General features: G+C 70.9%; 41 protein-coding genes and 4 pseudogenes (1 of these 45 running past the window's edge). 18 read left to right on the forward strand and 27 right to left on the reverse strand.

Going from position 1 to position 57671, the window contains the following annotated elements; all coding sequences use genetic code 11:
* From SSP24_RS32075 to SSP24_RS32125, 12 genes and pseudogenes are all read right to left on the reverse strand, one after another.
* Positions 1-299 (reverse strand): annotated as a pseudogene (locus SSP24_RS32075) (family 43 glycosylhydrolase); the annotation flags it as partial.
* Between the two features lie 147 nt (positions 300-446).
* Entirely contained in the window at positions 447-3380 is a 2934-nt protein-coding gene (locus SSP24_RS32080; protein ID WP_141313481.1) for a hypothetical protein, read from the reverse strand.
* A 12-nt stretch (positions 3381-3392) separates the two neighbouring features.
* Entirely contained in the window at positions 3393-5258 is a 1866-nt protein-coding gene (locus SSP24_RS32085) for an HSP90 family protein (protein ID WP_141313482.1), read from the reverse strand.
* A gap of 63 nt (positions 5259-5321) precedes the next feature.
* Positions 5322-6308: a hypothetical protein gene (locus SSP24_RS32090; RefSeq protein ID WP_141313483.1), complete on the reverse strand. Its 987-nt coding sequence runs from the start codon at positions 6306-6308 to the stop codon at positions 5322-5324.
* 147 nt (positions 6309-6455) lie between these two features.
* Positions 6456-7481: a 2,3-diaminopropionate biosynthesis protein SbnA gene (gene sbnA / locus SSP24_RS32095; protein WP_141313484.1), complete on the reverse strand. Its 1026-nt coding sequence runs from the start codon at positions 7479-7481 to the stop codon at positions 6456-6458.
* A 37-nt stretch (positions 7482-7518) separates the two neighbouring features.
* Positions 7519-8589, reverse strand: a complete 1071-nt coding sequence (gene sbnB / locus SSP24_RS32100) for a 2,3-diaminopropionate biosynthesis protein SbnB (RefSeq protein WP_141313485.1) — start codon at positions 8587-8589, stop codon at positions 7519-7521.
* Positions 8586-9593, reverse strand: coding sequence for a TauD/TfdA family dioxygenase (locus SSP24_RS32105; protein WP_141313486.1), 1008 nt, complete (start codon positions 9591-9593; stop codon positions 8586-8588). The genes sbnB and SSP24_RS32105 overlap by 4 nt, the downstream gene beginning before the upstream one ends.
* A gap of 68 nt (positions 9594-9661) precedes the next feature.
* On the reverse strand, positions 9662-12928 hold the full coding sequence (locus SSP24_RS32110; RefSeq protein ID WP_141313487.1) for a non-ribosomal peptide synthetase: 3267 nt from the start codon (positions 12926-12928) through the stop codon (positions 9662-9664).
* The gene (locus SSP24_RS32115; protein ID WP_141313488.1) at positions 12913-15486 is read right to left on the reverse strand and encodes a Pls/PosA family non-ribosomal peptide synthetase; all 2574 of its coding nucleotides are present in this window, start codon (positions 15484-15486) and stop codon (positions 12913-12915) included. Before SSP24_RS32115 ends, SSP24_RS32110 begins: the two co-directional genes overlap by 16 nt.
* A 183-nt stretch (positions 15487-15669) precedes the next feature.
* Positions 15670-16311 carry an XdhC family protein gene (locus SSP24_RS44985; RefSeq protein ID WP_268255106.1) on the reverse strand — a complete coding sequence of 214 codons (642 nt, stop codon included), beginning with the start codon at positions 16309-16311 and terminating at the stop codon, positions 15670-15672.
* Entirely contained in the window at positions 16247-16459 is a 213-nt protein-coding gene (locus SSP24_RS43105; RefSeq protein WP_308794538.1) for an XdhC family protein, read from the reverse strand. Before SSP24_RS43105 ends, SSP24_RS44985 begins: the two co-directional genes overlap by 65 nt.
* 12 nt (positions 16460-16471) lie before the next feature.
* On the reverse strand, positions 16472-17968 hold the full coding sequence (locus tag SSP24_RS32125) for a serine hydrolase domain-containing protein (RefSeq protein WP_167529754.1): 1497 nt from the start codon (positions 17966-17968) through the stop codon (positions 16472-16474).
* A gap of 675 nt (positions 17969-18643) precedes the next feature.
* On the opposite strand from SSP24_RS32125, the gene SSP24_RS32130 reads away from it, so the two are divergent.
* Positions 18644-18928: a hypothetical protein gene (locus tag SSP24_RS32130; protein WP_141313491.1), complete on the forward strand. Its 285-nt coding sequence runs from the start codon at positions 18644-18646 to the stop codon at positions 18926-18928.
* Between the two features lie 36 nt (positions 18929-18964).
* Here the strand turns inward: SSP24_RS32130 and SSP24_RS32135 are convergent, their stop codons facing one another.
* The 3 genes from SSP24_RS32135 to SSP24_RS32145 all read right to left on the reverse strand — a co-directional run bounded on the left by SSP24_RS32135 (position 18965) and on the right by SSP24_RS32145 (position 21581).
* Positions 18965-20170, reverse strand: coding sequence for a cytochrome P450 (locus tag SSP24_RS32135; RefSeq protein WP_141313492.1), 1206 nt, complete (start codon positions 20168-20170; stop codon positions 18965-18967).
* A 136-nt stretch (positions 20171-20306) separates the two neighbouring features.
* On the reverse strand, positions 20307-20975 hold the full coding sequence (locus SSP24_RS32140) for a class F sortase (protein ID WP_141313493.1): 669 nt from the start codon (positions 20973-20975) through the stop codon (positions 20307-20309).
* A 111-nt stretch (positions 20976-21086) separates the two neighbouring features.
* Positions 21087-21581 carry a hypothetical protein gene (locus tag SSP24_RS32145; RefSeq protein WP_141313494.1) on the reverse strand — a complete coding sequence of 165 codons (495 nt, stop codon included), beginning with the start codon at positions 21579-21581 and terminating at the stop codon, positions 21087-21089.
* Positions 21582-22283: 702 nt separating this feature from the next.
* On the opposite strand from SSP24_RS32145, the gene SSP24_RS32150 reads away from it, so the two are divergent.
* Positions 22284-22841, forward strand: coding sequence for a DinB family protein (locus SSP24_RS32150; protein WP_141313495.1), 558 nt, complete (start codon positions 22284-22286; stop codon positions 22839-22841).
* A 113-nt stretch (positions 22842-22954) separates the two neighbouring features.
* Here the strand turns inward: SSP24_RS32150 and SSP24_RS32155 are convergent, their stop codons facing one another.
* Together SSP24_RS32155 and SSP24_RS32160 are read right to left on the reverse strand one after the other, a co-directional pair.
* The gene (locus SSP24_RS32155) at positions 22955-23611 is read right to left on the reverse strand and encodes an ATP-dependent endonuclease (protein ID WP_141313496.1); all 657 of its coding nucleotides are present in this window, start codon (positions 23609-23611) and stop codon (positions 22955-22957) included.
* 145 nt (positions 23612-23756) lie between these two features.
* Entirely contained in the window at positions 23757-25109 is a 1353-nt protein-coding gene (locus SSP24_RS32160; RefSeq protein WP_141313497.1) for a M28 family metallopeptidase, read from the reverse strand.
* A gap of 454 nt (positions 25110-25563) precedes the next feature.
* On the opposite strand from SSP24_RS32160, the gene SSP24_RS32165 reads away from it, so the two are divergent.
* The 5 genes and pseudogenes from SSP24_RS32165 to SSP24_RS32190 all read left to right on the forward strand — a co-directional run bounded on the left by SSP24_RS32165 (position 25564) and on the right by SSP24_RS32190 (position 32584).
* Complete coding sequence (locus SSP24_RS32165) at positions 25564-26055, forward strand: flavin reductase family protein (RefSeq protein WP_141313517.1); 492 nt, start codon at positions 25564-25566, stop codon at positions 26053-26055.
* A 611-nt stretch (positions 26056-26666) separates the two neighbouring features.
* Positions 26667-27818 (forward strand): glutathione-independent formaldehyde dehydrogenase, encoded by a 1152-nt coding sequence (locus SSP24_RS32175; RefSeq protein WP_141313499.1) that lies wholly within the window; start codon positions 26667-26669, stop codon positions 27816-27818.
* A 216-nt stretch (positions 27819-28034) separates the two neighbouring features.
* Positions 28035-29500 (forward strand): annotated as a pseudogene (locus tag SSP24_RS32180) (aldehyde dehydrogenase family protein).
* A gap of 56 nt (positions 29501-29556) precedes the next feature.
* Positions 29557-31112, forward strand: a pseudogene (locus SSP24_RS32185) (GMC family oxidoreductase).
* Positions 31109-32584 carry an APC family permease gene (locus tag SSP24_RS32190; protein ID WP_229866127.1) on the forward strand — a complete coding sequence of 492 codons (1476 nt, stop codon included), beginning with the start codon at positions 31109-31111 and terminating at the stop codon, positions 32582-32584. Before SSP24_RS32185 ends, SSP24_RS32190 begins: the two are co-directional and overlap by 4 nt.
* Before the next feature lie 15 nt (positions 32585-32599).
* Here the strand turns inward: SSP24_RS32190 and SSP24_RS32195 are convergent, their stop codons facing one another.
* Both SSP24_RS32195 and SSP24_RS32200 read right to left on the reverse strand, forming a co-directional pair.
* On the reverse strand, positions 32600-33214 hold the full coding sequence (locus SSP24_RS32195; protein ID WP_141313501.1) for a dihydrofolate reductase family protein: 615 nt from the start codon (positions 33212-33214) through the stop codon (positions 32600-32602).
* A gap of 72 nt (positions 33215-33286) precedes the next feature.
* Entirely contained in the window at positions 33287-34210 is a 924-nt protein-coding gene (locus tag SSP24_RS32200) for a LysR family transcriptional regulator (protein WP_141313502.1), read from the reverse strand.
* Between the two features lie 308 nt (positions 34211-34518).
* Here SSP24_RS32200 and zwf point away from each other — a divergent pair, with 308 nt between their 5' ends.
* The 3 genes from zwf to SSP24_RS32215 are packed head-to-tail and all read left to right on the forward strand — an operon-like array spanning position 34519 to position 39134.
* Positions 34519-35994: a glucose-6-phosphate dehydrogenase gene (gene zwf / locus SSP24_RS32205; RefSeq protein WP_141313503.1), complete on the forward strand. Its 1476-nt coding sequence runs from the start codon at positions 34519-34521 to the stop codon at positions 35992-35994.
* A 3-nt stretch (positions 35995-35997) separates the two neighbouring features.
* On the forward strand, positions 35998-36744 hold the full coding sequence (locus SSP24_RS32210) for an HAD family hydrolase (protein WP_167529755.1): 747 nt from the start codon (positions 35998-36000) through the stop codon (positions 36742-36744).
* Positions 36741-39134 carry a glycoside hydrolase family 65 protein gene (locus SSP24_RS32215; RefSeq protein WP_141313504.1) on the forward strand — a complete coding sequence of 798 codons (2394 nt, stop codon included), beginning with the start codon at positions 36741-36743 and terminating at the stop codon, positions 39132-39134. Before SSP24_RS32210 ends, SSP24_RS32215 begins: the two co-directional genes overlap by 4 nt.
* Positions 39135-39483: 349 nt before the next feature.
* Here SSP24_RS32215 and SSP24_RS32225 read toward each other — a convergent pair whose 3' ends face one another.
* Positions 39484-40170, reverse strand: coding sequence for a TetR/AcrR family transcriptional regulator (locus SSP24_RS32225; protein WP_141313505.1), 687 nt, complete (start codon positions 40168-40170; stop codon positions 39484-39486).
* A gap of 53 nt (positions 40171-40223) precedes the next feature.
* Here SSP24_RS32225 and SSP24_RS32230 point away from each other — a divergent pair, with 53 nt between their 5' ends.
* The 3 genes and pseudogenes from SSP24_RS32230 to SSP24_RS32240 all read left to right on the forward strand — a co-directional run bounded on the left by SSP24_RS32230 (position 40224) and on the right by SSP24_RS32240 (position 43599).
* On the forward strand, positions 40224-41342 hold the full coding sequence (locus SSP24_RS32230) for an FAD-dependent oxidoreductase (protein WP_141313506.1): 1119 nt from the start codon (positions 40224-40226) through the stop codon (positions 41340-41342).
* A gap of 278 nt (positions 41343-41620) precedes the next feature.
* Positions 41621-42312: pseudogene (locus SSP24_RS32235) on the forward strand (response regulator).
* A 150-nt stretch (positions 42313-42462) separates the two neighbouring features.
* Entirely contained in the window at positions 42463-43599 is a 1137-nt protein-coding gene (locus SSP24_RS32240; protein ID WP_141313507.1) for an AI-2E family transporter, read from the forward strand.
* A 126-nt stretch (positions 43600-43725) separates the two neighbouring features.
* Here SSP24_RS32240 and SSP24_RS32245 read toward each other — a convergent pair whose 3' ends face one another.
* From SSP24_RS32245 to SSP24_RS43115, 3 genes are all read right to left on the reverse strand, one after another.
* Complete coding sequence (locus tag SSP24_RS32245) at positions 43726-44151, reverse strand: RidA family protein (RefSeq protein WP_141313508.1); 426 nt, start codon at positions 44149-44151, stop codon at positions 43726-43728.
* 199 nt (positions 44152-44350) lie between these two features.
* Positions 44351-45301, reverse strand: coding sequence for a hypothetical protein (locus tag SSP24_RS43110; protein ID WP_167529756.1), 951 nt, complete (start codon positions 45299-45301; stop codon positions 44351-44353).
* A 4-nt stretch (positions 45302-45305) separates the two neighbouring features.
* Positions 45306-45707 carry a hypothetical protein gene (locus SSP24_RS43115; RefSeq protein ID WP_167529757.1) on the reverse strand — a complete coding sequence of 134 codons (402 nt, stop codon included), beginning with the start codon at positions 45705-45707 and terminating at the stop codon, positions 45306-45308.
* 138 nt (positions 45708-45845) lie between these two features.
* On the opposite strand from SSP24_RS43115, the gene SSP24_RS32250 reads away from it, so the two are divergent.
* Positions 45846-49067: a CHAT domain-containing protein gene (locus SSP24_RS32250; RefSeq protein ID WP_167529758.1), complete on the forward strand. Its 3222-nt coding sequence runs from the start codon at positions 45846-45848 to the stop codon at positions 49065-49067.
* A 64-nt stretch (positions 49068-49131) separates the two neighbouring features.
* Here SSP24_RS32250 and SSP24_RS32255 read toward each other — a convergent pair whose 3' ends face one another.
* From SSP24_RS32255 to SSP24_RS32265, 3 genes are read right to left on the reverse strand one after another with little or no spacing between them, the layout of a single operon-like run.
* Positions 49132-49926, reverse strand: a complete 795-nt coding sequence (locus tag SSP24_RS32255; RefSeq protein WP_141313510.1) for a hypothetical protein — start codon at positions 49924-49926, stop codon at positions 49132-49134.
* Between the two features lie 35 nt (positions 49927-49961).
* Positions 49962-51305: a serine/threonine-protein kinase gene (locus SSP24_RS44465; protein ID WP_229866124.1), complete on the reverse strand. Its 1344-nt coding sequence runs from the start codon at positions 51303-51305 to the stop codon at positions 49962-49964.
* Positions 51292-53496: a serine/threonine-protein kinase gene (locus tag SSP24_RS32265; RefSeq protein ID WP_141313511.1), complete on the reverse strand. Its 2205-nt coding sequence runs from the start codon at positions 53494-53496 to the stop codon at positions 51292-51294. Before SSP24_RS32265 ends, SSP24_RS44465 begins: the two co-directional genes overlap by 14 nt.
* Positions 53497-53690: 194 nt before the next feature.
* Between SSP24_RS32265 and SSP24_RS32270 the strand changes: the two genes are divergently transcribed.
* The 4 genes from SSP24_RS32270 to SSP24_RS32285 all read left to right on the forward strand — a co-directional run bounded on the left by SSP24_RS32270 (position 53691) and on the right by SSP24_RS32285 (position 56920).
* On the forward strand, positions 53691-54374 hold the full coding sequence (locus tag SSP24_RS32270) for a nucleotidyltransferase family protein (protein WP_141313512.1): 684 nt from the start codon (positions 53691-53693) through the stop codon (positions 54372-54374).
* Positions 54371-54658, forward strand: coding sequence for a BON domain-containing protein (locus SSP24_RS32275; protein ID WP_141313513.1), 288 nt, complete (start codon positions 54371-54373; stop codon positions 54656-54658). The genes SSP24_RS32270 and SSP24_RS32275 overlap by 4 nt, the downstream gene beginning before the upstream one ends.
* Entirely contained in the window at positions 54655-55392 is a 738-nt protein-coding gene (locus tag SSP24_RS32280) for a metallophosphoesterase family protein (RefSeq protein ID WP_141313514.1), read from the forward strand. Before SSP24_RS32275 ends, SSP24_RS32280 begins: the two co-directional genes overlap by 4 nt.
* Positions 55393-55549: 157 nt before the next feature.
* Positions 55550-56920 (forward strand): alpha-lytic protease prodomain-containing protein, encoded by a 1371-nt coding sequence (locus SSP24_RS32285; protein WP_141313515.1) that lies wholly within the window; start codon positions 55550-55552, stop codon positions 56918-56920.
* A gap of 102 nt (positions 56921-57022) precedes the next feature.
* Here the strand turns inward: SSP24_RS32285 and SSP24_RS32290 are convergent.
* Positions 57023-57671 carry part of the coding region annotated (locus SSP24_RS32290; protein WP_141313516.1) for an FUSC family protein on the reverse strand (this coding region is incomplete at its 5' end). The annotated region continues 346 nt past the right edge of the window, so 649 of the 995 annotated nt are shown.

Here is a 57671-nt window from a genome sequence, read left to right on the forward strand (position 1 = left end):
TGCTGACATTCGTGACGATCAGCCAGAACCGGCCGTCATGGTGGCGCAGGGTAGGCGCGTAAATCCCTCCCGACGAGGGCGAGTCCAACGGCAGGCGCAGCTGGCTCGGCCGGTCCAGCGCATTGCCGATCTGCGTCCAGTGCACCAGGTCCCGGCTGTGGAAGATGGGCACGCCCGGGAAGTACTCGAAGCTGGAACACGCGACGTAGTAGTCCTCACCCACCCGGGCAGATGCTCGGATCGGGGTGAAAGCCGGGGATCACTGGGTTGTTGACGGTGGTGGTGCCCGTCTCGGGCATGCTCGACACCCTGATCGAGTCCTTTCACTGATTCACGGTTTCACGACCGCCGCTCCAGCGAACGAGGTGGAGTTGCCATGATCCGGCTCCGTCAGCCCGGAGATGGGCCCCGGTGCCGGAGCGCTGTCGCCCCGGCACCGCTTCGCGTCACTCCTCGTCGCGCAGGCGGGCAGCCAAGGAGGTCAGTGGTTCGGTCTCCTCGGAGTGGCCCAGAGCGGTCAGGTGGGAGATCGCCGCGTCGAGGCGAGTGAGGGCGGGGGCCGGGCGTTCCAGGTAGATGCCCTCCACGGCGCTCGCAAGGCGTACGCATTCGGCCCACTCGCCGGCGCGGTCGTCCTCCCGGCCCGGCTCGCCGAGCAGGGCGAGGGCCTTCTCCAGGGCGGCCAGGGCGTCCTCGTACTCGCCGGCGAAGGCGTTGACCCGGCCGTGTTCGTAGGCCAGGGCCGTGTCCAGGGAGCGGCCGTGGGCCTCGTACTCGGCGGCGCGGGCCTCGTCGGCGATCCGGCCCGCGTCGGCGAGGAAGGCGAGCGCGTCGGCCAGGCCGTCGGGGCCCTGCTGCTGGGTCTGGAGGCGGGCCAGTTCACGCAGGCAGTTGCTGAGCTGCTCGTAGCGCGGGGCCTGGGCATGGGCGGCGAGTGCCTGGTCCGCGGCCTCGCGGGCCCGGCCGAACTCGCCGGACTCGCCGAGGAGTACGGCCGTCTCCGCGGCGATCATGGCGTGGCTGCCCGGGTCGTCGTCCCAGCCGGCCGACTCGGCGGCGAGGGCGACGAACTCCGCCGTGGCGGCCTTGAGGTCCTCCCCCGCGTGCAGCGCGCGGGCGCGGGTCAGGCGCAGCTGAGCGACGAGCCGGTCGTCCAACTCTCCTGCGACGACGTCCGGTTCGGCCAGCAGGGAGTCGAGCAGAGCGATGCAGTCCTCGACGCGGCCCAGGTCGAGGCTGAGCTGGGCCGCGTTGCTGTACGCGCAGAACGCGTCCGTCCGACTGCCGCGTCGAAGCTCGAGCTCCGCGGAGCGCGTCAGGTGCCGCAGGGCCTCGTCGGGGCGGCCCAGGTGCATGCAGGCCTCGGCCAGATCACCGTGGAGGCGGGCGGTGTCGACCGCGTCGGCCGGCCAGTCGGCGGCCAGTCGCAAGCCCTCGGTCAGGTCCGCGTGCGCCGCCTGCGCGTCCCGGAGGCCGAGCTGGAGCCGGCCGCGCAGTCCGAGGGTGCGGGGCAGGTGCCAGGCGGGGCCGTGCGCCTTCAACCGGTCGAGGAGGGCGTCGATCTCGGTGACCGCGGCGGGCAGGTCGCCGGAGAGGGCGTACGTGCTGACCCGCAGCAGCAGGCCGCCGGAGATCTGTCCGACGACGTCGTGCCGGGTGGCGAACGCGAGCAGCAGGTCCACCTCGGCGAAGACCGGCGCGACGTGCTCCTCGCTCCTCGATGCCTGCAGGCGCAGGCCGAGTGCGGTCGCGCGCAGTCGCAGCAGGCGGGCCTCCTGAGCAGGAGTGAGGCCCGGTGTCTCGTCGTGCAGGCGGACCATGTTCTCGTGGGCGGCGGTCAGCGCGGCGGCCTTCGCCTCGGCTCCGTCCGCGTCCTGCACCGGGGCCTCGGCGGTGGCGAGCAGGGCACAGGCGCGGGCGAGCGCCGCATGACCCGGCTCTCCGACGGCGTCGTACAGAGCCGCGGCCTCCTCGTGGAGGTCGGCCGCCTCTGCGAACTCGTCCTTCTCGCCCGCCCGGCTCGCCTCGTCGGCCAGCAGGTCCGCGCGCAGCTGTACGAGCGGGCCCACGGCCGGGTCGTCGGGGTGGGTGTAGTCGCGGGCGGTGACGAGGGTGCGCAGCCGCGCCCAGCAGGCCTTTGCGTCCGGGTGCCCCTGCTCCTCCAACATCCTTGCCTTGAGGATGAGTTCGGGCAGCGAGTCGGGGACGGCGGCGGCCGTACGGGGGGCGGGCGCAGCGACCGGGGCGGCCGGGACCACCTCGTCGAGGCTTCGGGTGCGCAGGGTCAGTTCCAATGCGTCCAGGAGCGGGGCACGGTCGAGGCGGGCCTTGCGGCGGTCGGTGTGGGCCGTGGTGCCGTTGCGGGCGTCGAAGCGGGCGGCGAGGTCGTCGGCGCGGCCGCGCACCTCGGCGCGCAGGCCGGCCACCGTCCAGGTGCGGCCCGCATAGCCGACGGTGGGCAGTTCGCCGTGGCCGAGGAGTTCGACGCGCTGGAGGAGGACCTCCACGCCGGTGAGGAAGCCGAGCAGGTCCAGCGGCGAGTCGACCTCGTCGAACAGGTTCCGGTTCTCGGAGAGCAGTTCCAGGCCGCGTGCCTCGTTGCCGGTCAGTGCGCAGAACTCCAGGTGCCGGCCGACCTCCTGGGACATCGAGGGGTTGCGGCGGCAGCCGCGGTAGCCGGCGAGGTGCAGTTCGCGGGCCCGGTCGGTGCGGCCGGTGCGCAGCAGGGGCAGCAGCGCGTACGAGACGGAGCGGGCCGGTTCCTCCTGGCAGGACTCCTTCCCGGCCAGGACGGGCTCCCAGGCGCGCAGCGCTCGCTCGTCGTCACCCGCCGTGAGGTGGTACAGGGCGCGCTCACAGATCTCGCAGGCCTCGCAGTCGCTGAACCGGGTGCGGGTGCGGCCCGCCCACAGCTCGTAGGCGAGGGTGGTGTCCTCGCCGACGTGGGCGGCGAGCTGGTACGCCTGTCCGTAGTAGGGCTGGAGGCCCAGGCCGGCCTTCTCGTACCGGTCGCGCATCTCCTTCAGCCACTGGCGCAGGCTGGCCAGCGGTATCTCGGGCAGCGCGCGCAGGGCGTTGGCCACCCACTTGAACCGCCAGAACAGCATGTGGCGCAGGCGCTCGTCGAAGACGTCGGGCTGCTCGTCGAAGAGGGTGAGCAGGCGGGCGAAGACGACGGGCGACTTGCGGGGTTCGGAGCCGTAGGTGTACGCCTCCTGCAGTTCGAGGAGGGCGTGGATGAGCGGGACGGGCTCCGCGAACTGCTCGGCGGCGTCGACGAGTTCCTCGGCGGTGACGGTGCGGGTGCGGCCGTAGGGTCGCCGGTCGTTCTCCTGGAGCGCCTGGTACAGCTCGTCGGTGGTCTGTGGTGCGGTCGTCATCGTCGGCTGTCCTTAGCTGTCCTTGCGGAGGGCGTGGGCGAGAAGGTCGAGGAAGGAGCGGTTGATGAGGCTCGATTCGGCGGGCTTGAGCGGGCGCCGGGACAGCATCGCGGCCTGCCCGTAGAGGGCTTCGGCGCTGGTGCGGGCCAGCTCGGGCTCGTCGATGGTGACGGCGGTGCGGACCAGCGGGTTGAGCTGGTTGAGGATCAGCTGGGCCCGCGGGGCCTCCTGGCGCAGGGCGCCGAGAATGTCGCCCCACAGGCCGCCCTCCTGCTCGCGGGCGAGCTGGGAGCGGGTGCGCTCGTGCCGGGCCTCGCGGCTGTCGACCAGGAGGGCGGGGGCGGAGGCGGGCTGGAAGGTGCGCAGCGCGACGTCGCAGTCGAAGACGGCGAGGGCGTCGCGGGCCTGGGCGAGGTAGGCCGCGGCGGCCAGTTCCGTCTCCCGGTCGACGGGGTCGAGGTGGGCGGTGAGGGTCGCCGGGTCGAGGTCGGCGACGCTGACCTCGGGTCTGATCTCGGGCAGCCGGTGGACCAGTTCACGGTCGTAGGTGTAGCCGCCGTTGACGACGCCGAGCCCGGCGGCCGAGGCGATCGCCGCGACCTGCCGGAACTCCTCCACGCTGGACGTCACGAGCACGGTGCGGTGGGTGCGCGCGAACTCGTCGAGGGTGCAGTGCCCGTCGGTGGTCTCGAACGGCAGCCAGGGCAGCAGCATCCGCAGGATCTCGTCGTCGTGCACCGCGAGCGACTTCACGGCCAGGTGGTGGGCCTGGAGGAAGCGGGCGAGCAGGTCCGGGTCACTGGCAGCCGCCCGGGCGATCCACGCACGCAGCCGCTCGGCGAGGGCGTCGCGGACGGCGGCGAGCGTGTCGTCCTCGTACAGGGACTCGCGGGACGCCGTCGGGCGCAGGCTCTCGGCGTCGACGACGCAGCGCACGAAGAACGCCCACTCGGGCAGGATCTCCTCGGCCTGCTCGGACAGCAGCATGCCCTTGACGTGCACGCGGTGGCCGTGGCGGCGTCCGGCCGGCACCGCCTCGGGCAGCACACACGCGATGCCTTTCAGGCCTACGGCCGGCAGGTCCAGCTCGATGGTGTCCAGCGGCGTGAACCCGAAGACCTCCTCGCCGTACGCGGCCAGCGCGCGGGATCGGGCTCCCGGCGTGGGGTATGTGCGCGCCCAGGGGGCGGGCTCGGGGTTGACGGATGCGCCCGGGCCGTACGGGCCGCCTGTGCCGCCTGTGCCGTCGTCGAAGGTCACCGGGTGGCGCAGCAGGGAGCCGAAGTGGCGGGCCAGCGCGTGTACCTGCGCCGGGCGGCTCCACTCGCCCGCGTCGGCGCGCGGCGTCAGCGTGACGGTGGTGCCGGGCCGGGGGCGGGCGGAGGCGGGCAGGGTGCGGACGGTGTAGCTGCCGTCGCCGCGTCCCCGCCACTCCACGGCCGGTGCGTCAGGGGTGCGGGCGGAGCGGCTCAGGACGTGGATCTCGTCCGCGACCAGGAAGCAGGAGAGCAGGCCGATGCCGAACTGGCCGATGAAGTCCCCGCGTTGTTCGGCGATCTGCTCGGCGCGCTTGCTGCTGCGGCCGATGGTGGCGAGGAAGGTGTGCACGTCGGCCTCGGTGAGACCGACGCCGTCGTCCTCGACGCGTACCACCGAACCGTCGGCGTACAGGCGGACGCCGAAGGCGTCGGCGGACGCGGACGGTTCGAGGGCGTGCCGCGCTGTCAGCGCGTCCACCGCGTTCTGCATCAGTTCGCGCAGGTAGACGCGAGGGCTGGAGTAGAGGTGGTGGGAGAGGAGATCGACGAGGCCGCGCAGATCCACCTGGAAGGTGCGGTCGGCGCCGGCCGGGTACGCGGCGGTGTCGGGCAGAGTCATCGGGCAGTCCGGAGTGGGAGGGGTGACGGGTGACGGGCAGGCGGCACCGGGGCCGACGGGTGCTCAGGCGCGGCGGTGGTGGCGGGCGAACTGCTTCTCGGGCTCGGCGAAGTAGGTCCAGGGCCACTTGGTGTAGGCGCCGTCCAGCGTCTGGAAGACGCGCCGGACCGTGTGCCGCTCGCCCGCCAGCGACAGGGCCATGGCGAACATGTTGAAGTCCTGCTGCCAGCCCGGGCGCCACACGTACGCGGGGTGGAGGATGCTGTGGTCCGCCGCCTCCCGCAACTGCGCCTGGATCTCGGAGGTTTCGAGGTAGTCCCCGCGCTCCGCCTCGACCCACTCCTCGATGTACGCCATGGCGATCACGCAGCCGAGGCGGTGACCCTGCGGGGCGCGGGCGAACGCCTCCTGGGCGAACGCCAGGGCCTGCCCCGGCTCGCCGCCCCAACGGGGCTGCAACTGCGACACCCACTCGAGATGGGTCTCCAGGTCCAGCGGGTCGCGGCGCAGGGCGGCGTCGAGCCGGGTCTCGTTGACGGCGGGGCCCAGCGACATGCCGCGACCGGAGGTGAGGAGGCGGCGCCACGGCGTGACCCATTCCGGCCGCAGCTCGGCGGCCTCCAGCAGCTGCTCCTCGGCGATGTGGAGCCGCTCGTGGAAGATGCGCCACTGCTCCTGCGTGACGTTGACGGCTCGCTCGGCGGTGCGCGCCTCCCAGCCCCAGATGATGTGACGCGCGCCGGATATCAGCAGCGCGGTCGCCCGGTGCTCCTTGTCCTCCTCGACGGCCCGGCCGATCCAGTCCTGCGCACCGTCCAATTCGGCGAGCTCGCCCAGGACCTGGTGGTCGCGGCCGAGATCGAAGGGGGCCAGCGCCGCCTTGACGGCCTCCCAGTCACCCGCGTCGGCCGCTTCCACCAGCGCCAGCACCCGCGCGTCCCCGAGCGCGCGCAGCGTGTACATCCCGCTCCTCTGCCTGCGCGGGACGGGAAGGACGTGCGGATCCGCCGCCGGTCTCTCCGCACTCCTGCCAAACAGCTTGCCCAACATGCCGCGCCCTCCCCTGGTCCCGCGTGATCGTCCGGTGCAGCATAAACGGCACCACCGACACCGCTTCCACAGGGTTTTCACCGGCGCTTCACGGTGCCGCCGAGACTGTGGTTGCCGCACCCGCCCGCCAGACCGGCAGGGTCTCGGCTACGAGTTCCGCTGGCGATCCGTCACCCGCGATATGATCTGGCGCCTCCGGGAGGCGACCGTCGCCTCTTCGGAGTCGAGGATGTCGTCGCCGTACAGGTCCTGCAGCCAGTTGGCCTGGTAGATCGTGTCGAGGTAGCGCTCGCCGAGGTCCGGGGCGATGGCCACGGCCGTCAGGCCGCGGGTGTCGTGCCGGTCCAGCCAGTCCATCGCACCGCTGACCACGGTTCCCGTGGAGCCGCCGAACAGGAATCCGCGCCGGGCCAGCCGGTGGCAGGTGCGGATGGTGTCCGCCTCCTCGACGCGGATCACCTCGTCGACGTACGACTCGTCGAGCAGCGGCGGGCGCATGCTCATGCCCAGGCCGGGAATCATCCGGCGACCGGGCGGGCCCCCGAAAGCGACCGAGCCCACGACGTCCACGGCGACGATCCGCACCGGCCGGTGCCACTGCCGGAAGTAGCGTGCGCAGCCCATCAGGGTCCCGGTGGTGCCCGCCCCGATGAACAGCACGTCGAGGCCCGGGAATTCGCCGGCGATCTCCGGTGCCGTCGTGCGGTAGTGGGCCCGCCAGTTGCCCGGGTTGGTGTACTGGCTCAGCCACACGTACCGGCTGTCGGCCGCGCACAGCCTACGGACGTATTCGATGCGCTTGCCGAGGAATCCTCCGTTGGCGTCCAGATCGGCGACGATGTGCACCTCGCTGCCCAGCGCCTCCATCAGGAGTCTGGTCGACAGGTTGCAGCGGGAGTCCGTCACGCACAGGAACCGGTATCCCTTGCTCGCGGCGATCACGCTGAGCGCCACGCCGAGGTTGCCGGATGAGGACTCGACGAGAATCGAGGCCGGCGTCAGGTGTCCTTCGCGCTCGGCGCTTTCCACCATCTCGGTCGCGGCCTTCAGCTTGATGGAGCCGGCGAAGTTGAAGCCCTCGCATTTCAGGTAGAGACGGCGTCCGAGAATCGGCTGCAGGTCAACGTAGAGCCGGCTTTCGTTGAAGGCGTGGGGAGCGGAAATGACGGGCACGGTGGACCTCCTGTTGCCAGGGCTGAAGGGTGTGGCTTCAGCCGTACCGGCGCAGGTCGTGGAAGAAGTCGTCGATGAGGCGGAGCTCCCCCGCCCGGGCTGCTTCGTCGTACACGTACATGCCCACGGCGAGGTCTAGGACGCCGAGTCCGAACGGCGAGAAGATCACGGTCCGGTCGGCCGGCACCGTCAGCCGTCCGGTCATGACGTCGTCGAGGGTGCCGTCGAGGAAGTCGCGGTTGCCGGTGAGCTGCTCGGCCAGGTGGGGTGAGGTGTCGGCCTTCAGACAGTGCTCGACGTCGTCGACGATGTTCACCGAGTCGAGCAGGATCTCTGGAGCGAGGTCGCGCAGGGACACGTGCAGGACCAGCGGGTTGTGGGTGAACCAGGCCGGGTCGGTGACGTGGGGCTCGCCGGCGACGGTGGCGAACACGACCAGGTCGCTGGAACGGATCAGTTCCTCGGCGCTGTCGTGGACCGCGACCTGCGCGGTGGTGCCGGCCTGGTGCAGGTAGCCCGAGAAACCGGCGGTGCTGTCGGCGCAGACGTCGTACACGCCGATCGTGTCGAACGCCCATCCGGTGCCGGCCAGGAAGGTGTGGATGTAGCGGGCGATCAGACCGGTGCCGAAGAATCCGACACGGGTGGGGCGGGGCCGGGTGCGGCTGAGCCAGTCGGCCGCAAGCGCGGCGGATGCCGCGGTCCTGGTCGCGCTGATGATGGAGCTCTCCAGGCAGGCGAAGGGGTAGCCCGTGTCATGGTCGTTGAGGATGAGGACCGCGGAGGCCCGGGGCAGGCCGGCCTGCACGTTGGCCGGGAAGCTGGAGATCCATTTCAGACCGTCCACCTGGACCGACCCGCCGATGGAGGCCGGCAGCGCGATGATGCGCGAGGTAGGGCGGTCGGGGAAGCGCAGGAAGTACGACGGGGGGTTGACCGAGTCCCCGGCGCCGTGCAGCCGGTAGGCCTCCTCGACCAGCTCCACGATCGCCTTCTCGCGTCCGCTGAGTGCCTGCTGTACCTGCGCGCCGGAGATCACCGCGAAGGTCGGCGGCGAGGGTGCGTCGGAGGCGGCACGCCCGGTGGCGGGTGACATCAGGTGGGTCATCGTCGGCTCCCCTTCGGCTCAGGAGCGCAGTCGGCCAGGCGCCGGGGCTCGGCCATGGCGACCAGCACCTGGCGCTCTCCGGTGAAGGCCTCTCTGCTGTGGGCGGTACGGATGTTGTCGACGAGCATCAGGTCGCCGGGCTGCCAGGGCTCGCGCCGGGTGTGCTCCTCGTAGGTGGAGTTGAGCAGCTGGACGATGTCCTCGCTGATCGCAGTGCCGTCACCGAAGCGGGTGTTGAAGGGCAGTCCGCCCTCGCCGTAGACGTCCACCAGGTATTCGCGCACCTCGGGGGCGAGCGTCCACTCGTTGAGGAACGCGATCTGGTTGAACCAGCAGCGTCGGCCGGTGAGCGGGTGCCGTACGACGGCGCTGCGGCGCTGGCGGGTGTGCAGGGAGCCGTCGGGCTGCCAGGTGAAGTCGATGGCCTGGGCGCGGCAGTAGCGCTCGATGGCGGCGTGGTCGTCGGTGCCGAACGACTCCGTCAGGGAGGCCCCGATCTCGTCGTTGTAGCTGCGGGTCAGCAGCCAGCCCTCGCGCTCGAATCGGTCGCTGAGCTCGGTGGGCAGGGCCTGGAGCACCTGTTCCGCGTCGGCGACCGCCGTGGCACCGCCCTGGCTGGGTGCGGTCAGGCACGCGAACAGCATCAGGCCGGGAACCTCCAGCGTGTAGCTGAGTTCGTGGTGCATGCACATCGGCTGGTTGGCCGGCCAGGTGGTCGAGGAGTACACCCCGGGGCCGTAGGTCTGACGGGGGGCGAATGCCTCCCTCTCCGTCATGAGGCCGCCGTCGGACAGGCCCGCGAAGACGGCACCGACCTGATCCGCATCCCGCAGGTCCAGGCCGCGGACGAGCAGCACGCCGTGCTGGGCGACGTGTGCGCGCAGCGCGTCGCGGTGCTCAACCGCCCAACTCGCCGCATCGCCAGGGGCCTTGGCATGCAGGATCGGAGGCCGGTCCGGCCGCAGCTCCACGTCGAGCAGGGGTGCCAGGGGTGAGGACGACATCTCGGTTTCCTTTCGGTTGCCCCGCTGAAGGCTCTGGGAGGGTGAAGAGAAGGCCGCTCGTTCGGGGCTCACGAGGAGGCCAGTGGTTCGGTGGCGCCCAGGACGGCCCGTGCGGCTTCGGCCGGACGCGTGCGCAGGAAGTAGTGGCCGCCGTCGGGGAGTTCGTGCAGCTCCACGTGGTCGGCCAGGAGCTGCCAGTCGCGGTAGCGGTCGGCGAATCCGGCCGTGTTCGGGTCGTCGGCGGCGACGACCACGGTGACCGGCGCGGACAGCTTCACCGGCGGCGGGGTCTGAAGGGCGTCGGCGAAATAGCGGTGGGCGGACTCGCAGTCGTGCCGGTAGGCGGCACCGATGTGGTCGGCGTGCTCGGCGTTCAGCTCCGCGAGTTCCGTGTGGCCGCTGTCGCTGGTGAGTCGGGCGGCGATCTCGGCGTTGCTGCGGCGTGTCAGCTCGGCGAGGTGGGCGCGCCGGTCGGCGGCGGTGCCGAGCAGTTGTGCGGCGAGGAACACCCGCGGGACGTCGACGCCGAGTTCCTGCAGCTGCCTGGCCGTCGCCACGGCCGACGCGGCGCCTGACGAATGGCCCCAGATCATGACCCTGGTCAGGCCCCGTTCGGCGATCTCGGCGGCGACCTGCTGCACCACCTGCTCGATGGTGGCGAACGGCTCGCCCGGGGCGGCCAGGTCGTGACCGGGCAGCTCGACGGCGTACACCGTGAGCCCGTTGTCCGCCAGCGCGCTCGCCATCGGCTGGTAGTTGACCGCGTTGCCGCCTGCGTAGGGGAAGCACACCAGTGCGCAGTCCGGCGCGCCGCCCGCCTTCCCCGACAGCGGCTGAAGCAGCTCCGGGCGTCGCTGGGGCGTGCCGTCGAGGAGGGCGGCCAGGTCGGCCAGGACCGGGTGCCGGGTGATGTCCTTCAGGGACACGGCGCGGTCCAGGGCGATGGTGAGTTTCACTGCCGTGAGGGAGGTGCCACCGCAGTCGAAGAAGTGGTCGTTCCGGCCGACCTGTTGTTCGGGGACGCCGAGCAGTTCGGCCCAGGCTGCCGCCAGCTTCCGCTCGGTCGGGGTGAGCGGGGCGCGGTCGTGGTCCTCACCGGCGTCGTTCTCCGTGGGTGCCTCCGTCTGTTCGGCCAGCGCGGTCAGGGCCTTCCTGTCGATCTTGCCGTTGGCGGTGAGCGGCAGGCTGGGCTGCCAGTGGAAGGCCGAGGGGAGCATGTAGGCGGGCAGTACGGCACCCAGCGCCTCGCGCAGGACGTCCGTCTCCTGGCGCTCGCCCGTGTAGAAGGCGATCAGGTGCTTGCTGTGGCCGGCCCGCTCGGCAATGACGACCACGGCGTCCCGAAGTCCGTCCACCCGCAGCAGGGTGTTCTCGATCTCGCCGATCTCGATACGGAATCCGCGGATCTTGACCTGGTTGTCCCGGCGCCCGAGGAACTCCAGCCTGCCGCCCGGGTGCCAGCGCCCCCAGTCGCCGCTCAGATAGAGCCGTTCACCCGGCCGGTACGGGTCCTCCCGATAGGCCTCACGGGTCCGTTCGGGATCGTTGATGTATCCGCGCCCGACGCAGACGCCGGAGAACGCGAGCAGCCCCGGGGCGCCGAGCGGCACCAGCGACAGATGCTCGTCGACGACGTACACGCGCACGTTGTTGACCGCGCACCCCAGCAGTACGCGCTCGGGCACCGTGTCCATGACCTCGTGGTTGGTGTCGTCCGAAGTCTCGGTCAGTCCATAGGCGTTGACGAGCTTGATGTCCGGCTGGATCGCGAACCAGCGCTGGACCAGCTCCCGCTTGAGCGCCTCACCGGTGACCGACACGCAGCGCAGGTCGGGCAGTTCGCGAGGCTGCTTCTCCAGATACGAGACCACGACCTCCAGGTAGGAAGGCACCACCTGGACGACACCGGCCCGTCCGCGGACGATCGTGTCGAGGAACTGCTCCACGTCGACGACCGACTCCTGTCCGACGAGCAGAGTCTGCCCGCCCACCAGCAGCGCGGACACCAACTGCCACAGAGAGATGTCGAAGCACTGCGGGGCCGTCTGCGCCACCACGCGCCCCTCGGTGATCTCCAAGTCATCGATCTTGGCGAAGAGATGGTTGAGCATGCCCGCGTGCTCGCACATCGCGCCCTTCGGCTCGCCGGTGGAACCGGAGGTGAAGTAGATGTAGGCCAGCTGGTCGGCGGCGACCTCGACACCGACGTCGGTGTCGGCGTGCTGCTGTGCGTACGCCTCCTCGATCAGCAGCTTCCTGGCCTCCGGAAGGGTGGCCAGGGCCTGGTCGAGGGTGTCGGTGCTGCCGGACTCCGTCAGCACCAGTCGGCAGCCTGCGCGTGACAGCGTTGCCGCGATACGGCCGGCCGGGAAGTGCGGCTCGATCGGCAGGTACGCGCCGCCCGCCTTGAACACCGCCAACGTCGCGGCCAGCCAGTCGAGGTTGCGTTCGGTGACGATCGCGACCACGTCTTCCCGGCCCAGTCCCCGCTCCAGCAACGCCCGCGCCAACCGGTTCGCGCGCGCGTTCAGTTCCCCGTACGTCCATGAGCGGTCGCCGTGCACCGCCGCCACCCGGTCCGGGTGGGCCCGTACGCGCTGCTCGAACAGCTCGTGCGCCCGCGCGTCCGGCAGCAGCCGGCGCGGCCCGGCCAGTCCTTCGAGCTGCTCGCCCACCTCGTCGGCCGACAGCAGGCTCTGCCGCGTGTGTTCGGCGTCGACGTCGGCGGCCATCAACCGCAGTGCGGCGAGGTGGTACCCGCCGATGCGGGCTGCGCACTCGGCGTCAAGTACCTGCTTGCGACAGCGCAGCCGCATCACCAGCCGTCCGCCACGGTCGTACCAGCCCACCCCCAGCGCGGCGTCGCCGATCAGCCCGTCGTCGGTCCCCGCCGGATCGCACACGACCTCGTACGTCGGCCCGGCCACGCCCAGTTCCCGGCGCAGCTCGTCCACGGGGAACTGCCGGTGCGCGAGCAGCTCCGCCTCGACGCGACGGGCGCTCGACACCAGGGCGCTCCAGGGCCCGGGGGCGACGGTCAGCCGGCACGGCAGCGGGCCGCTTCGAGCTCCGGTGACGTACCCCGTCACGACCTCCTGCTCACCGGACAACGCGGCCAGCACCTTGGCGTGCGCGGCCAACAACACCGCGCTGAGCGGCACTTCCAGCTTCCGCGTCAGCCCGCGTACCGCGGCCGTCACGTGGTCCGGCACCGCCGCCTCGTACTCGGCCACTCCCGTCACCGGCTCCCGGACCCACCGTGGCACCGCGGTGAAACCACCAGCGGTCAGCACACGGCTCCAGAACTCCCGGTCCGTATTCAGGCGCGCTCCCATCGAATGGCCTTTCTCGGCTCGGCGTGAGATTGATCGGGGGCATCCGGCATGTCGCCGGCGGGGTTTCCTCCCCACCATGCGTTCGGGGGCACCTCCTCGCCTTTCATGAGGAAGGAATCGGGTGCCAGTACGGCGCCGTCACCCATGGTCACGCCGTAATGCACATGGGCGGAGACACCGAGGGTGCAGCCGGCACCGAGCGTGCTGCCGTCGGACTTGAAGGTGCCGTCCTCCTGCGAATGGCATTGGATTTTGCTCCCGGCGTTGAGCGTGCATTCGTCCCCGATGGTGGTGAGTGTCCGCTCCGTCAGATAGCAGCCGTCGTCGAACACCCTGCTGCCGATGCGCACGCCCAGCATCCGCCAGATCAGGCTTTTGAAGGGGGTCCCGTTGTAGATGTTGAGGTGTTCGTCCGGAACCTTCCACAGGCGTTCGTGCCACCAGAAGTACGGGTCGTAGATGGAGCACAACTGGGGGCGGAGGGCGCGGAATGACGCGATGCAGCGTTCCAACAGGATGTAGTAAAGGGTGGAGAAGCAGAGCGTCATCGCCAGATATGCGGCGATCACCACGTGTCCGAGCACGCCGTACACGTCGATGGAGACGAGCGCGAGCAGCGTGAGGGCGAAGGTGTGCAGCCACCGCATGAACAGCATGAGGGCCATCGAGCGCAGGTTGTAGCGGTTCTTCGCGGCAAGTTGGCGGCGCAGCCTCTCCCCGGTCCTGAGGTCGTCGAACCGTGCATCGCGTTCGACCGACCGCGGAATCTCGAAGCAGGGCGAGCCCAGGAGACCTACGCCTTGGCGGACTTCACCGTCGAGGGGAACCATGACCTTAGTCGCCAACAGGCAGTTGTCGCCCGTCCTGGCGCCCACGGGGTAGGCGATGTTGTTGCCGAGGAAGTTGTGCGATCCGATCGACGCCCGGGATATCCGGAAGGACGTGCTGGAATATTCCGCGTTCACGATGGACAGGCCGTCGGCCACCATCGTTCCCCTGCCGACCGACACCAAATAGGGGCTCTCGTGCTGCACTTCGGTGCCGAAGTTCGACCCGGTCTGCTCGACCCGCGACAAATCGTAGCCGAGCCCCTTCAGGTAGTACACGATGTAGGAACTGTCACCGAACAGCCACGTGAAGAACTTGATGTTCGTCATGCGCACCACGGCCCGGTGTACCGAGTAGTGGAATCCGTAGAGCGGATACACCTTGTCGGGCTTGATGACCAGGTTCAGCAGACGCGGAACGGTGTACAGCACGACGAGGCCTGCGACGACGAATCCGAAGAACAGCACGAGTGACAACACCAGCGCGCCACTGATCAGTTGCCCCGACGCGAGTCCGCCCGCGTCCGGCCCGAGTTGCCGGCTGATGGCGGGGACTTCGGTGAACAGCATGTACGTTCCGCCGAGCGCCAGCGGCATGTACAAGAAGAGCAGCTGAAGCAAGGTCATCAGCCCGAAGGAAGCCCGGCGGAGGGCGCGGCATCGCGTGGGCGGCACCCTCACGTAGTCGACGTCCGTGGGCTGTGCCGGGGACCCGTGCCAGTGCTCGCCGTCCGGGACCGCCTGGCCGCGGTACAGGGCGGACGAGTGGCCGAGCTGTGCTCCGTCGCCCATCCGCGTGTCGATGTCCAGGACCGTTTTCTCGCCTATGAACACGTCGCGGCCGAGCGTGACCGGGCCGGTCTGGATGCGCCCGGCGTGTGCCCGGTAGCAGAGGAGGAACGAGTCCTTGCGGATCACCGTGCCGGCGCCGATCGTAAGCAAGTCGGTGCAGACCGGGAGGGAGTGGGAGAGGATCGTCACTCCCTTGCCGATACGAGCGCCGAGTGCCCGGAGATACAGCGGGTACAGGGGATTGCCCACGAACAAGAGCATCGGATTGGCGTGGAGCAGCACCTTGACTAGCCAGAAACGCAGGTAGGCCAGACTCCAGACCGGGAACTCGCACGGTTTCCAGCGGCCGATGAGAATCCATTTCGCGACGACCGGGAACACGCACAGCGCGACGAAACCGACGCCGCCGAAGACGAGCGACCGCAGATAAATGTCGGCCGCGTCAGATCCCGCGGCGATCCACTCGTAACCGCGAGCGGCCATCATTCCCGCGACAACGGAATACCCCAAGAACATCAACAGCTGGAAGATTCCGCAGAGAACGTACGCCAGCTGGCTGGTCGTCACCGGCGACGAGGGAGAATTCGGGACGGAGCAGTCGGGGGAGGTGGGAGTTGTCACGGCGAGAGCTGCCGCCAGGCTTCGGATCGTAGGGTGCCGGTATATGTCCTTGATGGACGCTGACGGCAGATCCGGCCTTTTCCTGAGCCTTGCGCAGAATTGGGCCATGACCAAAGAGTTGGCACCCAAGTCGTCGAAAAAGTGTTTGTCGACCGGAACATGGTCCACACGTATGACGGCGGCCAGGACCTGAGCGAGTTCACTTTCGGCGTCCGTACTCGTCTCGGTTTCCGTTGTCACCGGGCCCGAGCCGTCGGCTCGCTGGTCGACAACGGATTTGTTCGGCCCGGCTATATCGACCTCGGCAGACTGCTCCACCGTGCGACCTCCTTGAAGACGCTTCGGCACGAGGGTGCGTTATTTCCTGATCACGAACAGCAGGTTTCAGTTTCGGTCGGCTACCGACAGGTTGCCACTCCGAACGGATCGCAACGTAAGACGGCAAGGCTCGATGGGCCCTGTCTCCCTTGGCTTCTCCACACGGCTGGGGTGAGCGACGGTTCACCCATACGGCCCCCCCTCGGCCGCGATGCGGTTCTCGGCGAGGGACGCTCCGCCGAGGTCGAGGCCCGCCGGGCCGGCCAGGCGGGCCAGCCCGGGGGCGTCGGTCAGGCACCGTAGGCGCCTCGCATGGGTGGCCCGGCTGCCGAGCGCGGCGACGTATCCGGCGGGGCCTGCCAGAGCGGCGCGCAGGGCGCGGTCGTCGATGCGCGGGTCGTGGCTGAGTGCGACGACCGCGTCGGGTGCGGCGAGCGGGTGACGGGCGATCCAGTCGTCGGGCCAGGCACGGACGACGTCGGCGGTGCCGGTGAAGGCCCCGGAGGCGACATGCCCGGGCCGCGGGTCGACGACGACGACCTTGCGGTGCAAGGTCCCCGCCAGGGTGGCCAGGACTGCGGCGAGATCTGTCGCGCCAACCAGCGGTCGGGCGGCCTCACGGGCGGTCCTCGGCCAGGGCCGTGGTGATGGCGGAGTGGACCGGCTCGGGGGGTGCGGGCGTGATGAGGACCCGCAGTTCGCGGGCGCATGACCGGGGCGTCTTCCCAGGACAGCAGGTCTTCTCCGGGCTGCACGGCGGTCACCTGGGGCGCGGCCCCCCTGCCAGGACGGTGCGGGGCATGTCCAGGACGATGCCCTCGACACAGCCGCCCGACAGCGAGCCGCGCCACGTGTCGTCGTCGGCGACGGCCATGGTGGCACCCAGCGGTCGTGATCCGGGACGGCGCGCCACCCAGTCAGGACGCGATGAGATGCACCGCAGCGGACACAAAGAACTGACCAACCGACACACGCAACCTGCTGCTCAGGCGATCGGGAGGGCCAGGCGCTCGTTGACGGGTTCGACGATGACCGTTCGGTTGGTGAGGACGACCCAGGGCCGGCCGCTGCTCGGCCTGACGATCAGGGACGCGCTGAAGCCGGCGCCCGCGCCCGGGTGTCCGGCAACATCCTTGGCCGACACGAGCATCCAGCCGAGGCCTGCCTGTCCACCCAAGTCGTCCCGCTCGGCCTGCGGCGACAACGCCTCGCGGGCGAGCGTGTCGGGCAGCAGCGAGGACCACCCGAGACCGAAGCGGACGAGGTCGAGCGCGGTGGTCCACAGGCCACCAGCCGCGGGCAGCGTGAAGACCTGGGCCGGCACGGGCTCGAAGGAGCCCTCGTCGGACAGGCGGTAGCCGGTCGCCGCCCCGGTTGCGGGCGGGGTGGTGGGGAACGAGGATCCGGTCATGCCGAGCGGGTCGAGGACCATGCGCGCCACGGCCTGCGGGTAGGGCAACGCGGTGACGTCGGCGATGAGTTGGCCGAGCATCCCGTACCCGCCGTGGCCGTAGGCGAACGTGCCGCGCTGCCCGCCGCACGCCGCGACCGGCCCGGTGACCGAGGCCAGGTCGGGGACTCGGTCGGCGAACATCGACGCGGGGGTCTCGACGCCGCCGGTATGGGTCAGCAGTTCCCGTACGGTGACGGTGTCGTCGGCGAGCCGGATGGTGCGCAGGTAGGCGTTCGCGGGCTCGTCGAGCCGTACGCGCCCGTCCGCGACGAGCCGCAGGACGGCGGTCGCGGTGATCGGCTTGGTGACCGCGTACGCGGGAAACCGGTGTTCGGGCAGCAGTACGTCGTCCTGGTCGAGACCGGCCCAGCCCCGTGCGGTCGCCCACACCGAGCCGTCGTCGGACGCGCCGGCCACAGTGAGGCCGACCAGGCCCAGCTCGGCGTAAGCGTCCGCGGCCACCGCGGCTGCCTCCTGCGGCACCGGCCCGAAGGTGTTCGTCGCCGGTGCCGCCACGCGCGGGTCTGTGGCCTTCGTCTCCAGCGGATACATCCGCAGCATGTGCAGCCGGTACGGCGGCTGGGTCTCCGTTGCCGCTTCGACGCGCAGGTCGGCGAGGCGGGCGTGAAGGCGCTGCGGCTCGGCCCGCACCTCGGTGAGGCCCTCGCGCAGTTGCGGGGCCACCGTGCTGAACAGGCGGGTCAGCCAGTCCGGCGGCACGAGGGTGAGGTAGCGGTCATCGAAGTGCCGGCGCAGTTCCTCCTCGTTGGGGGGTGTCCATCCCGGGGTGTCGGCCGCCGCGAAGCGGGACACCACCCACAACAGCTGCGTCAGCGCGTGGCTCGTCGGACCCGAGGCCTCGATGAGTTCCTTGAGCGCGGTCCAGCTCGACAGCCCGTGCTCGCGGGCGATGGCCAGCTGGGCTTCGTGGAGGGTGGTGAACTCCCCTGCGGCGAGGCGGCGCTTGGCCTCGATCTTGAGGTACCGGAGGTTGGGCCGGTCGGGGAGACGGCGTGACTGAGCGGACAAGGCAGTCCTTCCTCGGCGCCCGCGGGTCCGCGACATCGGGCTGGAAAGATCTGCCGTCGATCTCTCATGCACAACCGGTGAGCTTGCAGCTCTGCCCGCGGACCCAGAGGCGGCCGGAAACCGCCGGGCACGACTATAACCGCAGGCGCTGTCCGAGTGGCAGGGCTGGTCCGAGTGGGTGATGGTGGTGGGAGTGTACGGTCGTGCCGGCGGCACGGCTGACCTGCCTCGATCGCGGCGCGGACGTCCAGTTGGTACTTCGCTCGGCCCGGCACGAGGAAGGACGGCTTCAGGATGCAATCGTTCAAAGGGGCCCTAAGGGCCGGTCTGGCGGTCGTCGCAGTACTGGGAGTCTCGGCCCTGACTGCGCTGTCCGCCTCCGGGAGCGCAGACGCGGCGCCCCGCGGGTACTGCGGATCGGACAGTGTCTACGGACTCGCCGTCTTCGGCAGCGCCGGCACGTCGTGTTCCACCGCTCTTGAGGTCGCCAATGCCTACCGGGCACACGGCTCAAGTGGCTCTCCCGCGACCGTCCGCGTCGGTGGGATCGTTTGGCGCTGCCAGGAGTACCAGGGCGACCCCAATCCCTTCGACAGGTGCGTTGCCACCGCCGGCCCGAGCCGGTGGGTTGAGCTTACGTCGTAGTCTCAGCGCCCTTCCTTTCGGAGGCTTCCCATGATGTCTCTACGCCTGTTCACCGGCGCGGCCGCGGCCGCCGCCTTGACCTTCGCTCTTCCCGCTGCAGCTCACGCGGCGCCGGTCGTCGTGCCGGACGACTGCGCCAAGGCACAAGCGATCGCCGAGATGGCGGAGAGGGACTACGAAGACATGGTGAAGTGGTACCAGGACCTCATCACTCAAGGCGGGCACCCGGGCGTCGTCGGGGAGCAAGCAGTGGCCGACGCCAAGGCCGATCTCGACAGGGCGGCAGCAGAAGCACAGCGCATCTGCGGTCCCTAGCAGGAAGGCCCGGCGTTGCCGGGCCGGGCAGGCTTCCTACCAAGCCACTGGTAGCTCCAGCGGGAACCGTCTGATCGTCTCGGTGTCCCACCGCACCTCCTCCGGCGGCACCGCGAGCCGCAGCCCGGGGAAGCGCTCGACGAGCCGCCCGATGGCGACTTCGAGCTCTGCCATGGCCAAAGGCATGGCGATGCATCGGTGCCCGCCCCAGCCGAAGGTCATGTGCGGACTGTTCGGCCGGTCGACGTCGATGACGTGCGGGTCCGGGAAGCGTTCCGGGTCACGGTTGGCCGTCAGGTACGACACGTGGACGAAGTCGCCCGCCCGGATCCGCGCTCCGTCCAGTTCCACGTCTTCAAGGGCCACCCGGGGGATTCCGACCCCTTTTCGGAACGGGATGTAGCGAAGCATCTCGTGCAGGACGTCGGTCAGGGTCTCGGGCCGGCGTTTGAGGTGCTCCATGAGCGCGGGACGTGTCAGGAGCAGGTAGGCGATGTCGCTGATCTGGCAGGTCGCCGTGTCCTGGCCGCTGAGCGCCAGCGTCAGTGCCATGACGGCCAGTTCCTTGTCGTCCAGCTGTTCCTCACCGTCCCGTGCTGCGGCCATCGCGCTGATGAGGTCCGTGCCGGGTGAGTGCCGTCGCTGTTCGACAAGTTTGGCGAAGTAAGCCGTCAGGTCGGCTTTGGCGGTGGCGGCGGACTGCTTGCTGTCCGCACCGACGACGAGCAACTGGTGCACGGACTCCTCGATCCGGGGCCATTCCTGCCGTTCGATGCCGAGGAGGTCGAGGATGGTGTGCTGGGGCAGCGTGTTGGACAGGTGCCGGACCAGATCCGCCGGCGGGCCCTCTTGCTCCATCTCGTCCAGCAGGAGGTCCGCGAGGTGGATGATCCGCTGCCGCATGCCTTCGACGTGCTGCTGGGTGAATGCCTGGGAGGCCAGGCGGCGGACGCGGGTGCTGTGCGGCGGGTCCATGACATTGATCGACTCGGGGGAAACGATGGGCTCGGGAGTCATCCGTGGGTAGTCGTGGCCGATGATGCCCGCCCGGCTGAGCCGGTGGTCGGTGGTCACCTGCTTGACGGCCTCGAAGCCGGTGACCAACCAGGCGTCGGCGTCGCCGTAGCTGAGCCGGATCCGTGTGGGGGAACCCCGATGCATCAGGTCGGCGAGCGCGGGGTCGAAGTCCAGGGCTTCGCTGAAATCGAAGGTGCAGGTGGTCGGTTCGTTGTCCTCGGTCATCGGTTGTCTCCTAGTGGTGGCCATGTCATATGCCTCTTGACTGCCTTTTGACGCGATGGAAGCACGAGAGCGAGCGCGGACAGGTAACCCCACTGCGACGTCCAGCCAGGTGGGCTAAGGAACGCTGAGAAAGGCATCACAGGAGGTGGGCGAAGACCACCAGGTTCTCGGTGTAGTCCTTCACCGAGTGGTCGTACTCCCCCGCGCAGGTGATGAGCCGGACCTCGGGGCGCTCCGCGTCGGCGTACACCCGCTTGCTGGGGAAGTCGTCCTTCGCGAAGGTCTCCGCGTCGTCCACGACAAAGTCCGCCCTGCGCCCGTCGGCCCGGGCGACGGAGAACCGGTCGCCGCGCCGGAGTTCGTAGAGGTTGGCGAAGACGGCCGCCGAGGTGGCCGTGTCGATGTGCCCGGCGATGATCGAGGTGCCCTGCTCGCCGGGCGAGACGCCCTCGGCGTACCAGCCGACGAGATTGGTGTCGGCCGCCGGCGGAGGCTCGAGCTGGCCCGAGGCGCCGATGGAGAGGGGGGTGAAGGGGGCGTCCACGGAGATCTTCGGGATGAGCAGCCGGATGGGTGTGGAGCGAGGCAGCGGCCGCGTGGACTGGTGCGTGTCCGTGGGAGCGGCGGTCGAGACCGGGGAACGGGAGGTTTGCGGAGTGCTGTCCGCCCCTTCGTGGTCGCCGAACACACTGACGGCGAGGATGACGATCGCCACGCCCCACAGGGTCAGTCGCCCGCTGCGGCCGGCGTACTGCCCGTCCGTCGCCTCCTCGGCGGGAGGCGTGGAGGAGGGTTCAGCTGCCATGGGACATCACCTCACTCGGGCACGGCAGCACAGACTTCGGGCCTCGGGAGCGCGGGCCGCCAGCACGGTGTGCGCCGGCGGCGGCCGCATTCCCGGAGTGCGCAGGACCGGTCAGGACGTCGGCTCGGCGGCCTTCTTGCGGCGCAGTGCGTACATGCCGGTGGCGCCTACGGCGAGCACGGCCAGTCCGCCCGCGGTGACCCCGGGCGAGGCGAGGGCTCCGCCGCCGGTGTGCATACCGCCGCGCGGCTTGTCGTGGTCGTCACCGCCCCACTCGCCCTTATCGCCCTTGTCCTTGTAGGAATCGGAGTCGTACTTCTTGTCCTCGTGGTCCGAGCTCCAGTCGTCCCCCTGCACGGCGGCGAGTGCACCGCCACCCGTGTGCATTCCGCCGCGCGGCCCGTCGTGGTTGCTCTCCTTGTCGTAGCCCTTGCTGTAGTCCTTGTCGTGGTCGCGGCCGGAATCGCTGTCGTGCTCCTTGCTGTACGAGGAGTCGTCGCCGCCTTCGTAGTACGCGGCCGGTACGGCGAACGCGGCGCCGGGCGTGGCGAAGGCGAGCGTGGCGGAGGCGGCCGCCGTGGCGAGAAGAATGCGGGCAGATCGCATATCGGTGTCCTTCCGCCGTGGCCGGGCAGCGGACAGGGCATCAGCTGGAATGAACCCGGCCTCGACATGAACCACCGTCAGTCAGGCTCCTGGCACGCACCATCCGGGCCGCCCAGCCGTGTCATCGCTCCACCCGTCTGTCCCAGCAATACATCGCTGCGTCCCCCGTCGGGGTGAGTTCCGCGCTGCTCGTCGCCGCTGTCGAGCGGGGCGCCGAAGTCGGCCAGCAGCATCGTCCGAGGGACCGTACGAGCGACCGGTCGGTGTCCACGGGTGAAGCGCGGGGCGCCGGGTGTCTTCGCTGATACGCCGCGGTGCTCTCAAGACCGCCCCAGCCGGCGCTGGCCCAGCCCTGCGAACTTCGCCGGAATTGGGCGCGGCTAGGGCTGTGATCTGAAGCGCGCCCCCGTTGCCGACGCTTCGGCCCCGAGGAGCTGCATCCGCGGACGCGGGGTGTCCCGAAGCTCGCCGAGGACGGATGCCTCGGTCCGACGTCTTCCCCGCCGACGCTTCCGTCCAGCGAGGAGGCCCGCCGCTGCACCTGCTGCGCCGCCGAAAGGGCGCTGTGCGCGGACGCGGGGGGCCGCCGCGGCCGAGGTGTCCTTTCCGGGCCCGATCCTCTGCATATAGGACAGGATCCGGCCTATATCGCTCCTAGCGTGGAGCTCGTCCACGGAAGACCACTGACGGAAGCCGGAGACGATGACCGCGACGCAGCACGCCACCACCCAGACCACGCCCTCTCCCGACGTCACCGGCGAGTACGCCGACCTGCTGGAGGCCCTGGCTCACCATCGCCGGTTCCTGCGCCTGACCACCCGTGACCTGACCGACGAGCAGGCCGGGCAGCGGACCACCGTCAGCGAACTGTGCCTGGGCGGCCTCATCAAGCACGTCACCTCGGTCGAGCGATCCTGGGTCGACTTCATCCAGCACGGCCCGCAGGTGCTGGGCAACTGGAGCGACATGACCGAGGCCGACTGGGCGCAGCGGGCCGACGAGTTCCGGATGCTGCCCGGCGAGACGCTGGCCGGGGTGCTGGAGGAGTACGCCGAGGTGGCCCGCCGGACGGACGAACTGGTCGGCACGCTGCCCGACCTGGACCGGTCCCAGCCGCTGCCGTCGGCCCCCTGGCACGAGCCGGGCACGCGCTGGTCCGTGCGCCGGGTTCTGCTGCACATCATCGGCGAGACGGCCCAGCACGCCGGTCACGCCGACATCATCCGCGAGTCCCTGGACGGCGCGAAGAGCATGGGCTGATCCGTCGGTCGCCGGTCGACGCGCCCCGGCACCGCCGCCCGCGGAGGGGGTGGTGACGGTGCCTGGGCGCACGCCGGTGGATGGCGAGCCCCGGGAGCCGCACGGCGGCCGTGTCAAACGTGGGTGAGGAGGCGCTCCAGCGGCTGGGGGACGCGCTCCAGGTCCAGGTGCGCGACCAGCGCTTGCGCGTAGAGCGCTTTGCGGCCGCTGTGCGTGCCCATGAAGCGTCGCAGCTGGTGTTCCACGGGCCGTTCCCGCTGTGCCGGCTGGCCCTGGAAGGTGCGGAAGGGGCGCATCTCGCCCTGGGCGTCTATCACCTGCTGCACGCCCTCGGCCCCGAGTGCGCGGATCAGCTCGTCCTCCAGGTCGGCGACGCACACCTGGAACCCGAGTGTTTCCAGACCGGCGTGCGTGAGACCGGACCCGAGCCCGACCCGCTCCAGATGACGCCGGAAATGCCGCTCCTCGCCGATGTCGCAGAGACCGGCCAGCGGGAGGCCGAGCCCCGGAGGACCGCACACGTCCAGGAAACGCCCGATGTTCGTCGCACCTCCGAGCGGTACTACCGCGACGCCCTCCGCACCGAGGTCGCGGCCGTGGCGCGTGGCCAGCGCTTCGAGCGCGACCTGATCACTGCTCCCCTCGACGAGCACGATCGTCCGCACGCCGCCGCCGGCCAGCTCCCGCGCCACCGCGGCGGCCGCATCCGCCCTTGCTCCGCCGGCCGCCCACGCGACCAGCGCCAGGCGGAATCGCTTCAACTCGTCCACGAGACCTCGCTTCCCGACGCCATCCTGGCACGGCGGAAATCCCGTACGCACGCACGTTTTCCGGGGGGGCGATGACTCAGGAGCTGAAGGTGGGGTGCGCCTCGGCTGCGTGTGCCGGCGCTACCCGGCACACGCAGGTCATCGGTCAGAAGGTCAGCTTCCAACTGTCGATGTAGCCCGTGTCCTGCGCGGCGACGTCCTGCACCCGCAGCCGCCAGGTTCCGTTCGCCGTCTCGCTGGAGGCGTCGACGGTGTACGTGGTGATGACGTTGTCCGCGGAGTCCGAGCTGCTTGAGTTCTTCAGCCGGTATGCCGTGCCGTCCGGCGCCAGCAGGTCGACGACGAGGTCACCGCGCCAGGTGTGCTTGATGTCCACTCCGACCCGGAGCGCCGCCGGCGCGTTTCCGGTGCGGCCGGAGACGGTGAGGGCCGAGGTCACCGCGGCCGCGTTGTCCGGGATGGCGACGTCGGTGGTGTTCTCGTACGACTCGCCGGGCGGCAGCGGTTCCGCCGTCCCCAGCGTCCAGATCGCGTGCGCGAGAGCGTCGCTGTTGCGGTCCAGCGCGGTGTCGTTGATGTTGGTGGTCGTGTCGCAGGAGGAGTGGTAGCACCGGTCGAACGCATGGCCGGAGGTGCCGCCCCATTTGGCGGCCTGCGCCGACGTCTTCGTACGGCTGGCGCCGGTGAACAGGCCGCCGACGGGTATGCCGACGTTCTTGAAGGACGCGTGGTCGGAGCGGCCGTCGCCTTCCGTCTCTATCTCGGTCGGTACGCCGATGCCCGCGTACCAGTCCTTGAAGACCTTCTCGATCGCCGGATCGTCGTCGTAGACGAAGTAGCCCGGGTTCGGGGAGCCGACCATGTCGAGGTTGATGTACCCCGAGACCCGGGCGCGGTCAGTGGATGGCAGGTTGTTCACGTAGTACCTGCTGCCGACCAGTCCCAGCTCCTCGGCGCCCCACCAGGCGAACCGCAGGTGCTTCGTGGGCTGGAGCTGGGCGCGGGAGACGGCGAGGGCGGTCTCGAGTACGGCCGCGGAGCCGGAGCCGTTGTCGTTGATCCCTGCGCCGGAGGAGACCGAGTCGAGGTGCGCGCCGGCCATGAGGACCTGGTTCGGGTCCCCGCCGGGCCAGTCCGCGATCAGGTTGTACCCGGTGCTGCCGGAGTAGGTGAACTGCTGGACGGTGGTGGTGAATCCGGCCGCGTCGAGTTTGGCCTTCACGTAGTCGAGCGAGGCCTTGTAGCCGGTGCGGCCGTGAGCCCGGTTGCCGCCGTTGGCGGTGGCGATCGACTGGAACTGTGTGAGGTGGGCCTTGACGTTGCTGAGCGGGATGTCGGGTGCCGCCAGGGTCCCGTCGCTGACGTCGGCCGCCGCGGGCCGGTCGGGCATCGCCGAGGACGTGGGCGAGGCGGCGAGCAGGCCCGCCACGGCCACGAGGGCAACGGCGGCCGTACGTCTGGCAATGCTCCTGGGCAGGCTGGATCTCGAAGGTGTCATGTGGGGAGCCGCACTTTCTCGTCGATGTGGGGAGTCGAACGGTGCCTGGATCGGTGGTGCCAGAGCTGTGCGGGTGCTGTGTGCGCCTGATGCTCAGTCAGGTGGTGATGCCGCGTCAAGAGCTATATCCGGTCAGGTCCGTCCGCTCAGCGAACACCCGGACCGGGAGAGCCGTGAGGCGTGCGACGTGCACGGCAGGCTGCCGTGTCCGATGGGTCGTGGAGCAGCGCGGGCCCTCAACGAGGCGGTGCGGCGATGATGTGCGGGTGTCCGGCGCATCAGCAGTTCAGTGCACCCTGCGGACCGCCCAGGGCCTCGTCAGGCCGGTGCCGGACGGGCGTGCTTGGGGAAGGGCCGGCGCCGTGCAGTTGCCGTAGGTTCGGGAGCGGAGGGCCGTAATGGACGTGCGACCGATGGCGACTGGAGAGGCAGGAGGGGCGTGAGTATGGCGGACATGGGTGACATGGACGCGTTCACCAGCCGGCTCGATCCCGATATGTGTGTGGTGACGGCCGCGGCGGGTGGGGAACGGGCCGGGTGCCTGGTCGGGTTCGCCTCACAGTGCTCCCTGCGTCCGGTGCGGTTCGTGGTGTGGCTGTCCGAGGTCAACCGCACCTACCGGGTGGCGCGGTCCGCACAGTTTCTGGCCGTCCATTTGCTGGCCCGGGAACAAGTGGAACTGGCCGAGATCTTCGGCGGGCGGACCGGCGACGACGGGGTCGACAAGTTCCGGGACGTCCGCTGGCGGAAGGGGCACGGCGGCGCCGTCGTCCTTCAGGACACCGAGGCGTGGTTCGTCGGCCGGGTCGTTGGGCAGGCCGGCGGCGGCGATCACATCGGGTTCGTCCTCGACCCGGTCGAGTGGGGCGCGCTGGAGGGTCCCGGTGGACCGCTGCTGCGGCTCAGCGACGCCCGCGACATCGAACCCGGCCATCCCGTGGGCTGACCCCGCGCCTCACTCGTCCTCCGGCACCCGTATGTCCAGCACGCGGGCGGTGTCCGTCCGCACCCGTCGCCCGACTGCAGCCCGCCCTCCGCCGCTTCGTACAGTCGTCAGCCATAAGCAATGAGTCGCCGCCGGGGAGCCCTGCCGGGAGCACCCCGGTGGTCCGCAGGGTGAACCGTCTCCCACAGGGTGACTCGACGTACATTCGGACGTATGGACGAGGTGCCCCAGCGCATCGACCCCGCGACCGACCGGACAGTCGCCGCTCTCCTGTTGGGCTGTGCCCCTGACGAGGTCGGATACTGCCCCCGCTGTCAGGGGCTCACCCACCGCTACGGACGCAACGCTCAGATCATCTGTCCCGCGTGCCGTTCGGTGGACGCGTCGCTCGGCGCACCGTTTCCCACCACCGCGCCGGCACCCCAGAACTCCCCAAGCCGATGAACGCCGAGGCGAGTTGCACCGCCTGACCTAGGGGCGTTACCTGGAAGTACGGGCGGTGAGGCGAGCCCATGGGCCACCGCGCATACGGATGGCCGCGCCCTTGTGTACGTCCCCGGCAGCGGCCCATCCTCGCTGCCGCCTCCAGCGCTCGACGGGAGGTGACAGAGGTGAAAGCCGTTGTCTACGAGAGGCCCTTCAGTGTCACGGTGAAGGACGTCGACGATCCGCAGATTCAGCACCCCAACGACGTGCTCGTCCGGGTCACGTCATCCGCGATCTGCGGCTCCGACCTGCACATGTACGAGGGCCGCACGGCGGCCGAGTCGGGCATCGTCTTCGGACACGAGAACCTCGGCATCATCGAGGAGGTCGGCTCCGGCGTGACCTCCTTGGCGAAGGGTGATCGCGTCGTGATGCCCTTCAACGTGGCCTGCGGATTCTGCAAGAACTGCCTCGCCCTGAGGACCGGGTTCTGTCTCACGGTCAATCCGGGCTTCGCCGGTGGGGCCTACGGATACGTGGCGATGGGCCCGTTCATCGGTGGCCAGGCAGAACGGTTGCGTGTACCGTACGCCGACTTCAACTGCCTGAAGCTGCCGCCGGGTGACGAGTTCGAGACTGATTTCGTCCTGCTCGCCGACATCTTCCCGACCGGTTACCACGGATGCGAACTCGCCCAGGTCTCCCCCGGCGAAAGCGTGGCCGTCTACGGGGCCGGTCCGGTGGGGCTGATGGCGGCCTACTCCGCGCTGCTGCGCGGTGCCTCGAAGGTGTTCTCCGTCGACCGGGTGCCCGAGCGGCTCGCCAAGGCGGAGGAGATCGGAGCCATTCCCATCGACTTCACCAAGGGACACCCGGCCGAGCAGATCAAGGAACAGACGGAAGGAGAAGGAACCGACAAGGGCGTGGACGCCGTCGGGTACCAGGCCCAGGCGCACGACGCCAGCCACGAGGAACCCGCCATCGTCCTCAACGCGCTCGTCGAGACGGTACGGCCGACCGGCTTGCTCGGCGTGCCGGGCCTATATGTGCCCTCCGACCCGGGCGGCCCCGACGAGCACGCCAAGCACGGCCAGCTGCTGGTCTCCATCGGCAGGATGTTCGAGAAGGGTCAGCAGATGGGCACCGGTCAGTGCAACGTCAAGCGGTACAACCGCCAGCTGCGCGACCTGATCATCGCCGGGCGCGCCAAGCCCAGCTTCGTGGTCTCCCACGAGTTGCCGCTGGAGCAGGCGCCGCAGGCGTACGAGAAGTTCGACAAGCGCATCGAGGGCTACACCAAGGTCGTTCTGCACCCCGGCCACGCCCTCGCCGCGTAAGCCACAGGTCCGGGCACGCACCGTGCCCGGACCAGTCACCGCACGTAGCGGACCGGGCTTCGATCCACTCGGACGAGAATCCCTGGCCCACCCGGGTCCTCCGGGCCCCTCGGACGCGATCGCGGCGGTGCGCCACACGGCCGCCGCCCACCCGATGGGCCATGTTGCTGACCGTCGAGCCGATCGGCACCGGCCGGATGCGGAGGAGGCCCCGCGGTGGGTGAGCTGTACATCGACGGCGAGTGGACGCAGGCGGCATCCGGAGGGCGGCGGGAGGTCGTCAACCCCTACGACGCCACCGTGATCACCACCGTCGACGAGGCCGACGCCACCGACGTGGACCGCGCCGTGCGCGCCGCCCGGCGTGCCTTCGTCGAGGAGGACTGGGCGTACGTTCCCACGCGCCGCCGGGCCGACCTGCTGCTGCGTGTCCATGATCTGCTGCTGCGCGACAAGGAGGAGATCGCCCGCACCGAGACACTCGACACCGGGAAGACTCTGACCGAGGCTCGTATCGACGTGGACGACGTGGCGAACGCCTTCCGCTACTTCGCCGAACTGGCGGGCAAGGACGGCGGCCGGGTCGTGGACGTCGGCCCGGACGTGCTCAGCCGCGTCGTCTACCAGCCGGTCGGCGTGTGCGCGCTGATCGCCCCTTGGAACTATCCGCTGCTCCAGGCGTCCTAGAAGGTCGCCCCGGCGCTGGCCGCCGGGAACACCTTCGTCCTCAAACCCAGCGAGACCACACCGCTCACCACGATCGCCATGGTCCGGCTCATCGAGGAGGCCGGCGCACCGCCCGGCGTCGCCAACCTCGTACTGGGATCCGGGGCGACCGTGGGCGCGGCCCTGACCAGCCACCCGAGGTCGACCTGGTGTCCTTCACCGGTGGCCTGACCACCGGGCGCGCCATCATGGCGAGCGCCGCCGAGGGGCCGAAGAACATCGCTCTGGAACTGGGCGGCAAGAATCCCAACATCGTCTTCGCGGACGCCGACTTCGCCGCCGCCGTGGACTACGCCCTGGATGCCGCCTTCCTGCACTCCGGGCAGGTCTGCTCGGCCGGTTCGCGGCTGCTGGTCCAGGACTCCCTGCACGACCGGTTCGTCGACGCCCTGGCCCACCGCGCGCGGGCGATCCGGCTCGGGAACGGTATGGAGGAGGGCGTCGAGAGCGGCCCGCTCAGCTCCGCCGAGCATCGCGAGAAGGTCGAGCGTTACATCGCCATTGCTCAGGAGGAGGGCGCCCGGCTCGTCACCGGGGGCACCCGCCCGGACGACCCTGCTCTGAGCCGGGGCTTCTTCCTGCTGCCGACCGTGTTCGCCGACTGCGACCGGTCCATGCGCATCGTCCAGGAGGAGGTCTTCGGTCCGGTGCTCACCGTAGAGCGCTTCCGCACCGAGGACGAGGCGGTGGAACTGGCCAACGACACCCGCTACGGCCTGGCCGGCGGCGTATGGACCTCCGACGCGAGCCGCGCCCAGCGCGTCGCCCAGCGGCTGCGGCACGGCACCGTGTGGATCAACGACTTCCACCCCTACGTGCCACAGGCCGAGTGGGGTGGCTTCGGCCGCTCCGGCGTCGGGCGGGAGCTGGGTCCCACCGGACTGCGCGAGTACCAGGAGGCGAAGCACATCTACCAGAACCTCTCCCCCGCCCCCTCCGGCTGGTTCAAGGGCTGACCTGGCGCAGTACGCCACCCGCCGACCATGGGACGGCCACTGAAGAAAGGCACCGCATGGCCCCCACCGCAGCGAACGGCGCCGAGTCCGCCTACGACTACGTCATCGTCGGTGGCGGCACCGCCGGCTGCGTCCTCGCCGCCCGTCTGACCGAGGACCCCGACTGCCGCGTCTGTGTGATCGAGGGTGGTCCCAGCGATGTCGGCGACGAACGGATCCTGCGTCTGCGCAACTGGATCAACCTGCTCGGCTCGGAGTTCGACTACGGCTACACCACCGTCGAGCAGCCGCGCGGCAATTCGCACATCCTGCACTCACGGGCCCGCGTGCTCGGCGGCTGCTCCTCCCACAACACGCTGATCAGCTTTCTGCCGCTGCCGCAGGACCTCGACGACTGGGTCGGCCGCGGCTGCTCGGGCTGGGACCCGGCGACGATCCTGCCCTACCGCGACCGGCTGCGCACCCGGATCGTCCCGGTGGCCGAGGCAGACCGCAATCCCATCGCCAAGGACTTCGTCACCCGCCTGCCCGCGCCCTCGGCGTCCCCGTCATCGACGACTTCAACGCCGAGCCCTTCGCCGACGGCACCGGATTCTTCTCGCTGGCCTACGAGCCGGAGGGCAACCTGCGCTCCTCCGCGTCCGTCGCCTATCTCCACCCCGTCCTGGACCGGCCCAACCTCACCCTTCTCCTGGAAACCTGGGCCCACCGGCTGCTCACCGACGAGTCGGGGCGGCTGACCCGCGTCGCCGTCCGGGGCGCCGACGGTGAGCCCGCCACCGTACGCGCCGAGCGCGAACTCCTGCTGTGTGCCGGCGCCATCGACACCCCGCGCCTGCTGCTGCTCTCCGGTATCGGCCCGGCCGACGACCTGCGCGGCCTGGGCATCGAGGTGCGGGCCGATCTGCCCGGCGTGGGCGAGAACCTGCTGGACCACCCCGAGTCCGTGATCGTCTGGGAGACCGCCGAGCCGCTGCCGCCCAACTCCGCGATGGACTCCGACGCCGGCCTGTTCCTGCGCCGCGACCAGGGCCAGCCACGCCCTGACTTGATGTTCCACTTCTACCAGGTGCCGTTCACCGTCAACACCGAACGCCTGGGCTACCCGGTGCCGAAGCACGGAGTGTGCATGACGCCGAACGTGCCGCGCGCCCGCTCGGTCGGCCGCATGTGGCTGCGCAGCGCCGACCCCGCCGAACACCCCGCCCTGGACTTCCGGTACTTCACCGACCCCGACGGCCACGACGAGCGCACCATCGTGGACGGTCTGAAGGTCGCCCGCGAGGTCGCCGCGACCGAGCCGCTGCGCGGCTGGCTCGTCCGCGAGATCGCACCCGGCCCCGACGTCGTCTCCGACGCCGACCTGTCGGAGTATGGGCGACGCGCGGCGCACACCGTCTACCATCCGGCGGGCACCTGCCGTATGGGCGCCCCGGAGGACCGGATGGCTGTCTGCGACCCCCAGTTGAGGCTGCGCGGCGTCGAGGGTGTGCGGATCGTTGACGCGTCGGTGTTTCCGACGATGCCCACCATCAACCCCATGGTGACCGTCCTGCTCGTCGCCGAACGCGCCGCCGACCTGCTCACCGGCCGCCGGGCGGGCGAGCAGTGACCGGTCCGCAGCCTCCCGCACCAGCGGCCGGCGCCCCGGGAGGCGAGGCCGGGTCGGAGTTCCGCAAGGACATGGGCCCCTGGGCCAACTTCGCGCTCGGCTTCACGTACCTCTCCCCGGTGGTGAGCACCTACACCCTCTTCGCCACCGCGCTCGCCACGGGCGGACCGCCGATGATCTGGGCGTTCGTGCTCGCCGGCTGCGGCCAGTTCCTCGTCGCGCTGGTCTTCGGCGAGGTCGTCGCCCAGTACCCCATCGCCGGCGGTGTCTACCCCTGGGCCCGGCGGCTGTGGGGCAAGCGCTGGGCGTGGATGACCGGCTGGGTGTACATGTGGGCGCTGCTGGTGACCATCACGTCCGTCGCCTACGGCGCCGGCCCGTACATCGCCATCCTCTTCGGCTTCGACCCCACCGTGCACACCACCGTGCTGTGCGCCGCGGTACTCATCGTCGTCGCCGTCTTCATCAACTACGCGGGCACCAAGGCGCTTTCGGCGGCAGCGGTGATCGGTTTCGCCGGGGAACTCATCGGCGCCCTCGTCGTCGGCGTCTACCTGCTCGCCACCCACCGTCACCATGGCCTCGGGGTCATCTTCGACACCTACGGGACCGCCGAAGGCGGCTCCTACCTACCGGTGTTCCTCGCGGCGGCCATCATCGGCTTCTACCAGTACTACGGCTTCGAGGCGTGCGGCGACACCGCCGAGGAGGTCCCCCACCCCGGCCGTGTCATTCCCCGTGCGATGCGCCGCACCATCTACATCGGTGGCGCCGCGGCCACGTTCACCTGCCTGTCGCTGCTGCTGTCGGTCACGGACTTCGAAGCGATCATCTCGGGCGAGGACACCGACCCGGTGGTGAACCTGCTGTACGCCGCCATGGGCGAGGTCGGAGCGCGGCTGGTGATGGCCGTGGTGCTGATCTCCTTCCTCTCCTGCACCATCAGCCTCCAAGCCGCCGCCGGGCGGCTCATCTACTCCTACGCCCGGGACGAGATGATCGCCGGGCACCGGCTGCTGCGGCGGTTCTCCCACGCCCGCGCGGTGCCCGGCTACGCGCTGCTGGTGTCCGCCGTCGTACCGCTGCTCATCGCCTTCGGCTCGCTGGTCTCCGAGGACGCCCTCACCAACATCGTCTCGTTCGCCATCCTCGGTATCTACGGCTCGTTCCAGATGGTGGTCCTGGCCGCGCTGCGCGCCCGGCTCAAGGGATGGCTTCCGCAAGGCGAGTTCACCCTCGGCCGCTGGGGCCTCGCGGTGAACGCCGCGGCGCTGGCCTACGGCGTCTTCGCCATCGTCAACATCTCCTGGCCCCGCAACCCGCAGGTCCCGTGGTACGAGAACTGGATCGTCCTGCTGTGCGGCGGGGTGGTGGTGGCTACCGGAGCGCTCTACATGTTCACGACCCACCATTACGGCCGCGGAGACGCGCCCGCCGGTGACGCCGTGCCGGGGAATGTCGCCGGAGGGTGATCACGGCAGGCCCGTCTATTTCACGAAGCGGTACTTCAGGTGGGTGGCGAGGGGCGTGTCCACGACCCTGACCGGCTCCAGGGTCCACCGCCCGGTGCCCAGGTCCTCGAAGAGCCGCAGCCCCTCTCCGAGGATCGCGGGCACCACGTGCAGCTGCAGCTCGTCGATGAGCCCTTCCCTGAGGTACTGCTGCACCGTGCTCGCCCCGCCCGCGATGTCGACGTTCCTGTCCCCGGCGGCGGCCTTCGCCTGGTCGAGGGCGCTGTGGATGCCGTCGGTGACGAAGGTGAAGGTGGTGCCGCCCTCCTTGACCAGGGTCGGCCGGGGGCGATGGGTGAGCACGAAGACCGGGGCCCGGAAGGGCGGGTTGTCGCCCCAGAAGTCCTCGCCCGTGTCGTACATCATCCGGCCCATGACCACCGCGCCGGTGGCGTCGAACCACTCGCGCATCAGCTCGGAGTCGCGGTTCTCCTCCCCGCCGGTCATGCCCTGGCGCTGCCGCCAGCTCGCCAGGTTGTGGATCCAGTCGAAGATCGGCTCGGCGCCGTCGCCTCCCGGGTTGTCGATGGCGACGTTGGTGCCGGCGATGTATCCGTCGAGGGAGATGGACATGTCCGCGGTTACGATCACGGTGCGTGCTCCTGGAGTCCTGGGATCTGCTGCTTTCACTCTCACGTCGATCGGGAACCGGCGCATTCGACATCAGGGCACGCACGGTGTCGGCCCGCTTCCCGCGGGCTGCTGCCCGCAATGCTCGGCGACGGTGTCGGCGAACGCGCGCGCCAGCGGGGAGAGGGTGTCCCAGCGGCGGACCGCCCACCCCGCGGTGAGGACGGGGAGCGCGGGGATGGGGACCAGGCGCAGGTGCGGGTGTCCCGGGCCCCGCCAGTCGGGCAGAGCGGGGACGACGGCGTGGCCGAGTCCCAGTTCGGCCAGCAGGATGGCGGTGTCCCAGTCCGCGACGCTGGTGTCGAAGACGGGTCGGATGCCCGATTCCGCCAGCCAGGAGTCGAGCTGGGAACGGGATATCGAGTTCTCCGGCAGCCCGATGAGCCGGGTGTCCTGCAAGTCGGCGGGTGCGATGAAGGGCCTGGCCGCCAAGGGGTCACCGGCTGCGACGGCAAGCGCCCAGGGCAATTCGACGACCATGCGTCGCTCGATGCCGTGGACCGGTGGACCGAGAGTGATCCAGGCGAGGTCGACGCGGCCGGCGGCGAGCGCGTCGTAGCAACTACGGCTGGAGGTCTCGGTCTGGAATTCGAGACTGGCCTGAGGGAAGCGTCGGTGGAAGTCGACGACGGCAGCGGACATGAAGTGCCGGACGCTGGTGGCGCCGGTGGTGATCCGTACGGAGCCGCCTTCTCCGCGGGCGAGTTCCTCGATTCTGCGCAGGGCGTGATCGATTCCGCCGAGGCCGTCGGCGACAGCCGCGTGGAGGAGGTGCCCGGCTTGGGTGGGGACAACTCCTCGTGAGTGCCGCTCGATCAGGCTGATTCCCAGCTCTCGTTCAAGCCGCTTCACATGCTGGCTGACCGCGGACTGCGTGCAGGACAGGTCGCGGGCAACGGCGCTGAGGGAGCCCGCGTGGCACACCGCGGCGAAGATTCGGAGATCGTCGAGTGTCACAACCCCAAGGTATTGCTTGGGTGTTCCCGAGTGAATCGGTGGATTGACTTGGGAGTGGGGAGGGTTGACCATCGTTGCAGGGCCCAGGGCGGCAACCCGCCCGCTGTCTTCGCGGCGATCCGGACGCACTGGCAAAGACATGGCGGGTGCCGACCCGGAACGGACCGAGAGGAACAGCGACCACCTGCGCCCCGATCGGCTCAGTGCCGCCGCCCCCCAACTGGAGCACGCCCGCTCAGCGGACGCTCGCCGTCGCCGCTACCGTGCCGTATAGGACCCTGGGTCAGCCGAGGACGGGGAAGCAGAGCATGGCCACTGACGACCGGCACGACGTCACCCGCTCCGTCGCCCCGACCGGCCGACTCCCTGACGATCACGTCATCGTCATCTGCGGGGCGACCGGCGACCTGGCGCGGCGCAAGCTGCTGCCCGGGCTGTTCCATCTGGCCAGGGCGGGACTGCTGCCCACGAGGTACCGCATCGTCGGCTCGGCGCCCGCCGCCGACTCCGTCGGCGACGAGGAGTTCCGCGAGCAGGCCCGGCAGGCAGTCGACCGGTTCGGCCGGGCGGCGCCCGAAGGGCCCCAGTGGCAGGCGTTCGAGGAGGCGCTGTCGTTCGGGGCCGCCGACCCCGGCGATCCGGCCCCGCTCCTGGCCGCCGTGCGGGAGGCCGAGCGCGCCGTCGGTGGCAGCCCTCGGCGGCTGTTCCATCTCGCCGTGCCGCCGGTCGCGTTCGGCTCCGTCGTCAAGATGCTCGGCGCGACCGGGCTGGCCGAGGGTGCCCGGGTGATTGTGGAGAAGCCGTTCGGCACGGATCTCGCCTCGGCCCGCGTCCTCAACGACACCCTGCACGCCGTCTTCGACGAGTCCCGCGTCTTCCGCATCGACCACTTCCTCGGCAAGGAGTCCGTCGACAACATCCTGGCGCTGCGCTTCGCCAACGGGCTGTTCGAGCCGGTGTGGAACCGCGAGCACATCAGCCATGTGCAGATCGACGTCCCTGAGAGCATCGACATCCAGGGGCGCGCCGGGTTCTTCGAGGGCACCGGCACCTTCCGGGACATGATCGTCACGCATCTCTTCCAGCTGCTCGGCTTCGTGGCGATGGAGCCTCCGTCGGCGCTCGACGCGCGCTCTCTGCGGGAGGAGAAGGACAAGGTCTTCCGCAGTCTGCGGCCTCTGGATCCGGCGCAGGTGGTGCGTGGTCAGTACGAGGGCTACCGCAACGAGCCGGGTGTCGCCCCCGCCTCCGACACCGAGACCTTCGCCGCGCTCCGGGTCGAGATCGACAACTGGCGCTGGGCGGGAGTGCCCTTCTACCTCCGCTCCGGCAAGGCGCTGGCCGAGGGGCGGCACATGGTCACCCTCACGTTCCGGCAGCCACCCCTGCGCATGTTCCGGGCGGCCGCCCACGACAGCGCGGCGGCCCGCTCCGACACGCTCGCCATCGACTTCGACGACCCCGGCCGGATCACCGCGCGCTTCCTGGCGAAGGAACCCGGCCCCGAGATGCGGCTGGGCACGGCCGAGATGGTCTTCGACTACGCCGGCTCCTTCGCCCAGGACCACGCTCTGGAGGCCTACGAGCACCTGATCCTGGAGGCGATGCTGGGCGATCAGTCCCTTTTCACCAGCGCCGACGGCATCAATCGCCTGTGGGAGGTCTCCGAGCCCCTGCTGAAGGATCCGCCGCCGGTCGAGCCGTACACTCCGGGGTCCTGGGGGCCGGAGAGCATCCAGCGGCTCGTACGGCCCCACCACTGGTATCTGCCGGACGGGCGGTGAGCCATGCTGGGCCTTCCCGATCACATCCGTGCCTGTCTGTTCGACCTCGACGGCGTGCTGACGCAGACCGCGAAGGTCCACGCCGCCGCCTGGAAGGAGACGTTCGACGCCTTTCTTCGGCAACGCGCCGAACGGGAGGGTGCCACCTTCGTGCCCTTCGACGCCGTCAAGGACTACGACGACTACGTGGACGGACGACCCCGCCAGGACGGCGTACGCACCTTTCTCGCGTCGCGCGGCATCGAACTGCCCGAGGGCTCACCCGACGACGGGCCGGACCGGGAGACCGTGCACGGTGTGGGCAACCGCAAGAACGAGCTGGTGCTGCGCATGATCCGCGAGCATGGTGTGGAGGCGTACGAGGGGTCGGTGGCCTTTGTGCGGGCGGCTCGGGAGGCCGGGCTGCGGCGCGCCGTGGTCTCCTCCAGCGCCAACTGCCGTGACGTGTTGATCGCGGCCGGTATCGAGGATCTGTTCGAAGGGCGTGTGGACGGCATCACCACGCGCGAGCAGGGGCTGCGCGGCAAGCCCGCGCCCGACACCTATCTCGCCGGTGCCCGTCTCCTCGACGTCGATCCCGGCGCGGCGGCGGTGTTCGAGGACGCCCTGGCCGGTGTGGAGGCGGGGCGGGCCGGGCACTTCGGTGTCGTCGTGGGCGTCGACCGGGTCGGCCAGGCCGCGGAGCTGCGCCGGCACGGGGCGGACCTCGTCGTGACCGACCTCGCCCAGTTGCTGGAGGGATCGCGGTGATCAGCCACCCGTCCTTCGCCTGTGAGTCCTGGTGCCTGCGCGAGACCGAGCTGAGCCTCGACGTCCTCGCCCAGAGCGAGTCCGTGTTCGCCCTGGCCAACGGGCACATCGGCTGGCGCGGCAACCTCGACGAGGGGGAACCGCACGGGCTGCCCGGCGCGTACCTGAACGGGGTGCACGAGGTGCATCCGCTGCCGTATGCCGAGGCGGGCTACGGCTACCCGGAGTCCGGCCAGACGGCCATCAACGTCACCGACGGCAAGATCATCCGACTGCTGGTCGACGACGAGCCGTTCGACCTGCGCTACGGCGAACTCGTCGCCCATGAGCGGGTGCTGGACTTCCGTACCGGTGTGCTGAGCAGGACCGTCGACTGGATCAGCCCGGCCGGGACCGGGGTCCGCGTCGTCTCCCGCCGTCTGGTGTCCTTCACCCAGCGGGCGATCGCCGCCGTGGAGTACCTGGTGGAGCCGCTCGACACGCCGGTCACCGTGGCCGTCCAGTCGGAGCTGGTGGCCAATGAGCAGCTCCCTGGCACCTCCGGCGATCCCCGGGTCTCCGCGGTGATCGACGCACCGCTGCGGGCGGAGGAGGACTTCGCTCAGGGCACCCGGCTGCGTCTGCTGCACTGCACCGGCCACAGCGTCCAGCGGGTGGGTGCCGCGGCCGACCACCTCGTGGAGGGGCCCGACGGCACGTCCTGGTCGGCCGAGAGCGAACCCGACGTCAGCCGTCTCACCGTCACGGCCACCCTGGCCCCTGGGCAGCGACTGCGGCTGGTCAAGTTCGTGGCGTACGGCTGGTCGGCGCAGCGGTCGCTGCCCGCCGTCCGGGACCAGGTGGAGGGCGCGGTCGCGGCCGCCCGCAGTTCCGGGTGGGAGGGCCTGCTCGCCGAACAGCGGGCCTACCTCGACGACTTCTGGTCCCGGGCGGACGTCGAGGTGGACGGCGACGAGGAGATCCAGCAGGCCGTCCGCTTCGCGCTGTTCCACGTGCTGCAGGCGGCAGCTCGGGCCGAGCGGCGCGCCGTACCGGCCAAGGGGCTGACCGGTACCGGCTATGACGGGCACGCGTTCTGGGACTCGGAGTCGTTCGTGCTGCCACTCCTCACCTTCACGGCTCCGCACGCCGTCGCCTCGGCGCTGCGCTGGCGGCACGAGACCCTGCCCGCGGCGCTGGAGCGGGCCCGCCAGCTCGGTCTGGCGGGAGCCGCCTTCCCCTGGCGGACCATCACCGGCGCGGAGTGCTCCGGCTACTGGCCGGCCGGCACGGCCGCATTCCACGTCAACGCGGACATCGCCAACGCGGTGGTGCGGTACGTGACCGCCACGGGTGACGAGGAGTTCGAGCGAGGGCCGGGCCTGGAGCTGCTGGTGCACACCGCCCGGCTGTGGCATTCGCTGGGCTGTCGGGACTCCGCGGGCGTCTTCCACATCGACGGGATCACGGGGCCGGACGAGTACAGTGCCATCGCCCGCGACAACCTCTACACCAACGTGATGGCACGCCGGAATCTGGAGGCCGCCGCAGCCTGCGTGCTCCGGTACCCCGAAGAGGCGGCGCGCCTCGGGGCGTCGACCGAGGAGGCCTCCGCCTGGCAGGACGCCGCGGCCCGCATGGCCGTGCCGTACAACGACCGGCTCGGTGTGCACGAGCAGTCGGCGGGCTTCACGACCCTCGAACGGTGGGACTTCGAGGCGACGCAACCGGAGCAGTACCCCCTGCTGCTGCACTTCCCCTACTTCGACCTCTACCGCAAGCAGGTCGTCAAACAGGCCGATCTCGTCCTGGCCATGCTGACCTGCCCAGACGCCTTCACCGACGAGGAGAAGGCCCGGAACTTCGCCTACTACGAGGCCCTCACCGTCCGGGACTCCTCCCTCTCCGCCTGCTGCCAGGCCGTCCTCGCCGCCGAGACCGGGCATCTTCCACTCGCCTGGGACTACGTGGCCGAGGCCGCCCTGATGGACCTGCAGGACCTGGAGCACAACACCCGCGACGGGCTGCACATCGCCTCCCTCGCGGGCACGTGGATCGCCCTGGTGCTGGGGCTGGGAGGCATGCGCCAGCACGGTGGCGCCGGTGCCGGGGAGCCGGTGGTGGGGTTTGCCCCTCGCCTCCCCGGACAGCTGGTCCGGCTCGCTTTCACCGTGCTGGTCCGGGGCCGCAGACTGCGGGTGGAGATCCGCAACGGCACGGCACGCTACGTCCTTCTGGGGGGCGAACCTCTGGAACTCCTCCACCACGGCGAACCGTTCACCGTCACTGCGGACGACCCGACCGAGCGTGCCATCCCGCCCGCGCCCTCACGACCGGAGCCTCGGCAGCCGCGGGGGCGTGAACCCGTGCGGCGCGAGCAGACCCGGTCAGGTGGTGTCCGGTACCTCTAAGTGCCCTTGGAAATGGCTACGAACAGGACGTCCGCCTCGGCCTCGGACGAGCCGTACACCGTGGCGGACGACGAGGCGCCCAGGACACGGGCCGAGGCGGTCGCCGTACGAGAGCGATCCTGCCGAGTGGGCCATATGGCGCCGCGAGCCGCTGCCGGACGGCGTGCTGGCCAGTCTGAACAGGGGGTTCGTGCTCCCGGAGGCGGACAGCAAGGGACGGCCCGGGTGGCAAGCAAGGCTGCGTCGGAGCCGGTGCCGGGGTCGGTGAGCGCGAAGCATCGGGTCAGTCCAAAATCCCTTGGCAGCGTCTCCACCGGAGACGGGCCCCTTTTCCGGACCAAGAAAACGATCAAGGCCGGGTGAGTTTGGCGGCCACGGCATCGAGGACCCAGTCCAGGCCGGTCGCGAAGGATGCCTCAGCGTCCACGTCCGTGCCGTCGTACACGGCCTTGGTCAGCGCCGGGAAGCGGCCTGTGGCCAACATTCTCGTCAGATACGGGCCGGAGGCGCGCTGCCACTCGTACTTGGACAGGCCCGTGGCGCGCTCGGCCCGCAGGTTCGCGATCTCGCGCCTGATCGCGCCGGTGAAGTAGGAGCTGACGGTCTCCACGGCGCGCATGACGGTGTCGATGTCGGCGAGGTCGTCGAGGGCGGCCAGCGTGGCTTCGGCCACGGCGAGGCCGTTCGGGCCCAGAGTCGGGCGGCCGCCGAGCAGGTCGGCCAGCCATTCGTGCCGGAGAGCGGTCTGCCTGGTGCCGTTGGCGAGGTTGCGCAGCGCCTCCTGCCAGTCACTGGGTCGCCCCTCGGGGAGGATCTCGGCCTGGACTTCGTCCACCATGAGGTCGAGCAGCTCTTCCTTGGTGGAGATGTATCCGTACAGCCGCATCGGGCCGGCGTTCAGCCGGGCGGCGACCTTGCGCAACGACACCGCCTCCAGCCCGCCCTCGTCGGCCAGCGCGATGGCGGCGGCGACGATCTGCTCCCGGTCGAGCGGCACGGGGCGAGGCGGCGGCTCCGGCCGGTCCCACACAGTCATGGTCACACCGTTCTGCTGCGATGCATCGTACTGAAGAAATACAGTGTATCGATATGAGACACCGTATTGCCGTGGTCGGGAGCGGCCCTGCCGGCCTTACCTTCGCCCGTGTTCTGCACCGCCATGGCTACCCCGTCACCGTCCTCGAACGCGATCCCGCCCCCGACGCCCGTCCTCCGGGCGGCACGCTGGACCTGCACGTGGGGCTGGGCCAGCTCGCGCTGGACAAGGCGGGGCTGCTGGCGGAGTTCCAGGCGTTGTCTCGTCCCGAGGGGCAGGCCATGCGCATCCTGGACCCGGACGGGACCGTCCTGCGCGACTGGCGCCCCCGTCCGGATGACCGGGCCAATCCTGAGATCGACCGCGGGCAACTCCGTGACATCTTGCTCGGCGAACTCGACGTCGAGTGGGGGCGGGCCGTGACGCAGGTAGTGCCGGGGACTCGTGATGGCGTACTGGCCCATTTCGCGGACGGGCGACAGGAGACGTTCGACCTCGTGGTCGGCGCGGACGGCGCCTGGTCCCGGATCCGCCCGGCAGTCTCGTCGGTGACGCCGCACTACACCGGCGTCACCTTGGTCGAAACCTCCCTCGACGACGTCGACACCCGCCATCCCGGCCTCGCCCGGTTGATCGGCGACGGTTCCGTGGCTGTGTACGGCGTGAACCGCGCACTCGTCGCCCAGCGCAACGGCGGCGGCCACGTCAAGGTATACGCCCAGTTCCGTGCGCCGCTGGACTGGCTCACGAACCTGGACCTGGCCGACGTCGAGGCCGTGCGATCAGGCCTGTTGGCTCTGTTCGACGGCTGGGCCGCTCCCGTCCTCGATCTCCTCCGCCACGGCACCGCTTTCGTGTACCGCCCCCTCTACGTCCTGCCTGTGTCCCACACCTGGACCCACGTCCCCGGGGTGACACTCCTGGGCGACGCCGCCCATCTGATGCCCCCATTGGGGGCGGGCGCGAACCTGGCGATGTTGGAAGGCGCCGAACTCGCCGAGTCCATCGCCACCGACCCTGGAGATCTGGACGAGGCCGTCCGCGCCTTCGAGGAACAGATGTGGGCACGGGCCGGCAGGTGGTCGAAGATCACGACGGCCGGTCTGGAACGCCTCGTGAGCCCGGACCCCGCCGAAGCTCTCGCGCTCTTCGACGAAGTCCAGCCATCCTGACCGGCAAGCGCAGAGCACCAGCACTAACAGCTCGTCACGGCTTCTCGGGACACCGCCGCCCCTTCCGGCGAAGCCACCGTTAGACGAACGCACGGGTCCTGCACCGAACGGCCATCGCAGCGTCGAAGCTGACCTGAAGTCCCTCGACCTCGCCGAGGTGGGCCTGCACGAACGCGTGGAGGCCGTGGACGGCTCCCTCACCAGCGGCCGGACACCGGACGGGGCTGGTGTGTGACCGCCGCCTTCCCGGTCCTGGCGGCTGTGGCAGGATCGCTGACATGAACGGTGGCAGTGGTGGGAACAGGGCCCGGACCCGGGTGCTGATCGCGGACGACCAGGAGATGGTCCGCACCGGCTTCCGGCTGATCCTGGGCACCCAGCCCGACCTGGAGGTCATCGGCGAGGCCGCCGACGGCGCCGAGTGCGTCGAACTCGCCCGCCGACTGCGACCGGACGTGTGCCTGGTCGACATCCGCAGCCCAAACTGGACGGCCTGGAGGTCACCCGTGCCCTGGCCGGTCCGGGTGTCACGGACCCGCTGCGCGTCGTCGTAGTCACCACCTTCGACCAGGACGACTACGCCTACACCGCCCTGCGCAACGGCGCCTGCGGATTCCTCCTCAAGGACGCCGCCTCCAACCTCCTCATCGAGGCCGTACGGTCCGCCGCCCGCGGCGACGCCCTGGTCTCCCCCGCAGTGACCGTCCGGCTGCTCAAGCACCTCGCGGGGCAGCAGCCGACTGCACCCGCCCCGCATCCGCTGTCAGAGCGGGAGCTGGACGTCGTACGCCTGCTGGCGGTCGGGCGTACCAACCAGGAGATCTGCGAGCAGCTGTACCTGTCCCTGGGCACCGTCAAGACCCACCTGGCCAACATCAAGGACAAGCTCGGCGTCCGCAATCGCGTCGAGATCGCCGCCTGGGCCTGGGACACCGGCACCGTACGCGAACGCCAGGCCCCGCCCGCCTGACGGCGCCCGGAGGGTGGTTCCGGGCGGCGTGGCCGTCGCCGTTCCCCGGATGCTGAGCACCAGCCCGCCGCCCCGATGTCCGCGCGTGCCTTCGAGGGAATCCGGGGCCGCCCGCGTGGCCCTGTGATCGGCGCGTGGTACGAGCATGAGATGTCCACGCCCCCAGATCCGCGCGCGTCGCCGCACGGACGCCTGAGCGGTGGGGAGACGCCGGTGCCGCGCATGCTGCGGACCGCGGCCGCGTATTCCTGGCGGATCCTCGCCGTCGGCATCGTCGTCCGGTTCGCCTTCTCCGTACTGGGGCAGTTTCATCGCATCGCCGTCGCCGTCTTCCTCGGCCTCGTCATCACCGCCCTGCTCCGGCCCGTGGCCGAACTCTTCGCCCGTGTCATGCCACGGCCGCTCGCGGTCGCGGCCGCGCTCGTCGGCGGGGTCGTCCTCATCCTCGGAGTGCTGACCCTGGTGGGTGAGACCGTGGCGGGCCAGCGGACCGGACTGGAACGAGAGTTCGTGTCGGGGATCGACCGGATCGAGCGCAGGCTGGAAGAACCACCGTTCCGGCTTTCCCCCGGTGTGTTCGACGACCTGCAGTCCCGGATCGGCAAGGCCCTGTCGAGCCACCGCTCCACCATCATCAGTACGGCGCTCAGCGGTGCGAGCCGACTGCTGGAGGTGCTGACCGTCCTCGCCCTGGCGCTGTTCTGCGCGGTGTTCTTCACGCACTCCGGCGACCGGCAGTGGCGGTGGGTGTGCGGGCAGCTCCCCGCCGCGGCTCGGGACCGTTTCACGGTCGCCGGTGCGGCCGCCTGGCGGACCTTCACCGGTTACACGCACGGCATCGTGCTCGTGGCCGTGACCAACGCGGTCCTGGTGGGCCTCGCCCTGTTCGCCCTGGGCGTGCCGCTCGCCGTGCCGTTGGCGCTGCTGGAGTTCTTCGCCGCCTTCATCCCGCTGATCGGCTCGCCGATCGCCCTCGCGGTCGCGGCCGTTGTCGCACTCGCGGCGAAGGGGCCGTTGATCGCCCTGGTGGTCGTGGCCCTGATCGTGGTCATCGGACAGATCGAGGGGCATCTGCTGCACCCCCTCGTGATGAGCTGGGCGGTCCGGCTGCACCCGGTGGTGGTCGCCCTGTCGGTCGTCGGGGGCGCGGTCGCGGCGGGGGTGATCGGCGCGGTGGTGGCCGTACCGCTGGTTGCCGTGGTGTGGTCGGTGTATCAGGCGCTGGTGGGGCGTGAGGGGGCCACGGAGGGGCGCCTCGGGGCGCGGGGGAAGGACAGCGGCCCCTAGCAATCGGTCCGAGAAGGCCGGGGACCATGCTTGGACGGTCCCGGCCTCCTCGGGGAACGACCGGGGCGGCATCCGCGAGAGCAGTCGGCGGCCGTCGGCCCCGCTTCCGACGCCCGGTGGGGAGGTCTACTCGGTCGCGTGGTCGGCGGGCCGCACGGCCACCGCGTCGATCTCGAAGAGCATCCCGGGCAGTGCAAGCGCCGCCACCCCGCTCAGCGTCTGTGCGGGCAGCCGCTCACCGAACGCCGCGTGGAGCGCCTTGCCGAGGATCTCCAGCTTGGCCAGGTCGTGGTCGACGATGTACGAGCCGAGCCGGACCACGTGCTCGAAGCCGAGCCCGACGCCTTCCAGGGCGCGTCGCAGGTTGGTCAGCGAGAGCTCGACCTGTGCGGCGAAGTCCCCTGGCACCGGGGCGCCGGTTTCGGAGTCGGAGGCGTACTGGCCCGCGATGAAGACGAGTTCGCCGGGGGCGGAGACAGCGTGGCTGTAGCCGAACGGGGTGGGGTCGTGCAGCGTGGCCGGATTGGTGATGGTGCGCTGGTCGTTGGTCACTGCGCGGTGTTCCTTTCCAGTGAGAGCCCCTGATTTTCGGGCGGCGGGGCGCTCGGGGCGAACGCCGACCGCAGGCCGCCGACACCACCACCATCGCCATCCCCACCACCCCCACCACTGCCAACACGCCGCGTCCGCCTGCCCATTCCGCAACCGAACAACGGCACCCCAGTGGCCGCCACACCGCCTGCACGTCGGGTCACTGCGGAATCGGCAGGCGCAGGGCCGGCGGTGGAGGTGTGCCCTCCGCGAGATAGGCCGTCAGCGCGGTGCCCGTCTCCCTGGTGAGCGGGCCGCTGTTGCCCATGCCCAGTTGCTGGGCGAGATCACGGCAGTGCAGCCGGGTGGCGGCCTCGACCAGCGTGGCGTACGCGTCGGTCGCGGCGCGGAACCGCACCCAGCCCGTGGCCGCCACCACGAGGGGGATGAGCGCGCCGGGCCACCACACGGCGGCGACGCAGACGTACAGCAGGCCCCACCCGGTCAGCGTGGCGGCCCGGGTCATCGTTTCCCGTACGGCGGTGACCTCGGCCCGGGTGGTGTCGGGGACGTGCAGCCACAGATGCGGCCAGACGACGGTGACGTCGACGCCGAGGTCGTCGCGCAGTCGGGACTCCACGCCGCGCAGCCGGTCACCGGTCCAGGTGGGACGGTCGGGCCGGTCGTCGGCGACCCGGTGGAGCCGGTGGCGGGCGACGGCCACCTGGAGTGCGGCCGTGTCGGGATCGGCGCCGTCCAGGTGCTGTGCTGCCCTGGCCCGTCCGACCCGGTCGCGCCACCGGTCGTAGCGGCTGCGGCGGCGCGCGATCCGCCGTCGTACGAGCCGGTGTGTGGGCGTGGGCCAGCCCGGCCAGTCGGCGGCCAGCCAGAGGCGTTCCAGGAGGGAGCCCAGCGCCTGTACGACCACACCACAGGCAGCGGCGGCGAGCAGGAAGGCCAGGAGCAGGACGAGCAGGTGCGCGGTGGAGCCGGTCAGGGTGCCGGTCGCGCGGTCGAGCCGGCCGGGCAGGGCGGCGATGTCGTACCAGTCGCCGTGTCCGAGGCGTGCTCCGGCGAGCAGCACGGCCAGGAAGAGGGCGCCGGGCAGCACCAGGAGGGACAACCAGCGTTCGGCGAGCCGTTTGCCGAGTTCGGCCAGCAGTCCGTTCACCGGGTCACACGCTCTTCAGCAGCAGGGGCGTGCCGTCGAGGTCGCAGGTGGGCGGTCCGTCCGGTGCCGTCTCCGGCCAGTGGTACCGGGAGCAGCGGCGATGGGGACAGAGATACAACTTCATCGGCCGGTCGGCGGCGCCGAAACCCGCGAGTTGGGCGCCCGTGCCGCGCGTGCGTCCGTACAGGCCGCGTGGGTCGCCGTCGGCCTGGATGTGCTCGTGCAGCCCGCGCACCGCGTCGTCGATGTCCCCGTCGTCCCGTACGGCCGCCAGCAGCCGGTCCACGGGACCGTCGTCCCGGCTCGCCCCTCGGCGCAACTCGTCGCGGATGTCGTCCAGGTGGGTGAAGAAGTGGGCCAGGGCCTCGGCCGTGCGCCTGGCCTGCCAGGCGGGTCGGTCGGTCATGCGTCTCTCCGTTGGGGCGGTGCGACCTGCTCGTGGGGGCGCGATGTGTGGTGGTCGGCGGAACCGCACAGTGACGAGATCGGGGACGATCTGTCAACTCCGGCCGCCTCTCGGGCTTTTGGGCTACTGTCGCGCGCGATGAACAGCGAACCGCGGCCGCCCGCCCGTGACGGGGTCCTGGCCGCCGTACGGATGCGGTTACGGCAGGTGAAGTCGAGTGGGGATGCCGCCCTCGTGCAGTCGGCGCAGGCGCACGCCGAAGCGGGGGCACTGCGAGCGCTCCTTGCCGAGAACCCCGAGGACGTCGAGGCCGCGTACCGGCTCGGCTGGCTGGCGTTCCTGCAGGAGATGGCGCAGCCCTGGGACGACGACCGCACCCCTGCCGCGCTCGCCGCCGTGGTGGACCTGCTCGCCCCGTGCCTTGTCGCGGGCATCGGCGACCTGCCGCGAGACCTGGTGCGGTACATCGCCAACGCCGCCGAAGACGTGGTCGTTCCCCGGCTGAAGCAGATCCTCGTCTCCTCCGATCCGGTCCTCCTCGACACGGTCATCGAGGAGTGCGAGTACCTTCTCAACGCGACTCCCTCCGACCATCCCGGGCTGGCGCAGCGGCTCGCCAACCAGGGGATCGCCCTGGAGACGCGCTTCGAACGCCGTGCGACGCACGAGGACCTGGCTGCCGCGATCGACGCCTACCGCGCGGCCGTCGAGGCGACCGCTCCGGACGACTCCGATCTGGTGCTCCGGCTGAACGGGCTGGCGGGCGCCCTGCGCAGCCGGTACGAGCACTACGGCGACCTGCCGGATCTGGACGAGGCGATCGCGGCCATGCGCAGGGCGGTGGCCTGCGTTCCCCCGGGCGATCGCCGTCGCCCGATGGCGCTGTCCAACCTGGGCATGGCGCTGAGGTACCGGTTCCAGCGGGGCGCGGATCCCGCCGATCTGGACGACGCGATCACGGTGGGCCGGCAGGCGGTGGAGGCCAGTGCCCCGGACGACCCCCGGCGGATGTACCGCCTGAACAACCTCGCCGACACGCTCATGGGCCGGTTCATCCGGTTCCGGGGCATGGCGGATCTGGACACGGCCGTCACGGCGCTGCGCGAAGCGCTCGACGCCATTGGCCCGGACCACCCCGAACGCTGGTCGGTGCAGACGACCCTGGGTTACGCCCTGACCCTCCGGGTGCACCGGACCAGGGACCTGGGGGACTCCGACGCCGCGGTCGCCGCGCAGCGGGCCGCCGCCCGGCTCGTCCCGGCCGACCACACCCACCGCTGGCGCGTGCTGCTCCAGCTCGGCATCGCCCTGCACGTCCGGCTCCTGTACGGCGTCCTGGCCGGTGAACCGGACCGGGACTGGGACCCGGTGATCTCCGCGTTCCGCGCGGCGGTCGACGCCGTTCCGGACGGCCACATCGAGCGGACGACCTGTCTGTCCCACCTGGCGGGGGCGCTCGCCAACCGGGCCCGCACCTCGGGCGCCGCGCCGGCGGACCTGGACGAGGCCGTCGCCGTGGCCCGTTCGTCGGTGGCGGCCACCTCCCCAGGGCACTCGGAACTGGGGAACCGGCTCCTCACCCTGGGCGAGGCGCTGCGGACCAGGTTCCGGCAGACCGGAGACCCGGCGGACCGTGAGGAGGCCGTCGCCGCGTACGGGCGGGCCGCCGCCGAGGAGACGGCGCCGCCCTCCACTCGTGTGACGGGCGCCCGGCACGGCTCCCGGCTGCTGGCCGATGCTGCGGACGTACGGGCCGGGGATCTGCTGCGGACCGCCGTCGAGTTGCTGCCCTCGGTCGCCCCGCGCCACCTGGAGCGCCACGACCAGCAGTACACACTCGGTGAGTTCGCGGGGCTGGCCGCGGACGCCGCCCAGTGGACCCTGGCCCGCCGCGGCGACCCGAACCGGGCGCTGCGCGCGCTCCAGCTGCTGGAGACGGGCCGCGGGGTGCTGCTCAGCCAGGCCCTCGACACGCGCAGCGACCTCACCGAACTGCGTGCGAGGCACCCCGAACTAGCGGCCCGTTTCGTCGCGTTGCGTGAGGCACTCGACGTACCGTCGCAGGATTCCGTGCTCCTTCCGTTCGCCGGGGACACGGGCGTTGCGGATGGGCGGGTCCACCGGCCGCGCGACACGACGGCGCGTGACTTCGCGGCCGTACTCGACGAGATCCGCTCCCTCGGCGACGGATTCGAGTCCTTCGGGCTGCCGCCCTCCGCCCCGGAACTGCTGCGCGGAGCGGAGCACGGGCCGGTCGTCGTGGTCAACGTCAGCGGCTACGGCAGCAGCGCGCTGCTGATCACCAGGGACGGGGTGAGCGCCATGGCACTCCCCCGGCTGCGCATCGACGATCTGCACTGGGCCGTGGACACCTTCCAGCAGGCGCTGCGGGAGGCCACCACGGACCCGGACGGCGACCGGCGCCGGGAGGCACAGAAGAAGCTGAGCGGGCTCCTCGAATGGCTGTGGGACGTGGTCGCGGAACCCGTGCTGCTGCGGCTGGGATACGACCGGGAGCCCCCTGCCGGAGCGGACTGGTCCCGGGTGTGGTGGGTGCCGGGCGGATTGCTGAGCCTGCTCCCGCTGCACGCGGCCGGATACCACGGCACCCGCACGGAGCCCGACCCGCTGCGGCGATCCGTCGTCGACCGGGTTGTCTCGTCGTACGCGCCGACGGTACGGGCCCTGCGCCACGCCCAGCAGCGAGACGGCGCCCCAACCGCCCCGGCGCAGGCCGACCGTGCCCTGATCGTCGCGATGCCGGCCACGCCCGGACTCCCGGAACAGGACCTCGCCCACGTGGAGATGGAGCGCGAGATGCTCCTCGACCGGCTGCCCCGGCACGTCCTGCTGGAACCCGGCGGCCCCGATGCCCTCACGCCCACCCGCGATCACGTCCTGGCCAACCTGCCCGGCTGCCACGTCGCCCACTTCGCCTGCCACGGGGAGACCGATCCGGCGGACCCCTCCAGGAGCCGGCTGCTGCTGGCCGACCACGCCACCGCGCCGCTCACCGTCGCAAGCCTCACGCCGCTGAGTCTGGACGAGGTCCGGCTCGCCTTCCTTTCGGCGTGCCGCACGGCCGCCGTCGACGCCGAGCAGTTGGTGGACGAGGCGATCCATCTCGGGTCCGCCTTCCAGCTGGCGGGGTTCCCGCATGTCATCGGCACGCTGTGGGAGACCGCGGACGACACGTCCGTCGAGATCGCCGACGCCTTCTACGCGGGTCTGCGCACCGCACAGGGCACGCTCGCCTTCGAACAGTGCGCGCACGCCCTGCACACGGCGGTACGCACCCTGCGCGAGCGGACCCGCCTCTCCCCCTCCCTGTGGGCCGCTCACCTGCACGTGGGCGCGTGAACCGGCCCAGCGTTCACCTCGCGCAACGGCTCCATCGCCGTTCTCGCTGGGCACCTTCCAGCGGTCACTCCTCCAGCTTGCGCAGGTCCGACTTGGTGATCGTCGTGGTGACCAGGAGGTCGGTGATGAGGTTGTGGTTGAGCGCGTTGCCGACGGGCTGCGGTACCTCTTCCTCCAGCAGCCCGGGGACGCCGTCCTCCTTGCTGAGCCGCTTGCGCACGTTCGCGACGATGTGGGCGGCCCGCTTCGCGCTCCACCGCTCCGCCGGTCGCAGCTCGCCCAGTTCGAAGGCGACCTGCGCCCAGGTCAGGGGCTGCGGCTGTGGGTCGTTGCGAAGGTAGCGCTGGGCGAGGCAGACGAGCACCAGCCTCTCCTCGGGGCTGAGGCCTCTGCGCCCCTGTTCATACGTCTTGTCCCCGCAGGCCTCGACGCCGTTCCCCGGGCCGGACGACGGCGCCGGCGCGGCGATGCGGACCTCCAGGAGGTGCTCCTGCCGGGGCGAGACGACGAACAACGGGGTGTATCCGGTGGGCAGTTGAGCTCGATCACCGCGGAGTACGAGGCGGGAGCCGGGGAAACGGATGGGCAGCTTGCCGGTGTTGTGCAGCACCCAGCGCGAGGAGTCGCGGATGATCATTCCCTGGCGTCGGCTGACGCAGGTGTCGCCCGCTCCGACACAGACGTGGACGTCGGGCTCGTTGCGCCCGAACAGCAGCAGGAAATCCGCGTCCGGCGCCACGCTCATACCGCCGTTCGCGCCCAGCACGAAGAGTGTGCCCGGCAGGGCGGGCGGCACGGTGCGGCTGAGGCTGCCGATGTCCTTCGGCAGCAGGCTGACCTTGCTCACGCGACTCGCCATGGTGTCCCCCCTCTTCGCAGGCATTGGTCGTGAGGTTAGACGTCGGATCCGGGGAGGGGTCCCGAAATGGCGCTGGCGCCGCTCATGTCCACGTCGTACGGGTAGAGGTCGGGAAAGCCGAGGACGCGGTCGAGCGGGTGGCGTGCGTCGGTGATCTGGGTACCGTCCCGGAACACGCGGACCCTGACCCTGCCCGACGGGAAGGTGAAGCGCAGCCGCCACTCGACGCTGCCCGGCACGCTCGGCACCTCGACGGTCCGCCGCCACGTCAGCGGGACGTTGCTCAGCGTGGTGGGGCGGCCGTTGACCCAGTAGGTGAACGCGGTGAGCGGGCCGTCGCCGGTGATGACGAACTCCAGCTTGATGGGCTTCGGCGAGGGGGAACCGGTCGACGGAGAAGCCGCGGGCGTCGCGTTCGGGGACTTCCCGGGGTTCTTCGCCTCGTCCGTGGTCCCGCTGTCGGCGCCGGTGAGTACGGCCGCCGTCCCGCCTCCTGCCGCGGCCAGGACAACGGCGCCCCCGATCAGCAGCGAGCGTCGGCTGGGCGGCGTGGACGCGGGTGTCGGCGGGTTGGCGGCGGCGCTCGCCTGCTGGTCGATCGCCGCCATCACCGGCGTCGGCAGCCAGGTCGTGTCCGTCGCCTCCGGATGCCCCGTCATCGAGGCGAGCCGCGTGGTCAGTTCGGCGGCGGTCGGGCGGTCGGCGGGGTCGGGCCGCCGGCAGTCGGCGATGAGCGCGGTCAGGGCCTCGTCGGTGGCGACAGGGCCCGCGTCCTGCTCGCCGCCGGCGCAGGCGAGCGTGGCGCCGAGCGAGTAGACGTCGCTGGGCGGTCCGGCGGAACCGGCCATCTGTTCCGGGGACATGAAGCCGCGGGAGCCCGAAGGGAGCGTGGAGCGGGTACGGGCGGCGATGCCGAAGTCGATCAGGCGTGGGCCGTCGGCGGTCAGCAGTACGTTCGCCGGTTTGACGTCCAGGTGGACGATCCCGGTGCGGTGGATCGCGGCGAGTGCCTCGGCGAGACCGGCGGCCAGCCGCCGCACGGAGGGAGCGGGCAGCGGGCCGTATCGCTCCACCGCGTCGCGCAGTGTCACCGAGGGCAGGAACTCGGTCGCCATCCAGGGGCGTTCGGCGTCGGGATCGGCGTCGAGGACGGGCGGGCTGTACACGCCGCCGACCGCCGTGGCCGCCTCCACCTCGCGCCGGAACCGGGCCCGGATCTCCGGTTCGCGGGCGAAGTCGGCGCGCAGCACCTTCACCGCCACCGCCCGGCCGCCCCCGGACCGGCCCAGGTACACGGTGGCCATGCCGCCCGTGCCGATGCGCGCCAGGAGCCGGTAGCGCCCGATGCCTCGGGGGTCGCCCCGGTCAAGCCGTTGCACGTGTGTTTCCCTTCGTAGGGCTGGGCGGGCTCACGGCCTCGACGTGTCCGCCCTCGGTGCCGAGGAGTACGAGGCCGGCGGCGGCCAGCGCTCCGGAGCCGTGGTCGGTGGCCGAGCCGATGGTCGCCAGGGCACCGTACGTCCATAAGGTGCGGCCGTCGGTCGTGTCGAGGGCGTACACCGTCTGGCCGGGGCCCTGGACCCAGAGCGTGCCGTCGGACACTCCGAGCGTCTGCGACTCGCCGTACGACGTGCCGTCCTGGCCGGGCCGACGTGACCACGCCTGCCGACCCGTCCGTGCCTGGAAGGCGCGGACGCGGCCGTCCGGCTCGCTCACGTAGACCATGCCGCTCCCCGCGTGACGCGCCGAACTGCGGTAATCGAACGATCTCTTCCAGGCGGCCTTCCCGTTGTCGGCGTGGACCGCGTACAGGGTCCCGAGGGTGTCACTGGTGAAGACCATGCCGTCACTGACGAGCGTGGCCAACGGGGACTCCGGCATCTCGTACGTCCACCGGACCCGGCCGCTGTCCGCATCCAGGCCGGTCATGACGCGCTCGCCCGACGCCACCGCCAGTCCGGCGCGGGCCGTGAGGGAGATCCCGGTGGCCCGAGCCGTCCAGCGCCGTTGGCCGTCGTCGGCGTCCAGGGCTCGCACCTCGTCGTAGACAGCGACGCACAGGACCGATGCGGTGGCAGCCGTGCCCCAGGGGAAGTTGGGCACGCGGGACGTCCACCGGACGGCCCCCGAGGCCGGGTTGACGGCGCGCAGAACGAACTCCTCCGTGCTGTCCCCGTCGCGGGCGTCGAACAGGTACACCGCGTCCGGGCTCGTCGCGATGTGGTCCGCGGGGCCGGACGTGGTGGCGGCGCGTGTCCAGAGGATTCTGCCGGTCCGTGGGTCGACGGCTCGGACGTCGCTCTGCCCGCTGTTGGCGGCGAGGACGACGTCTCCGGCCGGGTAGAGGTCCGGGTAGCGTGTGTCGCCCAGGACCTTCGTCCGCCACCGGCGGACGGCCACGGAGGGCGGCCGGGCGGTGGCCGAGCGGGACGGTGACGCCTGGCCCGAGGGACGCGGCGTCGGCCTTCCTTCGTCCGGCAGCAGCGTCTGGGCCAGCGCCACGGCGGCCCCGACTGCCACGGGCACGGCGGCCGCGGCCAGGAGCAGCTTGCGGCGGTCCGGTGGGCGGGCGGGTTCGGTCCTGGGCGTGTCGGGGGCGTCCGCCGTCACGGCGTCGGGATCGGCGGTCGTCTCACCGTGCAGCGCCTCGGGCGCCGGTTCGGCCACCGGGGTGGCGGGGCGCGGCTCGGGTTGGGAGCGTGCCACGCGTCGGTCGATCGCCTCCGCCAGCGGTGCGGGCAGCCATCCGGTGCCGTACACCGAGTCGGCGGGTTCGCCGAGCCGGTCCAGCAGGGCGGCGGCGGTCGGGCGGCGCTCCGGTTCGCGGCGCAGGCAGACCGTGACGAGGGTGCGCAGGCCCCGGTCCTTGATGCCGTCGAGATCCGCGCGGGCGAGCCGGACGCGTTCGAGTGTGGCCGCCCTGTCGGGGGCGTCGAAGGGCGGGCGGCCCGTCGCCGTGTACGCGAGGACGGCGCCGAGTGAGAAGACGTCACCGGCGGGTCCGGCGAGGCCGCCTGACGCCTGTTCGGGGGACATGAAGTCGGGGGTGCCGAGGAAGGTTCCGGGGAGGGTGATCGCGGTGGCGTCGAGTGGCCGGGCGATGCCGAAGTCGATGAGGCGGGGGCCGCTCTCGGTCAGCATGATGTTGCCGGGCTTCAGGTCCCGGTGGGCGAGGCCCGCGCGGTGGATGCCGGCGAGCGCCTCGGCCAGGGCGGCGGCCAGCAGGCGCAGCGCGGGTGCGGGCAGGGCGCCGAAGGTGTCGACGGCCTCGCGCAGGGACAGCCCCGGCAGGTACTCCATGACCAGCCACGGCACTGCGGCGTCCGGGTCGGCGTCCAGTACCGGGGCGGTGAACGTGCCCGTCACCGTGCGGGCGGCGGCCACCTCGCGGCGGAAGCGGGCGCGGTAGCGGGCGTCGGCGCCGAAGTGCTCGCGCACCAGCTTGACCGCGACCAACCGTCCGCCCGGCGTACGCCCGAGGTAGACGACGCCCATGCCGCCCGCGCCGAGCCGGGCCAGCAGCCGATAGCGGCCCACTGTCTGAGGATCGTCCGGGCTCAGCGGCTGCACCGCAGCATTTTCCAGCACGGAGGGCGGGCCGATCACCGGATTTGATGGGGATGGTGTGAAGGGTCGGCCGTCCGGGATGAACAGCCATGGATAGCGATGAGGCAAGGGGCGGGGGCGCACGAGGCCGCACCCGCGGGGCTGTGTCGAACGGTGTGCGGCGGGTACACAGGGCTAGCACAGAGGTGGTGGTCGGCATGGTGGAGAACGGCGATGACGCCACGCTCGCCCCACGTGCCCAGGGCCCCGGTCTGCGGTTGGCGGCTCAGCCGCCCGGTGATCGGCACGAGCCGGAGGCGGCGCGTGAGCTGCCCCGCGACCGCAACCAGGCGATACTCGAGGCGGCCAAGCAGGTCGGCACCCTGCTGAAGCGGGGCGGGCACGACTTCGCGCTGGCGGGCAGTGTGGCCGCCTATGCGCACGGGGCCAGCGAGAACCTCCAGCACGACGCCGATTTCTGCATCAGGCCCCAGGACGCCGACGCGGTCGCGGCCACGCTGCGCGATGCCGGGCTGCCGGTGCGCACGCCGCCGGAGGACTGGCTGCTGAAGTCGATGTGCTTCGGGCAGGACATCGACATCATCTTCGAGCTGGCGCACCGGCCCGTCTCGACGGGCATGCTGGACCGGGCGCAGGAGATCCCGGTGGATTCGGTACGGATGCCGGTGCTGGCCCCGACGGACCTGCTGTCCAGCCTGATCGCCGCGTTCTCCGAGCACCACTGCGACTTCGGCGCGGTCCTGCCGATCGCCCGTGCGCTGCGCGAGAAGGTCGACTGGGAGCGGATCCGGGAGGACATCGGGGACGAGCCCATGGCCGCCGCGTTCCTGTTCCTGCTCGAACGCCTGAAGGTGATCACTCCACGGGAGGAGCAGCCATGACCGGTCCCGACGCACAGGGTGCCCCCGGCGCTCCGGCCCCCGAGCACCTGGAGTACCGCGTCGCCCACCTCCGTGACCGGCTCGCCGCCGGGGACCTCGGTGAGCTGGGCGTGCGGATCGAGGTGCGCGGCGAGGCGGTGCTGCTCACCGGCGCCGTGCCCTCCGCCCGCTGCCGTGACGACGTACGCCGCCTGGCCGAGGAGGCGCTGGCCGGGCTGCCGGTGCACTACGACCTCCAGGTCACCGACTCGTCGTCGCCCGATCACGCGGAGGAACTCGCATGATCCGGATCGCCGCCGTCGGGGACATCCACATGGGTCCCGACAGCCAGGGTGTGCTGCGCCCGGCGTTCGAAACGCTGCCCGACTGTGCCGACGTCCTGCTGCTGGCCGGAGACCTCACCCGGCACGGCACCCCGGACGAGGCCCGCGTGGTGGCCCGGGAGATCACCGACCTCGGTGTGCCCGTCGTCGCCGTGCTGGGCAACCACGACCACCACGACGACCGTCCGCAGGAGGTCACGGCCATCCTGCAGGACGCCGGCGCGCGGGTGCTGGAGGGGCAGGCCACGGTCGTGACCGCCGACGGAAGCCGCATCGGGGTGGCCGGCACCAAGGGGTTCGGGGGCGGGTTCGTGGGACGCAGTGCCGGTGAGTTCGGTGAGCCGCTGATGAAGGAGTTCGTGCGGTACTCGCGCCGGTGCGCCGACGGGCTGCGTACGGCGCTGGAGCAGCTGGCCGGTGAGGACTGTGATGTGCGGGTGGCGCTGACGCACTTCTCCCCCGTGCCGGAGACGCTCGCCGGTGAGCCGCTGGAGATCTATCCGTTTCTCGGCAGCTATCTGCTGGCCGAGGCGATCGACACCGCGGGCGCCGACCTCGCGGTGCACGGGCACGCGCACGCCGGCACCGAGCACGGCATGACGAGCGGCGGCGTTCGCGTGCGCAATGTGGCGCAGCCGGTGATCGGCCGGGCGTTCCACGTCTACCACGTGCCGGTGGCTGCGCGGCTGTCGTAGCCCCGGACATCGCGGATACCGCGTACTGCACTTGGCGCCCCTTCGCGTCACCAAAGCGCGAAACGCCTGCGCGACTGACATTCCGCGGTCCCTTCCAGGCAAGCCCTAGGGCTTTGGGACGGTTTCTCCCCGTACCCGACTGGAAGGAGACCTTCGCATGCTGCACAGACATGCCGCGATCGGGCGCCGCACGGCCCTGGTCGCGGTGGGCACGCTGTTGCTGAGCGGGATCTGTTCGACCGCGGCCGCCGAGCCGCCGCCCGCCGCCGGGCCGCCGCCCTCGGCGGCGCAGACTCTCGGGGCCGACAAACCGTCAGCTGAGGTGCTGCGCGCACTGCAGCGCGACCTCGGCCTGACCGAGCAGCAGGCGGCGACGCGGCTGGTGAACGAGGCGGAGGCGGGTACCCGTGCCGGTCGCCTCCGCCTCGCGCTGGGCGAGCGGTTCGCCGGGGCCTGGCTGAGCGGTGCCACCTCGGGCACGCTCACCGTCGCGACCACCAGCAAGGCGGACGTGGCCGCCATCCAGGGGCAGGGCGCGAAGGCCGCGGTCGTCAAGGCGTCCCTGGTGGATCTCACGGCCGTCAAGGGCAAGCTGGACAAGGCCGCGTCACGGGTCAGCTCGCGGAACACGCCGCTGTGGTACGTCGACGTGCCGAACAACCGGGTCGTGGTCGAGGCCACGGACAGCGCGGCCGCGGCTGCCTTCGTCAAGACCGCCGGCCTCGACGGCAAGCAGGTGGCCGTACGGCTGACGGCGAAGCGGCCGCACCTGATGGCGAACATCACCGGCGGCGACGCCTACTACATCGACGGAGCCACCCGCTGCTCGGTGGGCTTCTCGGTCACCAAGGGCCAGCAGCAGGGCTTCGCCACCGCCGGGCACTGCGGCGACCGGGGTGCCCGGACGACCGGCTACAACCAGGCCGACCAGGGCACCTTCCAGGCCTCCGTGTTTCCCGGCGAGGACATGGCGTGGGTCGCGGTGAACGCGAACTGGACCGCCACCGCCGACGTCAGGGGCGAGGGCGGCGACACCGTGCAGATCGGTGGGTCGGTCGAGGCGCTGGTCGGGGCGTCGGTGTGCCGTTCGGGCTCCACCACGGGATGGCACTGCGGCACGATCGAGCAGCACGGCACGAGCGTCAGCTACGCCGAGGGCGTGGTGGACGGGCTGACCCAGACCACGGTGTGCGCCGAGCCGGGCGACTCCGGCGGCCCGTTCGTCTCGGGCGCCCAAGGGCAGGGCGTGACCTCCGGCGGCACCGGTGACTGCACGAGCGGTGGCACGACGTTCTACCAGCCGCTCAACCCGGTGCTCAGCGCCTTCGGGCTCACCTTGAAGACGGCGTCCACCGGGGCCGGGGCGCCGGATCAGCAGGACGGCGAGACCGACTGGGCCGCCGGACGCGTCTACCCCGTCGGGGCCACGGTGACCCACGACGGCGTCCGATACCAGTGCCTGCAGTCCCACCAGGCGCAGGGCGCCTGGAGGCCGATCGACACGCCGGCGCTGTGGCAGCGCATGTGACGCCCTACGGGACTCGGCGGCATCGGACGCGGCCCTGCGCCGTCTCCGATGCCGCCCCCGCGTTGCTCCTGCGCCCTCAACTTCTGTGCAGGTGACAGGTCGTCACTCGTCAGACCGGGCGTCACGTGGCAACTGCTCTGCCAGGCGGCTCGCCTGGGCCAGCAGCGCGCCGTGGACGGCCAGCGCTTCGGCGTCGTACGGGACCGATCCGGGCAGTTGCTCCCGCAGGGCGTTCAAAGCCTGGTCGAGTTTCCCGACGGCCTCGCGCAGTTCCCCGTCGGATCCTTCGCCGAAGCGGGTCCGGGCGTACAGATGGATCGCCTCCGCGGCACGGTTGAGGAAGTCCGCGTACGGTCCGGCGATCCGCGGATGGGGCCGGGCCGCGCCGCGATGCTCCTCGGCGGCCTCCATGACGGTGCGGGTCACGCCCGCGGTGTGGACGGCCACGTAGTCGAGGACGGCGACGGCGTCGTCGTAGGCCTGGCCGGGTGAGGGGCGGGAGCGCCGGTGGAGCGGGTTGACGCGCAGGCTCTCCCGGCTCCAGCCGAGCGAGGAGCGGGCCTGCTCGACCAGGCGGCTCAGGCGCAGCGCCCGTTCGTGCAGTCCCTCGGCGCGCTGGGCGTCCCAGTCGTCCGCCCGGATCCCTTCGGCGACGGACGCCAGGATGTCGTGGGCCTCGCCCGCCGCGTCCTGGAGGGCGGCCCTCGTGTTGCGCAGATACACCGGTGGGCGGATCAGCGCGTTGACCGCG

It is taken from the genome of Streptomyces spinoverrucosus, assembly GCF_006539505.1.
Lineage (GTDB): Bacteria > Actinomycetota > Actinomycetes > Streptomycetales > Streptomycetaceae > Streptomyces > Streptomyces spinoverrucosus.

What these genes read in the sequence shown, in the direction of transcription:
- SSP24_RS32085 (WP_141313482.1), bottom strand. Translation starts at nt 5,258, where the DNA reads ATGACTCTGCCCGACACCGCCGCGTACCCGGCCGGCGCCGACCGCACC.
- SSP24_RS32280 (WP_141313514.1), top strand. Translation starts at nt 54,655, where the DNA reads ATGATCCGGATCGCCGCCGTCGGGGACATCCACATGGGTCCCGACAGC.
- zwf (WP_141313503.1), top strand. Translation starts at nt 34,519, where the DNA reads ATGGCCACTGACGACCGGCACGACGTCACCCGCTCCGTCGCCCCGACC.
- SSP24_RS32165 (WP_141313517.1), top strand. Translation starts at nt 25,564, where the DNA reads ATGGGTGACATGGACGCGTTCACCAGCCGGCTCGATCCCGATATGTGT.
- SSP24_RS32080 (WP_141313481.1), bottom strand. Translation starts at nt 3,380, where the DNA reads ATGACGACCGCACCACAGACCACCGACGAGCTGTACCAGGCGCTCCAG.
- SSP24_RS32255 (WP_141313510.1), bottom strand. Translation starts at nt 49,926, where the DNA reads ATGGCGAGTCGCGTGAGCAAGGTCAGCCTGCTGCCGAAGGACATCGGC.
- SSP24_RS32250 (WP_167529758.1), top strand. Translation starts at nt 45,846, where the DNA reads ATGAACAGCGAACCGCGGCCGCCCGCCCGTGACGGGGTCCTGGCCGCC.
- SSP24_RS32230 (WP_141313506.1), top strand. Translation starts at nt 40,224, where the DNA reads ATGAGACACCGTATTGCCGTGGTCGGGAGCGGCCCTGCCGGCCTTACC.
- SSP24_RS32130 (WP_141313491.1), top strand. Translation starts at nt 18,644, where the DNA reads ATGATGTCTCTACGCCTGTTCACCGGCGCGGCCGCGGCCGCCGCCTTG.
- SSP24_RS32210 (WP_167529755.1), top strand. Translation starts at nt 35,998, where the DNA reads ATGCTGGGCCTTCCCGATCACATCCGTGCCTGTCTGTTCGACCTCGAC.
- SSP24_RS32285 (WP_141313515.1), top strand. Translation starts at nt 55,550, where the DNA reads ATGCTGCACAGACATGCCGCGATCGGGCGCCGCACGGCCCTGGTCGCG.
- SSP24_RS32135 (WP_141313492.1), bottom strand. Translation starts at nt 20,170, where the DNA reads ATGACCGAGGACAACGAACCGACCACCTGCACCTTCGATTTCAGCGAA.
- sbnB (WP_141313485.1), bottom strand. Translation starts at nt 8,589, where the DNA reads ATGACCCACCTGATGTCACCCGCCACCGGGCGTGCCGCCTCCGACGCA.
- SSP24_RS32270 (WP_141313512.1), top strand. Translation starts at nt 53,691, where the DNA reads ATGGTGGAGAACGGCGATGACGCCACGCTCGCCCCACGTGCCCAGGGC.
- SSP24_RS32275 (WP_141313513.1), top strand. Translation starts at nt 54,371, where the DNA reads ATGACCGGTCCCGACGCACAGGGTGCCCCCGGCGCTCCGGCCCCCGAG.
- SSP24_RS32240 (WP_141313507.1), top strand. Translation starts at nt 42,463, where the DNA reads ATGTCCACGCCCCCAGATCCGCGCGCGTCGCCGCACGGACGCCTGAGC.
- SSP24_RS32160 (WP_141313497.1), bottom strand. Translation starts at nt 25,109, where the DNA reads ATGACACCTTCGAGATCCAGCCTGCCCAGGAGCATTGCCAGACGTACG.
- SSP24_RS32090 (WP_141313483.1), bottom strand. Translation starts at nt 6,308, where the DNA reads ATGTTGGGCAAGCTGTTTGGCAGGAGTGCGGAGAGACCGGCGGCGGAT.
- SSP24_RS32145 (WP_141313494.1), bottom strand. Translation starts at nt 21,581, where the DNA reads ATGCGATCTGCCCGCATTCTTCTCGCCACGGCGGCCGCCTCCGCCACG.
- SSP24_RS43115 (WP_167529757.1), bottom strand. Translation starts at nt 45,707, where the DNA reads ATGACCGACCGACCCGCCTGGCAGGCCAGGCGCACGGCCGAGGCCCTG.
- SSP24_RS32150 (WP_141313495.1), top strand. Translation starts at nt 22,284, where the DNA reads ATGACCGCGACGCAGCACGCCACCACCCAGACCACGCCCTCTCCCGAC.
- SSP24_RS32140 (WP_141313493.1), bottom strand. Translation starts at nt 20,975, where the DNA reads ATGGCAGCTGAACCCTCCTCCACGCCTCCCGCCGAGGAGGCGACGGAC.
- SSP24_RS32105 (WP_141313486.1), bottom strand. Translation starts at nt 9,593, where the DNA reads ATGTCGTCCTCACCCCTGGCACCCCTGCTCGACGTGGAGCTGCGGCCG.
- SSP24_RS32225 (WP_141313505.1), bottom strand. Translation starts at nt 40,170, where the DNA reads ATGACTGTGTGGGACCGGCCGGAGCCGCCGCCTCGCCCCGTGCCGCTC.
- SSP24_RS32110 (WP_141313487.1), bottom strand. Translation starts at nt 12,928, where the DNA reads ATGGGAGCGCGCCTGAATACGGACCGGGAGTTCTGGAGCCGTGTGCTG.